The following is a 57,671-nucleotide window of genomic DNA, read 5'->3' as shown; positions in this document are numbered from 1 at the left end:
CCGATGTGGACATGGTTATTATTGGCGGTGGCGATGGTACGCTAAACGCAGCAGCGCGAGGGCTCGTCGAAACGAAACTGCCGCTTGCCATATTGCCGTTTGGTACGGCCAACGATTTCGCCCGCACGATTGGCATTCCTGCCAATCCCATTGAGGCAACACGGCAATTGCTCACCTATCATCCACATCCAATTGATCTTGGTGAGGTCAATGGCCACCTTTATTTCAATGTCGCCAGTATTGGCTTTAGTGCAGAGCTTGCACAACAACTCAGTTCTGATGCCAAGAAAAAATGGGGCAAATTCGGCTATGCGATTGCGGCAGGCCGTATTCTCATGCGTTCGGAATTGTTCACAGCCTATCTTGAGCATGATGGGATGACCGAAACGATCAAGACGCTTCAGGTATCGGTTGGGAATGGCAAATTTTATGGCGGCGGTATGGCTGTCCAAAAAGACGCAGCCATTGATGACGGCAAACTCGATTTTTACAGTTTGGAAGTTGATGGTTGGTGGGAGTTGCTGCGTCTGCTTCCCAGCCTGCGTCAGGGAACCCAGTCGAAATGGGATGATGTGCGCGCTTTTCCAACACAGGAAGTCATTATTCGCACAAAAAAACCGCGTCCGGTCAACACAGATGGTGAACTTACGACCTGGACGCCCGCGCATTTTCGCCTGCACCGCGAGGTGATCCGCGCCTATCGGCCTGCATCATTTTAAATTCACAAAAAATGGCCCGCTCTTGAAAGAACGGGCCCAATTCATGACGTTAGGTGATTGGCTCGGAGGTCAGAAGAGCCGTCAATATAACGCTCAATGCCCCCCAGTGTTCCATCATCAGAAGAAAAAATACCAGATAAACAGAACTGCGATGAATGGTACGCCAAGAAGCCAGAGGATAAGAGCTCGGAACATTTTGTTTCTCCTTCATGTTGAAAAATCAACGCGCAGGCAAACCGAAAGTTCCCTGTTGGATGTGTCAGAAATATGCGGATAGCTGACGACTCATTATAGGGATTTGCAAAAGCTTTAATGATCCGTCAATAATTCAGTGACATCACTATTTTCTAAAAGATAAGTTCGATCTCTCGATCAACGAAAAATTGCGGGCGTATGGCGTATGAGTTCTAACGGGTGGCGAAACCGTGCTGAAAGTGCGGAACTGTCGATAAGGCGCGATAAGCGTGCACCGGCTGCGATGTTGACCTTTGTTGCGCTGGCTCTTGCTCTTGCAGGCTGTGCAAGTGCTCCACAGCCAAAATCGAAGAAAAAGCACCCAAAAGAATATTTTGCTGAATCCAAATATGGCGTCAAAGCCAGTCCCCGTGTCACCAGTGTTCAGGGCAAACCGCTGCCGCGTGGCGGTGGGCGTGATCAGATTGGCAAACCCTATCAGGTTAAAGGCCGCTGGTATTATCCGAAAGAGAACAAGAATTATGCCTCAACGGGTCGCGCTTCCTGGTATGGCAGCGCTTTTCATGGCCGGTTGACCGCCAATGGCGAAATCTATGACATGACGCATTTGACAGCAGCGCATCCAACGATGCCGCTGCCAAGCTATGCGCGCGTTACCAATATGTATAATGGTAGCTCGATCATCGTTCGTGTGAATGATCGCGGACCATTCGAGCGTGATCGCGTTATTGATCTGTCGCAAAAGGCGGCTGAGATGCTGGATTACCAGCATCATGGTACTGCTGACGTGAAGGTGGAATATGTTGGACGCGCTCCGCTTGACGGGCAGGATGATGCCTATCTGATGGCATCCTATCGACCAGGCAATGCTGATCCGATCGGACAGCCAGCCACAGGCGTCATGATGGCAATGAATGCACCGACACCAACACCGGCAGGCATTGCGGCTATGCCTATTCCGCAATCATCACCGTTTGAAGTCAATCAGGCTTATGGCGATGGTGATATGCCTTTGTTACCCGCGAGTGTTCCCGTTCCGTCACAGCGTCCGGCTCATAGCTTTGGTGTTGCTACAGCCGCAAATATTGGTGGATTGGGGTATGCTTCTGATCGTTTGGCGGCATCTGCCTATGCAGAAGAACGCACTTACGGCAGTATTTTGACTGAAAGTGCGATTTCGAACGCATGGAAGCGCAAAGACGCGGAAGAGCCGCGTGAATATGTTGAACTGGGCACGTTTAATACGCTGGAAGATGCGTTGAAGCTTCAGAAATCCCTGCCTCGGTCTGCGCGCGTCACGCGCACGAAAACACCGACAGAGCAGGGCGATGTTTACGAACTGACGGCATTTGCCCAAAATGGCAACAACGACGATTTGCTTCGTGCAGCATGGAAGGCTGGAGCGAGCGACGCTTTTGTCGTTCGTGCCGATTGATTCCAGCTGCAAATACCGCGTGGCTTCATTCGAAAATGACGAGGGTAGGATGCAACGGCCTAAAAGCGTGAAGTTTGTAACGGCGGTTGCCGTTTCGTTTCTTTTCGCTTTGCCAAGCTATGCGCAGACTGTACCGGCAGAGTTCGCCACCAAAGCGCCGCAGGTCCTTTTGTTGGACGATAAAAGTGGCACGGTTCTTCTTTCCAAAAATCCGGATTTGAAAATTCCACCAGCGTCACTTGCCAAGCTGATGACGGCGGAGGTTGTTTTTGAGGCGCTTAAAAAAGGCGAAACAACGCTCGAAACCGCCTATCCAGTCACGGAATATGCGTGGCGTACTGGTGGTGCACCGTCGCGGACGTCCACCATGTTTGCGGCGCTCAAATCGACACCAACTGTCGCCGATCTTCTTCAGGGCATGATTGTTCAGGCAGCCAATGATGGTGCGATCATTCTTGCCGAAGGCTTGTCCGGTGATGAGGCCGCCTTTTCAAAGAAAATGAATGAACGAGCGCAAGAATTGGGGCTTACCGGCTCGCATTTCGTCAACGCCACCGGATTGCCGGCGGACGGACAGACCGTAACGCTCTCTGATCTCATAAAGCTTGCGCGACATATCTACAGTGCGCATCCAGAGGCTTACACTTATTATGCACAGGAAGCATTTACCTGGAACAAGATCATGCAACGCAATCGAAACCCGCTCTTGCGGCTCGATATTGGTGCCGATGGCATGGCGACGGGTTATACGGAGGCATCGGGGTACGCGCTTGTAGGGTCAGCAAAACAGAATGGGCGACGGCTTTTTTTGGCCATGAGTGGCTTAACCAGCACCAAAGAGCGTGAAGAAGAGGCCAAAAAGCTCATTCAGTGGGGTATGACCTCCTTTGATGCCATCAATATTTATATGGCGAACGATGAGATCGGTGCAGCACAGGTTTTCGGCGGTTCGGCGTCCAGTGTCCCGCTGAAAGTGAAAGATAGCGTTGAATTGTTGCTCCCAAAGGAGGGGCGCGACAAGCTCAAAGCACGCATCACTTACGAAGGTCCGTTAAACGCGCCGGTCGATGCAGACACACAAGTCGGAACCATGCAATTTGAGTTAAACGGCAATGTGGTTCAGGAAATACCGCTATATACGGCGCAGGACGTCGCAATTGGTACGCTCTCGCAGCGCGCCAGAGGCGCTGTGATGGAGCTTGCGACCGGCTGGTTGAGGAAATATCTCTAAACCCTCGACGTTCCAGTTAAACGCCGATAAACAGAGCAGAGATTGTTTTGATCGGAACTCAATTTTGCGGAAGTCAGTTTGACCGGATTGTTCATTACATTCGAGGGTGGGGAAGGCGCGGGTAAATCAACCCAGATCGCCTTGCTGGCAGAGCATTTGCGTTCCCTTGGCTTCGATCCACTGATCACGCGTGAACCCGGCGGTTCTGCGGGAGCGGAAGCCGTCCGCCATGTGATTCTGAGCGGCAATGCCGAAAGCTATGGCCCGGCCATGGAGGCATTACTGTTCGCCGCCGCCCGTGCTGATCATGTCGATCAGCTGATCCGCCCGGCACTCGCTGAAAATCGTATCGTGCTTTGCGACCGTTTTATCGATTCGAGTAGAGCCTATCAGGGGGGCACGGGTAATCTTGATGCCACTTACATGGCGGCGATTGAACGTATCGCCATCGATGGTACCATGCCTGATCTCACAATCATTCTCGATATTCCTGCAGAAAAAGGCCTTTCACGAGCCAATAAGCGCCGTGGTGCTGACGTGGCGGATCGTTTCGAGAAAGAAGCGATTGCCGTGCATGAAGCACGCCGTCAGGCTTTTCTTGCTATTGCGAAAGCGGAGCCCGAGCGGTGTAAAGTGGTGAATGCCGACCGCACTCAGGATGCGATTTCCGTTGATATTATCCGAATTACCGATGAAATTCTGAAGAAAAGGGGACTTCTGTGATCGAAGAACTCGACGTCCCCAAAGCGCATGATTCCATCGAGGGCGTTGCAGAGCCATCTGCCAGCGATTATCTCACTGGTCACAGCGAGATTGCGGCTTTCCTTGCGCTGGCCTATCGTGAAGGCAGGATGCATCATGCCCTGCTTTTTGAAGGTGAGCAGGGGATCGGTAAGGCAACGCTGGCCTTTCATCTGGCGGGCCATATGCTTGAACATAGCGATCAGGCTTCGGCACCTGAAACCATTGGCGCACCTGATTTTAACAAGCCACTATGGCGACAGATTGCAGGCGGCATGCATCCTGCTGTGCTGCATATCAATCGGCCTTTTGATCAGAAGACGGGCAAGTTCAAAACTGGCATCCCGGTTGAGGAAATTCGCCGTGTTACCCATTTTCTCACCCGCACCGCATCAGACGGCGCATGGCGCATTGTCATTGTCGATCCGGCAGATGACATGAACCGCAACGCGGCCAATGCGCTTCTCAAAACACTGGAAGAGCCGCCCGCCCGCGCAATCTTCATTCTGATCTCGCATTCATCGGGAAGATTGTTGCCGACAATCCGTTCGCGCTGCCAGAGCATCCAGTTCAAGCCGCTTGGCGATGATGCGCTCACCGACGCACTCGTTCACATCGGGCCAAGCGTCGGCCTTGATGCGGATAACATTACACCATCGCTTCTCGGTCGTTCGGAAGGCAGCGTGCGCAAGGCGCTGCTTCTCGTGGCGCATGGTGGAATGGAAATATCCGATACAGTGGATGCAATCTTGCAGGGACAGAATTTCGACCTACCGAAAGCGCAGGCTCTTTCAGGTGTTCTGAACGGTCGCGAAGCAGAAGTTCAGTATGAATTGTTCCGTGATTATCTGATGAGCCGGATTGCCGATGAGGCGCGTCGCTATGCAGATTCGGGTCAGTTGCGCGAAGCCGATCAATGGTCACGCTATTGGAGTGAGTTGACCCGCGAAATTTCCAATGCCGAGACCTATAATCTCGACCGAAAGCAGGCCGTTATGATTCTTTTGGAAAAAACGCATCGTGCTTTTCGGGCAGGCCTGCCTCCGCTTACGTGACATGCAGTCCTACATGCGTTATGTCACCGCTAACGTTTTTTGAATATCACACTTGAAGAAGCCGGATTTCCGATGAGCCGCGAAAAATTCTACATCACCACTGCGATTGCTTACCCGAATGGCAAGCCGCATATCGGCCATGCTTATGAGTTGATTGCGACCGACGCCATGGCGCGTTTTCAGCGTCTGGATGGCAAGGATGTTCACTTCCTGACCGGCTCGGATGAACACGGTATCAAGATGTTGCAGAGTGCGCGCAAGGAAGGCATAAGCCCGCGCGAACTCGCAGATCGCAACACCGCTGCTTTCCAGCGCATGGGCGAGTTTCTGAACAGCTCGCATGATGACTATATCCGCACCTCGGAAGAGCGTCACTACAAGGCCAGCCAGGCAATCTGGCAGGCCATGTCGGCCAGTGGTGACATTTATAAGGGCGGTTATGCGGGCTGGTATTCAGTACGCGACGAAGCCTATTACGGCGAAGAAGAAACTGAAGTCCGCGCCGATAATGTTCGTTACGGCCCGCAGGGTACGCCTGTCGAATGGGTTGAAGAAGAAAGCTATTTCTTCCGTCTGTCGAACTATCAGGACAAGCTCCTTGAGCTTTATGAAAACAATCCCGGCTTCATCATGCCTGCGGAGCGTCGCAACGAAATCGTTAGCTTCGTAAAATCGGGCCTCAAAGATCTGTCGATTTCGCGCACGACATTCGACTGGGGTATTCCTGTTCCGGGTGATGAAAAGCACGTCATGTATGTCTGGGTTGATGCGCTGACCAACTACATCACAGCACTCGGCTATCCAGATACGACCAGTGACAAGTGGGCTTACTGGCCTGCTGATGCGCATATCATCGGCAAAGATATTTCGCGTTTCCACGCGGTTTACTGGCCAGCATTTTTGATGTCGGCAGGCATTCCGCTGCCAAAGCGTGTGTTTGCGCATGGCTTCCTGTTCAACCGCGGTGAAAAAATGTCGAAGTCTCTCGGCAACGTTATCGATCCGTTTGAGCTGGTTGAACGCTATGGTCTTGATCAACTGCGTTATTTCCTGATGCGCGAAGTGCCATTCGGTCAGGATGGTAGCTACAGCCACGATGCAATCGTCAACCGTACCAATGCCGATCTCGCCAATGATCTTGGCAATCTCGCACAGCGCTCGCTGTCGATGATTGCAAAGAACTGCGACGGTAAGGTTCCAGTTCCGGGCGCTTTCTCGGATGCCGATAAGGCTATTCTTGATCAGGCCGATGCAGCATTGGAAACCGCACGCAAGGCTGTCGGCGATCAGGCATTGCACATCGCACTCGGTTCCATCTTTGCCGTTGTTGCGGAAGCAAACCGCTATTTTGCGGGGCAGGAGCCTTGGGCGCTGCGCAAGACCGATCTGGAGCGGATGGGTACGGTGCTCTATGTGACGGCAGAAGTGATCCGCCGCGTTGGTATCATGGTTCAGCCTTTCATTCCACAATCGGCGGAAAAGCTGCTCGATACTCTGGCAATCCCGGCAGACAAGCGCCAGTTCTCAGACGTAGCGGCAAGCCCGCTTGTTGGCGGCGCGGAACTGCCCGCACCGCAGCCGGTTTTCCCGCGCTATGTGGAAGCGGAAGAACAGAACTGAGCTGAATATGCTGGTTGATAGTCACTGCCATCTCGACTTTGCGGATTTCGAACCGGAGCGCGACGCTGTCGTTCAGCGTGCCCTCGACGCCGGTATCAAACGCATGGTCACGATTTCAACACGGGTGCGTAAGTTCGATACGATCTTAGCACTCGCTGAAAAATATGAGTCCGTCTATTGTTCGGTTGGCACCCATCCGAACAATGCCCATGAAGAACTGGATGTGACTGCCGACGATCTTGTGCGGCTGGCCGCGCATCCGAAGGTTGTCGCCATAGGCGAAGCGGGGCTTGATTATCATTATGATTATGCGCCGCCAGAAGCCCAGCGTCAGGGCTTCCTCGTGCATATTGAAGCGGCGCGCCGCACGCAGTTGCCGCTTGTGATCCATGCCCGAAGCGCTGATCAGGACATGGCCGATATTCTGGAAACTGAGACGGCGAAAGGCGCATTTCCCTTCATTCTGCATTGTTTCTCGTCAGGTCGTGCATTGGCAGAAAAAGGCGTAGAACTAGGCGGATACGTCTCATTCTCCGGCATTTTGACATTTAAGAATTCGGCCGATATTCGAGAAATAGCACAGATTGTTCCGCGTGATCGTTTGCTGGTTGAAACGGATGCGCCTTATCTCGCGCCTATGCCGCATCGCGGCCAGCGTAATGAGCCGTCATTCGTGCAGCACACAGCCGCCGTGCTGGCTGAAACAATCGGCGTAAGCAAAGAAGAAATCGCGGACATGACCAGTGAAAATGTCTTCCGGCTTTTCTCCAAAATGCCAAAGCCTGCCGGGGAATAATTATCGTGATATCGCCTCGCAATTGTCTGCGTTTCACAATTCTCGGGTGCGGTTCGTCGCCCGGTGTACCGCGTATCAATGGCGATTGGGGCAATTGCGATCCGAAAAACCCGAAGAACAAGCGTCGCCGTGCCGCTTTGCTGGTTGAGCGCTTCAATGCTGAGGGAAGTAGCACGGTTGTTGTTATCGACACTGGCCCGGATTTCCGGGACCAGATGATCGATGCCAATGTCACGTCGCTTGATGCAGCCATCTATACGCATCCACATGCCGACCATATTCATGGCATCGATGATTTACGCACCTATGTGGTTGAAAACCGCCGACTAATGGATGTCTATGCCAACCGGCTGACACGCAATCGTCTGTTTGAGGCCTTCGGCTATTGTTTTGAAACGCCCGTTGGGTCGAGCTACCCGCCGATCCTGTCAATGCATGACATCATGGCTGAAACGGCTTTCTCGATCACGGGTGCGGGAGGGCCGATCCGCTTTGAGCCATTTACACAGGTTCATGGCGATATTGAATCGCTCGGTTTCCGTATTGGCGATGTTGCTTATTGCACGGATGTCAGCGCATTCCCGGATGAGAGCCTCAAATATATCCGTCATGTTGATGTGCTGATTATCGGCGCGCTGCAATATCGCCCGCATCCAAGCCATTTTTCGCTGGAACAGGCGTTGGAATGGGTCGAGTTTTTCGGGCCTAAACGCGCAATCCTGACGCATATGCATGTGCCACTCGATTACGACACGGTCATGCGCGAGACGCCCGATCATGTAGAGCCCGGTTATGACGGTCTAAGCTTTGAAGTTCCAATTGCATAGAAAAAGGCCCAGAACGGGCCTTTTTCTATGAGTTTAAGCCTATCAGGCAACCGATCCCTTGACCGGGAAAGGCATTACATTGCTTTCTTCAACGTCTTCTTTCTTGGCCTTTTCCGACTTGTCTTCAAGCTGCAAACCACCGGCGCGAAGCAAATCGGAGAAGCGGCCACCGCGAGCAGCGAGTTCATCAAAGCTGCCGCGCTCAACCAGATGGCCCTTGTCCATGAACAAGACGATATCAGCAGAACGAACAGTCGACAGACGGTGCGCAATGATGAAGGTCGTGCGGTTTTCACTCAGATCATCAACGGCCTGCTTGACCTTTTCCTCGGTTTCAACGTCAAGCGCACTGGTCGCCTCGTCGAGTACGAGAATTGGCGAATCTTTCAGGATAGCGCGTGCAATTGCCAGACGCTGACGTTCACCGCCTGAAAGCTGCGAACCACGTTCACCGACAACCGTATCATAGCCATTGCCCTTTGCGAGAATGAAGTCATGGGCCGCGGCAGCCTTGGCAGCAGCCTGAACCATTTCACTCGTCGCATTTTCATTACCAACACGGATGTTTTCTTCAATCGAACGATTGAACAGACCTGCATCTTGGAAAACAGTGGCAATGGCATGACGCAACGAGCGACGGCTGACGGTGCGTGTATCAATGCCATCAATCAGAATGCGGCCGGCGGCAGGATCGAATACCCGCTGAAGGATATTGATCAGCGTCGTCTTGCCTGCACCCGTTGGGCCAACGATAGCCACGGTCTGCCCCGGCTTCACTTCAAACGAAACGTCATAGACGCCCTGACCCGAATTCGGGAATTCAAAGGTCACATTGTCGAAAACAATATCGCCCTTGACGTTTTCAAGATCGGTCGCGTCCTGTGGCTCCTGACGGTCAGCGGTCGCGTCTTCCATCTCGAAGAATTCTTCAAGCTTGGCGCGCGCCGTCACAGTCTGGTTGATAAAGGCGCTGATCTGGTCAAGACGGCCGATCATCAGCTGGGCAAAACCGATAAAGGCAATCACGTCACCAACACGCATCTGGCCCTTGGTTACGAAATACGCACCAAGCAGAAGCACGATAACCATCGAGAAGGTCGAAGCCATGCGGTTAAGGCCGCTGGCAAGCGCCCACCAGTTGAGAACCGGGAACTGAACGTTTTCGAGGTTCTTTGCATATTCGCGTAGTGCCTGCGTTTCCGAAGCAATGCGATTATAGCTCTGCACGACCGAAACGTTGCTGATTGTATCGCTCACATGCTCAAACAGCTTGTGGTGGTGCTTTTCAACAGCAGACTGGCCGTCCTTGGTTTTGCGCATGACGAGCTGGCCAATCATCACATAGATGACACCAAGCACGATCAGCACCATAGACATGCGAAGATCCATGCTCATAGCGACCGGAATAAGCGCCACCAGTGCCACCACGGTGGTCAGGTGCTGACGCATGAATTCGAGCCAGAGAGTGAACAGCGAGTCCGTTGCGCGGATCAGCGTATGCAGCGCATTCGACGTGCCGCGCTTCTGATGCCAAGCAAGTGGCATGGTGATAATGCGCTCATAAGAGTCGATCATCACACCCAAACGGCGACGATGGGCGAGGCGGTCAGCCCCACGCGCAACAAAAACCGCTGCGATGATGTTAAACGCACCGAGTGCTGCCCACATGGCGAGCTGCGTAACGATATCGCCTTTGTCGGAAATCGCCTGAATGACCCGACCAAAAAGGATCGGCTCGGCCAGCATGACAAGGGCAACCAGTACGCTTGCAACGCACATGGTTATGGTTGCAGCTTTCTCTGCTGCAAGATATTCCATGGCACGCCAGTAGATTTTGAACAAAGACACCGTGGGACTCCCGCCGTTCTATTTCAAGGGACTAAATGGTGCAGTCCCGTTATTCTATCAACATGCAATGAAGGCAAGACGTGGCAATTGGGTGTCATAGTTGACCATAAATTAAAAATGCATGTAACCGAGCGTGAAGATTCATAGCGTATTGGCATATTCTTGGCGGGGTGTTTAACAGCGTGAGAATTCCATTTTTGCCAAATATGCCTAGCAATCCGCCCTTGGCGCGTCTATTGACAGACATAAATGAGCGGCACACTGGCTTGTGCTGAAAAAATATTGATCGGGTTTTTCCATGGCAGGCGTTGAACAAAAGAGTGTGGACACAGACGAAGCGGGCATGCGGCTCGATCGCTGGTTCAAGGTCCATTTCCCCGGATTGGGCTTTGGGCACCTGCAAAAACTGTTGCGCTCCGGTCAGATCCGCATTGATGGCAGCCGCGCCAAGTCAGATACACGCTTGCAGGCAGGCCAAATGGTGCGCATTCCGCCGCTGGAAGTCGACGAAAAGGCCGCAGGGCCGATGACGGCGAAAACCATTCGCAGCCAGCAGGATGGCGATGTTCTCAAACAGATGCTGATTTATGAAGATCCGAAGGTTTTTGTGTTCAACAAACCGGCGGGTCTGGCAGTGCAGGGCGGTTCTGGCCTTGTGCGCCACGTGGATGGTATGCTGGAAGCGTGGCGCAATAAGAAAGGTGAAAAGCCTCGCCTCGTGCATCGTATCGACCGTGACACTTCTGGTGTGCTGGTGGTTGCGCGCACGCGTGGTGCCGCACAGGCATTGACAGCATCATTCCGCGAACGCGACACTAAGAAGACCTATTGGGCACTGGTAAAAGGTGTTCCACGCAAGCGCGAAGACAAGATTTCAACCTGGCTGGTCAAAGATCAGACGCCGGATGGCGATAAGATGCGTGTTTGCCAGCATGGTGAGCCGGATTCTGATCATGCAGTCTCTTACTACCGGATTGTAGAGAAGGTCGGCAACAATCTGACATGGCTGGAAATGGAGCCATATACCGGCCGCACCCATCAGCTGCGTGTTCATGCGGCGCATATCGGCCATCCGATCATCGGTGATCCGAAATATTTTGAAGCTGACCAGAACTGGGAATTCCCTGGCGGCATTCAAAAGAAGCTGCATCTTCATGCGCGCCGCATTCGCATTCCAAACCCGTCAGGTGGCATCATTGATGTGACAGCACCGCTGCCGCCGCACATGGTACAATCGTGGAACCTGCTTGGCTTTGATGAGGCAAACGCGGAAGAGTAACAATGTCGGGTGCGGCAGGGGGAAGTGTTCAGGGCAGGGTGTCATTCGACGGACTGGCAATTGCCCTCGTGATGTTTATCATGTTCACTTGGGGGCTTAATCAGGTTGCCATTAAGATCGGCAATCGTGGTTTTAATCCCATGCTCATGGCTTCAGGTCGTGCAGCTTTGGGTGGTGCCTGCGTTTTTCTTTGGTGTTACTGGAAGCGTATTCCGCTGTTCGGTCGTGACGGAACGCTGAAGCCCGGCATTCTGGCCGGCCTTCTTTTTGGCGTCGAATTCGTCATGATCTTCCTTGCGATGGAGCTGACCAGCGTCGGGCGCGTCACGCTGATGATGAATGTCATGCCGTTCTGGGTGGCAATCGGCAGCCATTTTCTTTTGGGCGAGCGTATGTCTATGCGTGCTTTCATCGGCATGTGTGTGGCGTTTATCGGTGTTTTCGTGGTGTTCTCAGACCATATCAGCCGTCCGGGTCCGAATGCACTCTACGGTGATCTGCTGGCGCTGATTTCCGGTATGCTTTGGGGAATGACCACGCTCGTCATTAAACGGTCGAAGCTTGCAAGTGCTGCGCCTGAAAAGACATTGCTCTATCAACTGGTCGTGGCTGCATTCGTGCCGTTGCCATTGCTGTTTTTCAGCGGCCCATTGATCCGCGACCCGGATATGCTCTCGGTGCTGTCATTTCTGTTTCAGTCAATGTTCGTGGTGGCTGTGACCTATCCGCTGTGGTTCTGGATGATAAGCCGCTATCCGGCTTCCAAATTATCAAACTTTGCTTTTCTGACGCCTGCTTTTGGCGTGTTGCTGAGTGGATTGCTGCTTCATGAACCACTGGGTTGGAAAATCCTTGCAGCGCTTGCCCTGATTGGTCTGGGCCTCATTATTATTAACCGCCCAGCAAAAGCCGGAGCCGCATGATGAAACTTGTTCTCTTTGATTGTGACGGCACACTTGTCGATAGCGGAGATACGATCCATCATTGCATGGCAGCAAGCTTTGTTGATGCCGGACTGACGCCGCCTGAAATCGAGCAGACACATTCGATCATCGGTCTTTCGCTGCCGATAGCGATTGCCCAGCTGCTTGGTCGCGAAGTTGATGAGCAGGCGCACTGGCTCACGCAGCGCTACAAGGAAAACTTCGTAAAACTTCGCCAGACGCCCGGTTTTGCAGAACCACTTTATGATGGCATCCTGCCGCTTCTGACAGAGCTTGGCCGCCGCGATGATCTTCTTTTGGGAATTGTCACTGGCAAGTCGCAGCGTGGCGTTCGCTCGATTTTTGAACGCCATGGCATCGGACATCATTTCATGATCGTTCGTACCGCTGATGATTGCCCGTCCAAGCCTCATCCGGCCATGGTGCTTGAATCCTGTTCCGAAATGGGGATAGAACCAGAGCGAACAATCGTGATCGGCGATGCGATCTACGATATGCAAATGGCTCGCTCGGCAGGCGCGCGCGCCGCAGGTGTTTCATGGGGCTATCATCGCCCGGATTCACTTGTGGAAGCAGGCGCTCATCACGTTTTGAGCAAGCCAGAAGAACTTCATGCAATCCTGCATGAAATGGATACCTCTATTCTCTAATGAACCGGACAATATTATGCGCGACACTCTGAGCGACCCGCAAGCTGAAATGCCAATCTCCCAGAAAGACCCGGTGGCGCGCTCGCAGGAACTGATGCGAACGCCACTGCCAAAACGTTTTTATGAAAAGGCTGAGGTTGCCGAAGTTGAAGGCGGTTTCACCGTGCACCTTGATGGTCGTCCGGTCAAAACCCCGGCACGGGCTGTGCTGCTTTTGCCAACATCAGATGCAGCTGAAATCATCGCTGAAGAGTTTCGCGCGCAGATAGACGTGATCGACCCGTCCAAAATGCCTGCGACCCGTCTGGTGAATACGGCTGTTGATGGCATTGCACAGGACCCGCAAGCGGTATTTGAAGACATTCTGCGCTTTGCCGGAACGGACATGATCTGCTATCGCGCGGCAAGCCCGAAGGAACTTGTTGCACGTCAGACAGAGCAATGGGACCCGCTGATCGACTGGGCGGAAAGCCTTGGCGCCCGTTTTGCACTTGCAGAAGGTGTGATGCATGTCGAACAATCACGTGAAGCGATTGCAGCTTTCGGCATTCATCTTGCAGAATTCAAGAATCCGATTGCGCTGGCATCGCTGCATACCATGACAACGCTGACCGGCTCCGCACTGATCGCTCTGGCAATCGCCAAAGGCGAAGTGTCTGTTGAGGATGGCTGGAAACGCGCGCATCTTGATGAAGACTGGACCATTGAGCATTGGGGTGAGGATGCTGAAGCGCGCGCACGCCGTACAACGCGTGAGAGCGAAATATTGGTTGCTGCCCGCGTCTTGCAAGCGCTCTAGTTATTATTTAACTGATAACTATAATATACTGATTGTAAAAGAAAACCCGGCTTTCGCCGGGTTTTCTTTCGCGCACCTTCTGGCACGTCGTTCCCCTCGGTAATGGCCTTAACCGGAGTGAGTGGCAATTGTTCATTGCCACCCGCAATCCTGATTAAACCGAGTAGTACATGTCGAACTCGATTGGATGCGGCGTTGTTTCATAACGCATCACTTCCGCCATCTTGAGTTCGATGAAGCTGTCGATCTGATCGTCTTCGAATACACCGCCAGCCTTCAGGAACTCACGATCCTTGTCGAGGGACTGAAGCGCTTCACGAAGCGAACCACAAACGGTTGGGATCTTCTTGAGCTCCTTTGCAGGAAGATCATAAAGATCCTTGTCCATCGCCTGACCTGGATGGATCTTGTTCTTGATACCGTCAAGACCAGCCATCAGCAGCGCTGCAAAGCAGAGATATGGGTTTGCTGCCGGATCAGGGAAGCGAACTTCAAGGCGCTTCGACTTCGGCGACGAGCCGAAAGGAATACGGCAGGAAGCCGAACGGTTGCGAGCCGAGTAAGCCAGCAGAACTGGTGCTTCATAACCCGGGACCAGACGCTTGTAGGAGTTGGTCGATGGGTTGGTGAATGCGTTCACGGCCTTTGCGTGCTTGATAACGCCACCGATAAAGAACAGGCAGTTTTCCGAAAGGCCGGCATATTCATTGCCCGCGAAGGTTGGCTTGCCATCTTTCCAAATCGAGAAGTGGACGTGCATACCCGAGCCGTTGTCACCGAAGACTGGCTTTGGCATAAACGTTGCGGTCTTGCCGTAGGCATTAGCAACCTGATGCACAACATACTTGTAGATCTGCATCTTGTCGGCGTTGCGAACGAGCGTGTCGAACTTGACACCCAGTTCGTGCTGAGCGGACGCCACTTCGTGGTGATGCTTTTCAACGGTTACGCCCATTTCCGTCAGAACGGTGAGCATTTCCGAACGCATGTCCTGCGCGCTGTCGATTGGCGGAACAGGGAAGTAACCACCCTTGACGCGTGGACGGTGGCCGAGATTGCCGGTTTCGTAATCGGTGTCATCGTTCGATGGCAGCTCGGTTGAGTCGAGCTTGAAGCCTGTGTTGAATGGATCAACCTTGTACTTCACATCATCGAATACGAAGAATTCAGCTTCTGGGCCAACATAAACAGTGTCACCGATGCCGAGCGACTTCATGTAGGCTTCGGCCTTCTTTGCAGTCGTGCGTGGATCGCGGCCATAAGCTTCACCCGAAACCGGATCAAGAATGTCGCAGAGAATGACCAGCGTGGACTGAGCGAAGAATGGATCAATGTGAGCGGTTTCCGGATCTGGCATGAGAACCATGTCGGATTCGTTGATGGCCTTCCAGCCAGCAATCGATGAGCCGTCGAACATAACGCCATCAACGAACATGTCTTCGTCGACGAGGCCGATATCCATCGTAACGTGCTGCAGTTTGCCCTTAGGGTCTGTGAAGCGGAGGTCGACAAACTTAATGTCGTTATCTTTGATCTGTTTCAGAATGTCATTGGCAGTCGTCATTTTAATATCCTGTTTGCACGACGATGTTCGGTAGGCTGGTTTTATTAGATGGCATCCACGCCGGATTCACCGGTACGAATGCGGATAACTTCTTCGATATTGGAGACGAAAATCTTACCGTCACCAATGCGCCCTGTCTGGGCTGCCTTGCGAATAGCTTCAATGGCGCCATCGACGGTTTCATCGGCGACGATGACTTCAACTTTCACCTTGGGAAGAAAATCGACGACATATTCCGCGCCGCGGTAAAGCTCGGTATGGCCCTTCTGTCGGCCAAAACCCTTGGCTTCAATTACAGTAATTCCCTGCAAACCAACTTCCTGAAGGGCTTCCTTCACTTCATCCAGCTTGAAAGGCTTAATGATGGCTTCGATCTTTTTCATCAGAGAATGGTCTCCGCTCTTGTTCGGAAATGGGCGTCGTGCCCGTTTCGCTGATATAGAAGCATGAACTGTGCCAACTCGTTAGGTGACAGCCATTTTTTTTAAGTTCTGCGTTGTTTTCAGCAAATTTTGCCGAAATTTTCGCATCTATTCAGCTGAAAAGGGCGCTGATATTGAGGCTAGCGCATTTTCAATAATTTCAGAAGTCTAACCTTCCTCGCAGCAGAGTGGCATTTTTTTTGTCATCCCGGCAAGGCAATCCGTGTGAAAGATTTTCAACGGCAGTTTTATGCTCTGCACGGTGATTAAAAAATAGACAATCTGCCATGAACTTAATCAGACTTGCATCAAAGCGAATGGCGCGCGATTAATCAACCAACAACCAGGGGAAATATGAGTCATGCTGGAACTGTTGACGCCGGAACAAATGTCGCGTGCAGACAAAATGACAATTGAAAGCGGCACGCGTGATGGTTTTTCACTGATGCTCGCAGCAGGGCGTGCCGTTGCAGATGTAGCCCAGCGCATGTTCCTTGCCAAAGGCCGGGTCGCCGTTCTCTGTGGCCCCGGAAACAATGGTGGCGATGGCTATGTTGCGGCCCAATTCCTCGCTAAGGCCGGATATGCCGTTACCTGCTTCGGAACAGCGCAGCCCCGCCCGGACACCGATGCGATGAGGGCACTCCACTATTATAAAGGAGATGTGCGGCGTATCAGTGCGTTCGAACCCAAAGACTTTGTCGGCGTCATCGACGCAATTTATGGCGCAGGTCTGGCGCGCGCGGTGGAAGGCGCCGAAGCCAGCGCAATAGAAGCAGTCAATGCTTCGAACATTCCCGTTCTGGCTGTGGATTTGCCAAGCGGCATATCCGGCAAAGACGGGCAGGTTTTGGGAACCGCTGTTTGGGCACGCGCAACCGTGACATTCTTCCGTAAGAAACCCGGTCATCTCTTGCAGCCGGGCCGGGCGCATTGTGGCGTGCTTCATGTGGCAGACATTGGGATTCCCGATACGGTGCTGAAAAGCATCACTCCAGATACTTTTGAAAACGCACCGGAGCTTTGGCAGGACCAACTGCCCATACTTGCAATCAATGCCCACAAATATAGTCGCGGCCATGCGGCAGTTTTTTCCGGGCCTGTGCATTCAACAGGTGCGGCACGTTTATCGGCAAGGGCGGCAGCGCGCAGTGGTGCAGGGGCTGTCACATTGCTTTCGCCACCTGATGCAGTTTTAACCAATGCAGCCCATCTGACGAGCATCATGCTGCGCGAGACACGCAATATAAAGGATGTTGAAACCTTTTTGGTGGAGCGCAAGGTTGCAGCCTGCGTGCTTGGCCCGGGCTACGGCAATCCGTCATTTGCCCGCGATCATGCCTTGATGCTGTTGACAGCTGTCAACGGGCGCTCTGAATATCTAAAAGGCGTGGTTTTGGATGCCGACGGCATCACGGCCTTTGAAAATCAGCCGGAACAGCTTTTCAAAGCTCAAAGAAATACCGACACGGCGCTTGTTCTCACGCCACATGAGGGCGAGTTTCGGCGTCTTTTTCCGGATATTGCAGCCGGGAACGAAATGTCAAAGCCAGATAGGGCACGCAAAGCAGCAAAACGGGCAAATGCCATTGTGATCTATAAAGGGCCGGATACGGTAATTGCAGCACCTGACGGGCGCGCCATTATCAATGCGAATGGCACACCATTTCTCGCAACGGCGGGATCGGGCGATGTGCTGGCTGGCATTGTATGCGGATTGCTTTCACAGGGAATGCCAGCCTTTGAAGCAGCAGGCGCTGCCGTCTGGATCCATGCAGATGCAGGCCGACGCTTCGGACATGGGCTAATTGCAGAGGATTTGCCAGAGCAATTACCCGCCGTCTGGGCTTCGCTCTAGAGGATTTTCAGCAAAAGTGCGAAGCGGTTTTGCGTGGGATAATGCGTAACAAATTGATAGAGCCTTTCCAGGGATTCAATCAAAATACGAAATGCTCTATCGCCCGGATGTTCGGCTATTGCCACTCCCCACGTCAACGGTAACGCTGCCGGAAATCGAAACATCAGTATTGCCAACGCGGAAATTTTTCCAACTCCCCGCCGGCTGACTATCGGGCTCAGGTGCAGGTGGTGGTGCCGATACGATCGGCTTTTGCATCTTCACGCCCGGTAGTCCCGTCTGTGACGGCTCATTTGCAAAAGCACTTGCTGATAACGCTATTGAAGAAACAGCGGTAAATATAAGAATTTGCTTCATAATAGCGTTACCTTGTTTCAGACTTTATCTGCAACGGCTTCCAAAAGCTGCTCAGCCATTTCAAGTGTGAATTCATCATAATGCGAGATGACGCGGCTTGGCTCGTAATGCTGAACCGGCAAATCAGTATAACCGAAATCTACCGCAACAACAGGGATACCGGCTGCTTTCGCCGTATCAATATCTGTACGGCTGTCTCCAACCATCACGGCGCGATCACGGTTTCCGCCCGCCTTGGCAATTGTTTCGATCAAATGGCGCGGATCTGGCTTGCGGAATGCAAATGTGTCTGCACCGCAAATTGCCGCAAAGCGATGAGCTTCACCCATTGCAGTCAAAAGCTTGACCGACAATGTTTCAAACTTGTTGGTGCAAACCGCCAATGTGTAACCATTCGCAGAAAAACGATCCATGGCTTCGAGGACGCCTGGATAAAATGCCGAGTCGCCCGGCATGTGTGCTGCATAATGCTCGCGGAATTCTTCAACAAGGTGATCAAGCTTCGCATCATCAAGCTGTTTTTGCTGCGCTGCAAAAGCGCGCTCGATCATAACGCGGCCACCTTGTCCCACAAAGCGGCGCAGCTGACCATGGTCAGCCGTTTGCAAGCCCGAGATTGCAAGGCAGTGATTCAAGCTGCCCAGAAGGTCTGGCGCTGTTTCAACCAATGTGCCATCGAGGTCGAAAACGATAATGGGCTTGGAGTTGGCAGCGGACATGATGCTTCTTTCGGGAAAAAATCTGTGTTGATGCAGTGCTAGCTGATCTTTGAGATAGGCTCAAGTTCGTACCTTCTCAAGACAGAGATGAAATAAGAGTTCATCGCAAAAATAACGATAATTCATATTGAGAGCTTTGTTGCGATGCTCCCGCATGCTAGAGGCGTTGCCGGAGACGGATAAGAATCCGATGGGAAGATAGAAATTCAGGCATGGATATTTCAGGCATGGATGAAGCACGAAAGCTCAAAATCGCCGCTGCCACAGAGGCATTGACACATGTCAAAGATGGAATGCGTCTGGGAATTGGAACTGGCTCGACGGCAGAAGAATTTGTGCGTCTGCTCGCAGAAAAGGTAAATTCCGGCTTTAAGATCATTGGCGTGCCGACTTCGGAACGCACAGCTGATCTTTGCAGAGAATTGGGGGTTCCACTCACGACTCTGGAAGAAACGCCGCATCTTGACCTGACCGTCGATGGCGCTGATGAAGTCGATCCTAATCTTTCAGTCATCAAGGGCGGAGGTGGTGCATTGCTGCGTGAAAAGATCGTCGCTGCCGCTTCCGACTCAATGATTGTTATTGCAGACGGGTCGAAAGTTGTTGAGACGCTTGGCCATTTTCCTCTGCCGATTGAAGTCAATCGTTTTGGACTTGGCGCAACTTTACGCGCTATTGAACTGGCTGCTTCGCAATGCGGCCTTGCAGGTCCGTTGGTCCTGCGTTTAAAAGACGGCTCACCATTTGTAACGGATGGTGGGCATTATATCGTGGATGCATCTTTTGGCCGCATTCCCGATCCAAAGATTCTATCTGACGCTCTCTTCGCCATACCGGGCGTTGTCGAGCACGGACTTTTTATCGGACTGGCACGGGCCGCAATCATTGCAGGCGCTGACGGCATCCGAACCATGACCCGGCCTTAAACCGCCTATAAGAATTGTTTGAACGGAGTACTGACCATATGATCCCGGCAACTGGCTTCCGCCGTCTGATTGCACCGTTTTCCGCACTCGTCCTGCTGTCAGGCGTTCATGCGGCCTCAGCACAGGAAATTTCCGCTTCGCATCTGGACGCTGCCCGCGCGGCAATTGCTTCCATTCAGGCGACTGAACAGTTTGATGAGATCCTGCCGAGTGCCGCACGGGCGCTGAAGGGGGAACTTATTCAGAAAGACCCAAATCTTGAAGCGCTCATCACCAAGACTGTTGATGACAAAGCGCTCGCGCTTGCTGCTCGCCGCGCTGATCTCGAAACTGAATCGGCTCGCGCTTATGCAAATGCGTTCAGCGAAGATGAACTCAAAGCAATCGCCGCATTCTACAATTCCGAAGCAGGCAAGAAGCTGCTTGCTGAAGGCCCGATTGTAACGCGCGAAGTCGTTAAGGCTGCCAATATCTGGCAGAACGGAATTGCCCGCGATCTCGCGACTTCGGTTGCAGAAGTTCTCGCAGCTCAGGCAGGTGCTACGGCTACGCCTGAACAGCCTGCTCAGCAGTAATTTCTTATTGTAACGCAGATTTTAAAAGCCCGGCGACTTGGCCGGGCTTTTTCTTTTGCTTACATAAGTGTCACGCATCAGATTTAAATGGAGAGTCCCATGGCCGGTTATGATTATGATCTTTTTGTTATCGGTGGTGGGTCCGGTGGTGTGCGGGCAGGGCGCCTGGCCGGTGCAATGGGCAAAAAGGTCGGTCTGGCCGAAGAGTACCGTATGGGCGGCACCTGCGTTATTCGTGGGTGTGTCCCAAAAAAACTCTTCGTTTACGCCTCGCAATTTCCCGAGCACTTTGAAGATGCGGCCGGATATGGATGGAATGTTGGCAAAAGCAGCTTTGAGTGGAAAAAGCTTCTCGCGGCGAAAGACAAGGAAATTGATCGGCTTGAAGGTCTTTATCGCAAAGGTCTGGAAAACTCGAACGTCGATATTTTTGCAAGTCGCGCAGAACTGATCGATGCACACACAATCGAACTCAAAGCTGACGGGCGCCGTGTCACTGCGGATCAAATTCTGATTGCAACGGGCGGTCATCCAAGCGCGCATGACGCGCTGCCCGGCCATGAATATTGCATTACGTCTAATGAAGCCTTTCATCTGGAAGAGTTGCCGAAATCCATCGCCATCGCTGGCGGCGGTTATATCGCAGTCGAATTTGCCAATATTTTCCATGGTCTTGGTGTTGAAACGACAATCGTCTACCGCGGCAAAGAAATCCTCTCGCGCTTTGACCACGATCTGCGTCAACTGCTTCATGAAACCATGGTTTCTAAAGGCATTCGCATCATCTGCGGCGCAGTTTTTGAGAAGGTCGAAAAGCAATCTGATGGCGCATTGAAAGTTTCGCTGACCAATGGCGAAACACTCGATGTCGGTCAAGCCATGTTGGCAATTGGCCGCAAGCCCAACACCGCGGGCCTTGGTCTTGAAAAGGCAGGCGTAAAAACCGACGCGCTGGGTGCCATCGAAGTCGATGATTATTCCCGCACAAGCGTTTCCAATATCTGGGCTGTTGGCGATGTTATCAATCGCGTTCAGTTGACGCCGGTCGCGATCCACGAAGCAATGTGCTTCCTTGAAACAGCTTTCAAAGATAATCCAACGAAACCCGATCATGAGCTTATTGCCACGGCAGTTTTCTCGCAACCTGAAATCGGCACTGTTGGCTTGCCGGAAGATGAAGCTGCAAAGAAATATGCTGAACTGGAAGTTTATCGCGCTTTGTTCCGGCCAATGAAGAACACGCTTTCAGGCCGCAACGAAAAAACGCTGATGAAACTCATCGTTGATGCCAGGAGCCGGAAGGTTGTCGGGGCCCATATTATGGGGCCGGATGCCGGTGAAATGGCACAGCTGCTTGGGATTTCGCTCAAAGCTGGTGCAACCAAGGACGACTTCGACCGCACCATGGCGGTTCACCCGACAGCGGCGGAAGAACTGGTTACAATGTATAAGCCGACCTACCGCGTGGTGAACGGGCAAAAGCTCGAAAGTTGAACTTTCGTATCACTCCCATCCTGTTAACGATTCTCGCTGGTATAAAGTGAGCGTCTGCATTATATCAACGCGATCACGCGTGCTGTTATGCGTGCACAGACATTGAATTGTCTTGCACAAACGCATTTCAGCTTTCGTGCAAGGAGGAACTAATCCGAGAGAAATCGCGCGGATAATTAAAACAGGTGTGAAATGACGAAGAACTGGACCCCAAATTCCTGGAGAGACAAACCGATCAAGCAAGTGCCGTCTTATCCAGACGCACAGGCTCTGACCGATGTTGAGGCTCGCCTTCGTACCTATCCACCGCTCGTATTTGCAGGCGAGGCCCGCAAGCTGAAAAGCCAGCTGGCAGACGTTGCCGAAGGCAAGGCATTTCTGCTTCAGGGCGGCGATTGTGCGGAAAGTTTCGCAGAACATGGCGCGGATAATATTCGCGACTTTTTCCGCGTCTTTTTGCAGATGGCAGTCGTGCTGACATTCGGAGCATCCAAGCCTGTTGTTAAGGTGGGCCGTATTGCCGGTCAGTTCGCCAAGCCGCGTTCTTCCGATATGGAAACACTCAATGGTGTCGAGCTGCCATCATACCGTGGCGACATCATCAACGGCATCGATTTCGACGAAGCATCGCGTATCCCTGATCCGCAGCGTCAGGACATGGCTTATCGCCAGTCCGCTGCGACACTGAACCTGCTGCGTGCCTTCGCGCAGGGTGGTTATGCGAACCTTGAAAACGTACATCAGTGGATGCTCGGCTTTGTTGGCAAAAGCCCGCAGGCAGAGCGTTACGCTGCACTGGCGCAGCGCATTTCGGAAACGATGAATTTCATGCGGGCGATCGGCATCACCTCTGACAGCAATCATTCGCTGCGTGAAACCGATTTCTACACCAGCCATGAAGCGCTGCTGCTTGGCTATGAAGAAGCACTGACACGCGTCGATTCGACCTCTGGCGACTGGTACGGCACTTCGGGTCACATGATCTGGATTGGCGATCGCACACGTCAGGCTGATCATGCGCATATCGAATATTGCCGTGGCATCAAGAACCCGCTCGGTCTGAAATGCGGTCCATCGCTACAGCCCGATGATCTCATCCGCCTGATCGATCTTCTCAACCCTGAAAACGAAGCTGGACGCCTGACGCTCATCGCGCGTTTTGGTTACGACAAGGTCGGCGATCATCTGCCACAGCTCATCCGCGCCGTTGAACGTGAAGGCCGTAAGGTTGTCTGGTCTTGCGACCCGATGCACGGCAACACGATCACAGCAGGCGGTTACAAGACGCGTCCATTCGACCGTATCCTCAAGGAAGTTGAGTCCTTCTTCGCGATCCATCGCGCCGAAGGTTCACATCCGGGCGGTATCCATGTCGAAATGACCGGCAAAAACGTCACCGAATGTACGGGCGGTGCGCGTGCGATTTCAGCAGAAGATCTGCATGACCGCTACCACACGCATTGCGACCCACGTCTGAACGCCGATCAGGCGCTTGAACTGGCTTTCCTTCTGGCAGAACTGCTCAAGAAGGAACGGGATCTGGGCTCGGAGAAGCAGGCCGTTAACGCCTGATTGAATAAAGTCACTTTGAAACAAGCGCAGGGCGGAGAATTCACTCTCCGCCCTGTTGTGTTTCAAATGAATTCGCTTATTGGTTTTGGCGAAAACTCATTTGGGGGCATCAATGAAGCGAATTTTTCTGGCGTTTCTCAATTCAATGCGTGCTCTTCGCTACTTGGCCGCTCATGAAAAGGCAGTTCAGCAAGAACTGGTGCTTTTCCTGTTATCAGTGCCAATCGCATTCTTTCTTGCTCCGAGCGGGCTGGCATTTCTGCTGATGACAGGATCGATCCTGTTTCTCATTCTTGTTGAAGTGCTCAACACCGGTATTGAAGCCACTTGCGATGCTGTTTCGCGTGATTTTCATAAGGAAATTCAGATTGCCAAGGATTGCGGCTCGCTCGCTGTTCTGATCGCGATTGTTTTTGTCGCCGCCACATGGGGCTATATTCTGATCACAACCTATATGATCCGATAAAGAACGACTGTTCTTGAACGCCATCCGTTGCAATTAATTGCACAAGCGCGCTAAAGCTGACGCATGATCAGCGTAAACGAGAATCTCGACATGCTTCGTATTGCCGTTGCACAGCTCAATCCTGTTATGGGCGACATCGCCGGAAATCTTGCCAAGGCGCGTGCAGCCCGCGCAGAAGCAGCCAAAATGAACGCCGACCTTGTGATGTTCACGGAGCTGTTTATTGCGGGTTATCCGCCGGAGGATCTGGTTCTCAAAACGGCCTTTGTCGCAGCCTGTGAAAAGGCTGTGGCTGCGCTTGCCAAAGACACAGCAGATGGTGGACCAGGTGTCATCATCGGGACACCGATGCAGCGTGACAGTGGCCTGCATAACGCTGTCGCTGTTCTGGATCGCGGTGAAATCATTGCCGAGCGTTTCAAGGTCGATCTTCCCAACTATGGCGAATTTGACGAAAAACGCGTCTTCCAGTCGGGCCCAATGCCCGGACCAGTCAATTTCCGCGGTGTCCGCATCGGCATTCCGATCTGCGAAGATATATGGGGTGATCTCGGTGTTGCGGAAACACTGGCCGAAAGTGGTGCTGAACTCCTGCTGGTGCCCAATGGTTCGCCTTATCACCGCGCCAAGATCGAGCGCCGCTATCAGGTGGTTCTGAAACAGGTCATCGAAACCGAGCTTCCCATGCTCTACGCCAATCAGGTGGGCGGGCAGGACGAACTGGTCTTCGATGGTGGCTCATTCGTATTTAACGCCGACAAGACGCTTCGCCTGCAAATGCCGCAATTTGCAGAAGCCATTACACTGACCATATGGAAGCGGGACGGCGAGGGCTGGCATTGCGAGGAGGCAGAAAAGGCTACGCTGCCGGAAGGTCTGGAAGCTGATTATTCGGCCTGTATGCTGGGCCTGCGTGATTATGTGAACAAGAACGGCTTCAAGGATGTTGTGCTTGGTCTTTCAGGCGGTATCGACTCGGCGATCTGCACAGCGTTAGGCGTCGATGCGTTGGGCAAGGATCGCGTGCGCTGCGTGATGCTGCCCTATCGTTACACGTCCGAAGAGTCGCTCAAAGACGCTGCCGATTGCGCCAAAGCGCTCGGCGTGCGTTATGATATTGTGCCGATTGCCGAACCTGTCGAAGGCTTTCTGTCTGCACTCAAGCCTTTGTTTGAAGGCACAGAAGCCGGTGTGACGGAGGAAAACCTCCAGAGCCGTGCCCGTGGCACCATTTTGATGGCAATCTCCAACAAGTTTGGCTCGATGGTTGTAACCACCGGCAACAAGTCCGAAATGTCGGTCGGCTATGCAACGCTTTATGGCGATATGAATGGCGGCTTTAACCCCATCAAAGATGTCTATAAAATGCAGGTCTATGCGTTGTCGGAATGGCGCAACAACAATGTTCCGGCGGGCAGCCTTGGGCCTGCAGGCGAGGTGATTCCACAAAACATCATCTCAAAGGCTCCATCCGCAGAATTGCGCGAAAACCAGACCGATCAGGACAGTCTGCCACCTTATCCGGTGCTGGATGACATTCTTGAGTGCCTCGTTGAAAACGAAATGAGCAATGCTGAGATTGTCGCGCGCGGCCATCAGCTTGAAACGGTACAACGGATCGAGCATCTGCTTAATCTGGCCGAATACAAGCGCCGCCAGTCTGCGCCCGGTGTCAAAATTACCAAGAAGAATTTTGGACGTGATCGTCGTTATCCAATAACGAACCGCTTCCGCGACCGCTGAAAGATTGAGTCATGACTGTTACAGTTCGTTTTGCACCGTCGCCGACGGGTTATATTCATATTGGCAATACACGTACCGCGCTCTCAAACTGGCTCTACGCCAAAAAGAATGGCGGCAAATTCATTCTGCGTTACGACGATACCGATGTAGAGCGTTCTAAGCAGGAATATGCTGATGCGATTACTGTCGATCTTGCATGGCTGGGTGTTACGCCTGACCGGATCGAATACCAGTCGAAGCGCTTTGATGTTTATGCCAAGGCTGTCGAAAAGTTGAAACAAGCAGGTCTTCTCTATGCCTGCTATGAAACAGCCGATGAACTCGAACGCCGCCGCAAACTGCGTCTCGCGCGTCGCCTTCCGCCCGTTTATGGCCGTGAAGCCCTGAAGCTGACGGATCAGGAGAAGGTAGCTTTTGAAGCCGAAGGCCGCAAGCCACATTGGCGCTTCCTTTTGCCGAATTTCGAAAGCGACCCTTTTACGACCACCCGCACCGAAGTCCATTGGGACGATCTGGTGCGCGGACCACAGACTGTCGATCTGGCTTCCATGTCCGATCCGGTTCTGGTTCGTGAAGACGGTACCTATCTCTACACACTGCCATCAGTTGTCGATGACATTGATCTTGGTATCACCCATATCATCCGTGGCGATGATCACGTCACCAATTCAGGCGTTCAGATTGCCATCTTCAAGGCGCTTGGTGCAGAACCGCCCGTCTTCGGCCATCATAATTTGCTGACCACCGTTTCAGGCGAAGGCCTTTCAAAACGATCCGGCGCGCTGTCAGTCGGCTCGCTGCGCGAAAGCGGCTATGAACCGATGTCCGTTGCCTCACTGGCAATCCTCATTGGAACCTCGGAATCTGTTTCGGCAGCCAGTGACATGAATGCGCTCGCAGAACGCTTTGATCTGGCTGCCATTTCGAAATCATCGGCAAAATTCGACCCAGCCGAACTGGATACGCTTAACCGCGCTTTGCTGCATGAAATGCCTTTCGAGAAAGCGAAGGGTCGGCTTGAAAAACTTGGTATTGCAGGCGATCAGGCAGAAGCCTTTTGGCTGACTGTTCGCGGTAATCTTGAGCGTTTCAACGATGCGACGCATTGGTGGCAGATTATCAATGGCGAACTGCCGGAAAAACTGGAATTGTCTGAGGAAGAGCAGGCTTTTGTGCAGGAAGCATTTAAATTGCTACCCGCTGAGCCTTGGGATAAGCAGACTTGGAAAATCTGGACCGATGCTGTGAAAGCAGCAACAGGACGCAAGGGCAAGATGCTGTTCATGCCCCTGCGCATCGCGCTTACGGGGCAGGCGCATGGACCGGAGCTTGCGGATTTGCTGGTTTTGATTGGTCCGGAAAGAACGAAGAGCCGATCACTCTGACCTTGGCACTATCCGAATATGCCCGTTCAACAGGCGGTGTCGCTTCTACAGGTGCGATGTGCGCTGGCGCTTGCAACACCGGTGCGGATGCTGTGTAAGCGACCGGCTCTGTTGCGCTTGAGCTATAGGACGAATAGGCCGGCACGACATAATCCTCAACCGGAAGCCCATCAGTTTGTACTGGCTTTTTCGCCTGCGCACTGGCAACCTTAACCGATGCTCTTGCCAATTTTCTGCTTGGCGCGGCTTTCTGAACGCTGCGCTTCGGCAACCAGCTGGCCGAGCAGGATTTTACATGCTTGCCAGGATGAGACATTCCGGCAATGGCAGCATTAATTTCTGACAGTCTTTCAGAAAGTGTCTGGTTTTCAGACACAAGCTTTGCTTCCTGCGTTTTCAAGCGCTCACACTTCGGTGACTTATTTGCAGGTGCAAACAAATTTCCCGTACAACGTTCTTTTGCCTGCTCGGCACGAATACGTGAAATTTGTATTTTATTTCTATCCAGTCGTGCATTCGTTGGCGTGATTTGTGCATGCAACCTTGCCGCTTCCTGACTGGTGCAGGGCTGTGAAGGTTGCGTTGTTGTACAGCCACTCAATAAGCCAACTATCGTAACAGCGAATACTGCTGAAGGTAAGTTTGTAAATTTCTTATAAACACTCATCATAGAACAAGCCCGTCCCGTTGTTCGTATGTGTCAATGTTTATTTATTACAGTTAAAAAAACATAAACGCCAAGTATTATTTGAATACTTGGCGTTTATTACGTTTTAATTATAAAGATCTATCTAAATTATTTATTCTGATTGCCTTCACCGGATCTTTGTAATGCTTCAACAACTGCAAGCGCTGTCATGTTGACGACACCGCGCGAAGTAACCGAAGGCGTAAGAATATGAGCAGGGCGTGCTGCGCCCAGCAGGATAGGACCAACATGCAATGCATCAGTGACAGTCTTGACCACGTTAAGTGTGATATTCGCCGCATCAAGATTAGGGAAGACAAGCAGATTTGCTTCGCCCTTGAGACGTGAACTTGGAAATACACGGTCACGAAGCGCCTGCGACAATGCAGAGTCACCATGCATTTCGCCGTCAGATTCAAGATCAGGCGCTTTCTCCGCAAGCAGTGCTGCAGCCCGGCGCATCTTCTCTGCACTGGCAGATTCCTTGGAGCCAAAGTTTGAATGCGAGACCAGAGCAACCTTTGGCTCAATACCAAAGCGGCTGATTTCTTTTGCAGCCAAAATGGCCATCTCGGCAATATGGTCGGCATCAGGTTCCACATTGACATATGTGTCTGTTAGGAACAGGGCACCGCGCTGCGAGATAAGCAAACTCAATGCGGAATAATCGCTGATGCCCGGCAGCTTGCCAATGATCTGCTTTACAACGCGCATATGGCGCTCAAAGCGGCCTTCCAGACCACAGATCATTGCATCTGCTTCATCGCGCATAACGGCGAGGGCAGCGATTGCAGTCGAGTTTGTACGGACGATCGTGCGTGCTGCTTCAGGGGTTACGCCCTGACGCCCCGTGAAGGACAAATAAAGATCGACATAATCACGGTAGCGCGGATCGTCTTCCGGGTTGATCAGTTCAAAATCCTTACCCGCCCGAATTTTCAAACCATAACGGTTCAAACGTGTTTCAATAACATTCGGACGACCAACGAGGATTGGCGATGCAATGCCTTCTTCAATCACCACCTGCGCAGCGCGCAATACGCGCTCATCTTCACCATCAGCATAGATCACGCGCATTGGATTTTTCTGTGCACGCGCGGCAGCAAAGACCGGCTTCATGATAAGGCCTGAGCGGAACACGAAGCGGGTCAGCCTGTCCATATAGGCTTCCCAGTCCTCAATCGGACGCGTGGCAACTCCGCTCTCCATCGCAGCCTTGGCAACAGCAGGCGCGATACGCAGAATCAGCCGCTGATCGAACGGCGAAGGAATGATGTGGTTTGGTCCGAAAGTTGGCGTATCGCCCGAATAGGCGCGTGCGGCGACATCAGAAGGTTCTTCACGGGCAAGTGAAGCAATGGCACGGACGGCCGCAAGCTTCATTTCCTCGTTGATTGCAGTGGCGCCAACATCAAGTGCACCGCGGAAAATGTAAGGGAAGCAGAGAACATTGTTCACTTGGTTCGGATAGTCTGAACGTCCGGTGCAAATCATGGCATCAGCGCGCGCTTCGCGTGCAGCCTCAGGCATGATTTCCGGGTTCGGGTTGGCCAGCGCCATGATAAGCGGCTTTTCAGACATCTGCTTAAGCAGTTCTGGCTTCAAAACACCCGCAGCCGAAAGTCCAAGGAACACATCGGCATCGCCAATGACATCGGCGAGCACGCGCGCATCCGTCTTCTGCGCGTAAACATCTTTCCAGCGGTCCATAAGCGTATTGCGGCCTTCATAGACCACGCCTTCAATGTCACAGACCCAGATATTTTCGCGTTTTGCACCAAGTTTAACCAGCAGATTGAGGCAGGCAAGGGCTGCTGCACCAGCACCAGACGTTACAATCTTCGCTTCACTGATCTTCTTGCCGGCCAGTTCCAGACCGTTCATAACGGCAGCGGCAACGATAATCGCCGTTCCGTGCTGGTCGTCATGGAAAACCGGAATATTCATCTGCGCGCGAAGCTGTTCTTCAACTTCAAAACACTCAGGTGCCTTGATGTCTTCGAGATTGATACCGCCAAAAGTTGGCTCAAGCGCCGAAATCACGTCGACCATACGGTTGATTTCAAGCGCTTCAATTTCAATGTCGAACACATCAATATCTGCGAATTTCTTAAAGAGAACGGCCTTGCCTTCCATCACCGGCTTGGATGCAAGCGCGCCGATATTCCCAAGTCCCAGCACAGCCGTACCATTGGATATGACAGCCACCAGATTGCCGCGCGCCGTATATTCGGCAGCAGTGGATGGATCTTCTTGGATCGCAAGGCAAGGCGCTGCAACACCGGGCGAATAGGCCAGTGCCAGATCGCGCTGATTGCCAAGCGGCTTTGTCGCCTGAATTTCGAGCTTTCCCGGTTTCGGGTAGCGGTGAAAGAACAGGGCCGCTTCGTCAAAATCTGAACGCGTGGAAGTGGAGGGGGTCTTTTTGTCGGTCATTTTAGCATCGCTTTCCAGTTCATACGCGCAGCCGGAGGGAAACCGCGTGAGGACGCCTATTCGCGTCATGTGAGCCAATATCGTTTTTATCTCAAACTATCAAATCACTATAGGCCCGATTTCGAGAAGCAGTTGTTCCGCAATCCAACGGTATTTTGAACGAAACTGCTTTTTATGGCCGTAGACATGCCACTAAGCCGATGTGGCAATCAACCGGATTCTGGTTGACGCGCGGAAATGTCCAACAAATCCTCACTCAAAAATGCCGTCATATGTTTGTGACATGAATCGGGTTTTCTTCATTCAAATTCGGGTTGCCAGTCGGAAGGACAACCAAATGAGCGAAGAACAGATCGATCCAAAAAAATATCGCACCCTGTTCATTTCAGATGTGCATCTTGGTTCCAAAGCAGCTCAAGCTGAGCTTTTGCTTGATTTTCTGCGCTATCACGAGGCGGAAACGATCTATCTGGTTGGCGACATTGTCGATGGATGGCGCCTGCGTCGCAACTGGCACTGGCCGCAGGAGCATAATGATGTTGTGCAGAAACTGCTACGCAAAAGCCGCAAAGGCGCGACAATCATTTATATCGCCGGCAATCACGACGAATTTCTGCGAAATTTTCAGGGTACACATTTTGGCGGCATCGAGGTGATGAACCGCGCCATTCACGAAGCTGCGGATGGCCGCAAGTTTCTGGTCATCCACGGCGACCAGTTCGACGTGGTTGTGCGCAATGCGCGCTTTATCGCCTATCTGGGTGACTGGGCCTATGACACAGCGATCTGGATCAACACGGTTATGAGCCGTATACGCGCGACGTTCGGATTGCGTTATTGGTCATTTTCCGCGTGGGCCAAATTTCGCGTGAAGAAGGCTGTCAATTTCATTGGAAAATTTGAAGACGTGGTTTCCGATGAAGCAAAACGCATCGGCGTGGATGGTGTGATCTGCGGTCATATTCATCACGCAACCATCGGAAATATGAATGGTGTTGAATATATCAATACCGGGGACTGGGTCGAAAGCTGCACAGCGGTTGTCGAGCATTTCGATGGTCGCATGGAATTGCTTGAATGGACGCAATGTCTCGCTCAACGCCAAACGATCCCGGCTGATCGGGAAAGCAGCAAGATAATCAGGCTTCCAAAACAAACTCGAAAAGCGGTGAATAGCAACAGATGAAGAAACTCGTCATCGTGACAGACGCGTGGCACCCGCAAGTGAATGGCGTGGTGAGAACGCTGACAAAATGCTGTGAACTGATGACAGCACGTGGCTACGAGGTGATTGTTGTTTCGCCGCTGGATTATCGCTCTGTTCCGTGTCCGACTTATCCAGAAATTCGTCTGGCCATGACAACACCGGCTGCCGTCCGGCGGCGATTGCAAAAGATACAGCCCGATTATGTGCATATCGCAACCGAAGGTCCACTTGGTTTTATGGCGCGCAGGGCATGTCTTAAGATGGGCTGGAGCTTCACGACAAGTTTCCATACGCGCTTTCCGGAATATCTTCAGGACCGCTTTCCCATACCACCAAAATGGACTTATGCATTTTTACGCCGCTTCCATAATCTTGCATCGCATACACTTGTTCCGACCCAATCCATTCTGGATGACTTGCGGGAGCGCGGCTTTACGGGATTGGAATTATGGACGCGCGGTGTTGACCGCACGCTGTTTCATCCGCGTGATGATGTGGCAAGAGACCTTCCAAAGCCAGTTTTCATCTGTGTTGGACGCGTTGCGACAGAAAAAAACCTGCCAGCATTTCTCGAGCTTGATCTGCCCGGCACAAAACTGATTGTCGGCGACGGCCCTGCGCTCAATGACTTCAGGTCGCGTTTCCCGGATACGGTATTTATCGGAAAAAAAGAGGGCAAAGAGCTGGCGCAAGTCTATGCATCAGCGGATGTTTTCGTTTTTCCAAGCAGAACCGATACATTCGGCCTTGTTCTGCTGGAAGCTATTTCATCAGGCCTTCCTGTAGCGGCCTATCCTGTTCCCGGATCATCCGATGTTGTGGGTGCCACAGGCGCAGGCGTTCTTTCGGAAGATTTGCAGACTGCTTGTCTTGCTGCCCTTGAAATGCCTGCCTTTAACCCTGCTGAAGTCCTCAAACCCTTCACATGGGAGGCCTGCGCGGATATTTTCGAGAACGTGCTCTCATCAGCAACGCGCCTCACGCAGGCAGCACAGGATGCCCATAATCAACCCCAGACGTCCGCTTCCGGCGGATAAACAAGAGCACCATCATAATGAAGGCCGGGAATGCGATCCTGCGCCAAGAGCAGTGGACCATCGAGATCAACGACATTGGCTTTCTGTGCGAGCAACACGGCCGGAGCCATGCCCAGCGATGTGCCGACCATACAGCCAACCATGATCTGCAATCCAAGCGCAGTTGCCTTTTCGCGCATGATCAGCCCTTCGGTCAGACCGCCGGCTTTGTCGAGCTTGATATTGACTGCATCATAACGCTTTGCGAGGTCTTCAAGACCAATCGACGTATGCACGCTTTCATCGGCACAAATGATGACCGGACGTTCAATTTGGCTGAGAATTTCGTCCTTGCCAGCGGGCAGGGGCTGTTCGATCAGAACCACACCGGCCTTTGCGGCAGCGGCCATGTTTTCTATAATGTTGTCATCAGTCCAGCCTTCATTGGCATCGATGATAATGCGGCTGTTGGGAGCAGCCTTTGCAACAGCCAAAATACGCTCAATGTCATTATCGCCCCCCATCTTGACCTTGATCAGCGGATAATGGGCAACCTTAGCCGTCGATTCAGCCATTTCAGCAGGCGTACCGAGCGACACCGTAATCGCAGTTTCAAGCGGGCGGGTTGGTGTTCCAAGCAAGTCTGCAACACGTTTGCCAGATATTTTTGCTTCCAGATCCCAGAGCGCGCAATCAACCGCATTGCGCGCGGCACCGGCAGCCATAATTGTCTGTATTTCCTGACGCGTTGCACCCTTTTCAAGGGCCTTACGCACGACCTCAATCTGTTCGCTCACACTCTCAATCGATTCGCCATAGCGTGCATAGGGCACACATTCGCCACGCCCACGCTTTCCTTCATGGCTTATCTCGCACACGATGACCGAAGCCTCCGTCTTGGAGCCGCGGGAGATTGTGAATTTCCCGGCAATAGGATAGCGTTCATGAATGATTTTCAAGTTTTTGTGCATGGCTATGGCTTCCAGTACGCAGTATTTCGGTCGCGCAACGACTCGTATAAGGGTTAGGCCATGTTGACCGACACCGACGACAAAGCAAGTGCTGCCGCCAATGTCGCGCCAAAGATTGATTTGGCCGAGCAGGATAACTTACGTCTCATAAACCTGAGCGGACATTGGATTTCTCAGAACGTTGGCGTTGTCGACAAAAAAATGCGCGAGCTCGAAAAAATTGGCGGCTCGCAGGCAGCGATCATCAACGTTGCGGGTGTGGAAAGTCTTGATACGGCTGGTGCCTGGCTGATCGAACGCCTGCGCCACCGTCTGTTGTCTCAAAAGATTGATGTTGAACTCCAAGGCGTTAAGCCAGCATGGCTGCCGCTTGTGGAAGAGGTCGGCAAATCCGTCGAACGCACGCTGGATGTGCCACAGACCAAGAAGCCTTTCTTCTTTATCAAAATGCTGGATTCTATCGGGCGTGGCGTCACCTCGATGTTTCAGGATTTCCTGATGGCAATGCACATTCTTGGTGCAACAATTCGCGGTGCGCAGCTGAAAGCCGGGCGCGGCAGTGGTATTCCGTTTCCGGCAATCGTCAAGCAGATTGACCGGATGGGCGTGGGCGCGATCCCGATTATTGTGCTTATGTCAACAATTGTTGGTGCCATCATTGCACAGCAGGGTGCCTTCCAGCTTCGCTATTTTGGCGCTGAAATTTTCGTGGTTGATCTGGTCGGCATTCTGGTTCTGCGTGAACTCGGCGTGCTTCTGACTGCCATTATGATCGCCGGACGATCCGGCAGTGCGATCACGGCTGAAATCGGCTCGATGAAAATGCGGGAAGAAACAGATGCGCTCACCGTTATCGGGCTTAATCCGGTCGGTGTTCTTGTCTTTCCGCGACTCGTCGCGCTTGTGGTGATTCTGCCGCTTCTGACAATCATTGCAGATCTTTCAGCTTTGGTAGGCGCTGCAGCGGTTACTTATTTCTACTCCAACATCTCGCCGGAAGCATTTATCAGCCGCTTGCATGATGCCGTTGCACTCAACACCTATTTTGCAGGTCTTATTAAAGCGCCGTTTATGGCGATGATTATCGGCATACTCGCTTCTGTTGAAGGCATGAAAGTCGGCGGCAGCGCAGAATCACTGGGCAGTCGCGTAACTGCCTCTGTGGTTAAATCAATTTTCATAGTCATCGTTGTCGATGGTTTGTTTGCGATATTCTACGCTGCAATCGACTTCTAAGTCTTCAATATCCCTCTATATAAGGAATTGTGGGGCCTTTCGGACACAGTTCCAGACAGAACTTATATAGCTTTGTTTCATACTGTTCTGTCGAAGCGCACGCTCAGGTAAAGAGTAAATATGGAGACTATCATCGATAACCAGCAGCCAATGCAGGATACACAAAGCAGCGAAGCGCCTGTGCCGATCATTTCGGTGCGGGATGTTACCGTTGGCTTCGGTGGCCGCGCTCCTGTACTCGATAGTTTATCGCTCAATATTTATAAGGGCGAAGTCCTTGGCTTCATCGGGCCGTCAGGTTCTGGTAAATCTGTGCTGATGCGGACCATTCTTGGACTGAACAAAAAGCAGTCGGGTGAGATCGAGATATTGGGACGCAATATCGACAAGATCACAGAAGCCGAGAAAATGGCAATTGATATGCGCATGGGCGTGTTGTTTCAGCATGGCGCCTTGTTTTCAGCACTCAGTGTGCTTGAGAACATTCAGGTTCCGATGCGCGAATATCTTGATCTTCCGCCCAAGCTTATGGATGAACTGGCGCGTCTCAAAATCGATCTGGTTGGCTTAAGTCCTGATGCGGCTGATAAATTTCCATCTGAACTTTCCGGCGGCATGATCAAGCGTGCGGCATTGGCACGTGCTCTGGCGCTTGACCCGGACATTGTATTCCTTGACGAGCCGACATCTGGTCTTGATCCGATTGGAGCGGCAGACTTTGACGAACTGATCGCCAATCTGCGCGATACAATGGGGCTTACCGTTTATATGGTGACGCACGATCTTGACAGTCTGTTTGCGATTTGTGATCGCATTGCCGTTCTGGGTAACAAAAAAGTTTCGGTTAGCGGTTCCATTGAAGACATGCTGGCTGTAGACGATCCATGGGTTAAATCCTATTTTCGAGGAAAGCGCGCACGTCAGATCGACACCTCTGCGCCAAGCAGAAGACGGCCCGGCAGCGGCAGCCGCTTGCAGACTGGATAAGATATGGAAACGAAGGCCAATTATGTACTGGTAGGAGTTTTCACGCTGATCGTCAGCCTGCTGGCTTTCGGTTTCGTGTACTGGATCGCGCGCTATGGCGAAGCCAGAGACTCCGTAGAGCTTGATGTACGCATACCTGGATCGGTAACGGGTCTGGGGATCGGTAGTCAGGTTCTGTTTAACGGTATCAAAGTCGGTGACGTCCGCTATCTTCACCTCGACGAAACAAATCCGGGTATGGTGATCGTTAAAACGCGTGTGAATGCAACAACACCGATTACCCGTTCAACTGAAGCGACACTAGGCTTTCAGGGTCTGACAGGTCAGGCCTATATTGAGCTTAAGGGTGGGCGGCTTGACGAGCCAAACCTTCTTACCGAAGCTGCAAAAGAAGATACGGTTGCACGCATTGATGCCGATCCATCTGCCGTGAACAATCTTCTGGCGACCGCGCAGGATATTTTTGCGCGCGCAAACAGCGTGCTGGGCGAGCTTGAAGGCTTTGTCACAGAAGCGCGCGGGCCGCTGACTGACACGATCAAAAACACCAAGACCTTCACAGATGCACTGGCAAAGAATGCCGATGTGATTGATGAGCTGGGCTCCAACGCGGACAACATCAACCAGATCGTTTCCGATGCCAAAGAAATGATGGGACGCTTGAATGCTGCTTCATCGCGCATCGAAGATGTGATTGCGAAGGCGGACCATTTGCTCTCCAGTGACGATAAGGACGGTGTTGTGGCGCAAGCCAAGGCAACGCTTGAATCCATTCGCCAGCTTTCCAGCAATCTGGACAAGCGCATTTCACCCATTGCCAGCAATCTTGAACGCTTCTCCGGTCAAGGCTTGACCGATATTCAGGCGCTGATTGGTGATAGCCGTCGCGCTGTACAACGTGTAGAACAGGCTGTATCCGATATTGAGCGCAATCCGCAGCGATTGTTCTTTGGTGGCCCCGGCAGCGTACCGCAGTATAACGGAAGGACGCGTCATTAATGTCCAATACAGGTTCTGTCGTGGTAAATTCCCATCGTCGTTTCATTATGCCTCTTCTGCTTGCAACCTTGCTGGCAGGTTGCGGGACGACAACACCGCTCGACACATTCAGCCTTTCCGCACCGCAGCAATCGCAGTCCGCATCGGCGAACCGCAAGAACCTTCAAATTCTGGTGCCCCCACCAAGCGCTTTGAAGGCGCTTGATAGCCAGAACATCGTCGTCAACACTGCGCCCGGCGCCATTGAATATCTCAAAGGCGCGCAATGGGGCGACAGGCTGCCAAACATCGTTCAGTCGCGTCTTGTGCAGGCCTATGAAAATACCGGCGTATTTGGCGGTGTTGGGCGCCCCGGTGACGGTTTGGCCATCAACTATCAGATCCTGAGCGATCTTCGCGTATTCAGTATTCAGGCCTATGGTGCTCAGAGAGCCGCAGTGGTGGAAATCGCCGTCAAGCTTATGAATGACAAGAATGGTGAAGTCCGTGCCACACGCGTTTTCCGTGCCACAACACCAGTCTATGGCACGTCCAACAACGAATATGTCAAAGCGCTGGATAGTGCTTTTGAACGTGTCGCCAGCGAAATTGTTGGCTGGACAATTTCTTCACTCTAAGCGTTAAAACATAAAAGGCAGCTTGTTTTCACAAGCTGCCTTTTTTCTCGCCCGTCATTTCTGAAGTTCATACAGAACCGTCAGTTTAAACCAGCACCGGGCAACACCCGAACCCCAAGCTTTTCTAAAAAAACTGGAAATAAAAAAACGCGGCCCATGAGCCGCGTTTTCATTACTTTATTGGCTTTTCTTACCGCAGGCGACCGCTTGCATGGGCCAGCATCGTGTAAACTTTACCGGTATCTGACGTCAGGTAAGTCTGCGTCACCATGTTATCGCGGTCATTGCGCGCAACGTCTTCAAGCAGACGCTGGAAGTCGTCCATGTAACGATCTACAGCGCGACGGAACTCACCATCCGTCTGATATTTACGCTTGATGTCGTCAAAGGTCTGCTGTCCCTTGAGCGTATAGAGACGACGGGTAAAGACATTCCGTTCACCGCGGCGATAGCGGTCCCATAGCTCAACGGATGCTTCATGATCGATTGCGCGGGCAATATCGACCGAAAGCGAGTTGAGCGATTCAACCACATGGCTTGGCGAGCGATGAGCCTGCGTAGGCTGTGCCTGCGATGGAGCGGCCACCTCATCCTCGCGCGATGCGCGGGCAAGAAGGTCAGAAACCCAACCGCGTGGCTTATCAGAGGATACAGCTGGCTGTGCGGGTTTAGGAGCTTCTACCGGACGGGTGCGAACAGCGACGTCAGCCTGTGGCTGCGCTGCCATGACAGGAGCCTGAACCGGAGCTGGCCTCTGGGTCTGAACCGGACGCGAAACAGGGCGATCTGCGCGGCTTTCACCAACATCAACCAAACGTCCCGACTTGTTGACGATTTCAGCAAGTTCCTTAAGAGCATTGATCTGCTCGCCAACGGCTTTGCGCATTGCGCTCGTCGTTTCCTTGGCTTCCGCAGGCATATCCAGAACGCCGCGCTTGAGTTCACCACGGGTTGTGTCGAGCTCTGTGCGAATTTCTGTTGCCGTGCGGCGGATATCGTCGGTCGCAGCGGAGAACTTCTGCGATGCCTGTTCGACGATCTCAGCAATGCTTTCACGCATCTTCTCAGCCGAAGAACGGGTCTGGCCCTCTGCGCGCTGGAAAGCCGATGCCACGATCGTTTCAAACGACTGCATCAGATTCTCAATGCCTTCCGACTTCTCAACAAGGCCCGAAGCAAGCTTGTCAAGCGCGAGATGGCGATCTTCAAGCGTACCGGCAAGACCATTCTGTGCCGAGCTGATCATATCCGAAGCAGTTGAGAGAACCTTGCCATGCTCTTCAAAGCGCTCGGCAATATCAGCAATCTGCGACAGTGTACCATCGGAAAGCGCGCGCAGCGTGCCAATATTGTTGTCGATGAGACCCGTTGAGGCCTGGAACATCTGTGCTGCGCGGTTTGCATTTTCAACGAAGCTGCTTGTCGTTTCAACAAGGCGGCCGTCAATGCTTGTCAGGTTGCGCGCAGCAGATTCGATCAGCTTGCCAAGTTCGCTATTTGAAGCGGCGAGGCGATCAATCAGCTCGCTTACATTGTCTGACAGTCCCGTCTTTGCCTGCTGCACGGCTGCAATGGTTTCTGCCGTACGGCTGGCCAGTGCATTGACGAGCGCTGCGTTCTCAGCACGCAGACGATCAGTGGCTGCATGGGTCGCTTGTTCAAGCTGTTCTGCCAATCCGCGACCGCTATCCGCCAGACGCTGCACAAGAGGCTCGGCAGTGTCGCTGAGAATCTGTGTGATTTCCTGCGAGCGCGCTGCCAGAACTGCATTGAGTTCACGTGTGCGTTCTTCAAGCGTAACAGCCGTTGTGTCTGTTACCTGAGCGATACGTGCTTCAACGGAACCCAGTTCCATTGTGATCCGCGAGCCAATATCACCAAGGCGTGTGGCAATGGCATCAGCACGTTCGGTGAGGCGCGCTTCTGTGCCGGACAGGTTTTCGGTAACGCTTGATGAGAATGCTTCGCTGTGACCGGCCAATGTTTCACTGGTCCGGGTCGCCGTGTCAGCAATACGCGCTTCAATCGCCGAAAGTTCGCCAGTGAGGCGGCTTTCAATGGCTTCAAGTCCACCGGCAATAGCGCTTGCACGCTCACTTAGACGGGCTTCTGTGCCTGCAAGATTATCGGCAACACTTGCTGCAAATGCTTCGCTATGACCGGCAAGTGTTTCGCTTGTCTTGCTCGCCGTATCAGCAATGCTGCTTTCAATCTGGGCCAGACGCGATGCAATTGCATTGGCTCGCTCACCGAGGCGTTCCTCAGTCGCAGCAAGATTGGTCGTCAGATCAGCGCTGAAATTCTGACCAAAACCGTCGAGCGATTCACCAGCTTTCGCCGCTTCTGCGGACAGAATGCTGGCAGCTTCCGTGATCTTCTCGCGCAGCGAACCAGCAACGACGCCTGCACTGTGTTCAAGTGCACGGCGAACATTGTCAACGCCCATCGTGAGCGCCTTTTCCATGGTCTGCGTGCGCTCTTCGATAATGCCAGTCTGACCTTCGAATGCACGGCCGATCGCATGGCTGCTGTTTTCAATCGCATGATGCAAATTGGTCGTGCGTTGCGAGAGAATTTCGCCATGGTCCTGAAGCGTCTGGCTCAGAGATGCAGTGGTTTCAGTGAGCGTTTCGCGGATGGCAGCAGCACGACCTTCAATGGTCTGTTCATGTCCATCAAGAATATGGGCAAGGGTGCTGTTGTGATCGTTGAGAACCGAGCGAAGACCGCTTGTACGTTCTTCTACACGCTGAACATGATCGGTAAATGTCGCCTCGAAAGCATCACGGCTTGCGCCGATGGTTTCGCTGATGGCTTGCGAACGCTCATCAAAGACACGCGCCAGCTGCTGCTGATTGTCTGCAATAAGCGCCTGCAAAGCGGTGACGCGCTCATCGAATGTGCGTGCCAGAACTTCGCGATTTTCATTGAAGTTATCGCGCAACACGCTTGTGCGTTCATCCAACAACTGAGCAAGCATGGCCTGATTGCCGGCGATCACACTGTTGAGCGAGGCTGCACGCTCATCAAGCGAACGGGCATGATCAGAAAATGCTGCATCAAGACGCGAAGCATTGTTTGCCATTTCTTCCTGAAGAACATTTGTTCTGTCAGCAAGGATCGCAGCATGGTGCTCTGCGGCTGAATTGAGCGCAGATGCGCTGCTGTTGATGGCGTTTTCAATGTCGCTCGTGCGAGCAGCCAACGTATCGGCATGACCACGAATGACAGCGGAAACACGCTCAGTTTCGCCTTCAAGCGAAGAAGCCAGTACGTCGCGGCTTTCCGCAAGCTTGCCTGCAAAGGCTGAAGCCTTTTCGTTGAGAACATTGCCAACGCTCTCGCTGATCGAATTCAGTTCATCGCTGATCTTCGTCTTGGTTTCATCGATCATACCAATCATTGCATTGCGCCCACCTGAGAAGGTTTCGGCAATTTCACGGGTACGGGCAATGAGATTTTCATTGATCTGGCGTGAACGGGTTTCAAGGGCCGCGTTGAGCTTTTCCGTGCTGCTGTCAAGCGCATGCGCACGCGTTTCAAACTCGGTCAGAAGCGAGCGACCACGTTCATTGAGTGTCGTATCAAGCTGCGCGAGACGTGTATCGAACTCGCTGACCATTGACTGGGTTGCACCACCGAGCAGTGTCGCAATGCCCGCCGTGCGTTCGTCCAATGCCGAGCTTACACGTTCCGAAATCTCGCGCGACTGCTGGTCAAGCGTTGTGATGCGGGTATCAAGCTCTTTCGAGAAAGATTCGCCAGAACTGGTGATGCGGCTCGCAATGTCGCCGGTACGCTTTTCAATAGCATCAGCAATGGCACCGCCACTTTCATTGATGCTGCCGATCAGACGCTCGCCGGAATCGCCCAACAGCGCACTGAGCTGTTCAGATGCGGAGGCAACATTATCACGTATGATATTGGCTGCGCTCGACAATTCTTCCTTCAGCTGCTCATGCGCACCCGTAATGGAAGAGCGAACGCGTTCAGCATGGCTGACCACGGCTTCGCGTTCATTGCCAAGATCGCTGACAAGCGAACGAATACGGACTTCGTTGTCGCTGTACGCACGTTCAAGCTGATTGACCTCTGATTGAACAAGGGTCTCAAGTTCGACAGCACGCGCCAGCGTACGTTCGATACCTTCGTTCATCGCAGCAACTTCGCGGCGAACGGCCTGGCTCAGCGTGGAAACGCGATCACCCGCTGCTGCTTCAGGCTGCAACAGTTTCAGCGCTGTTTCCGACATGCTGCGTGCTGCAACATGCATTTCCTGTGCACGACGAACAATATGGGCAAAGCCCCAGAACATAGCGATAGGCAGCGCCACGCCTGCGGCGACACCAATGCCGGATGGGGATGTAAAGAAATTCGTCGTTGCCTGGAGGCTTGAGAAAACGTCCGGGCTGATTGCTTTGCTGATTGCAACACCGCCAGCGGCCCAAAGGACACTCATGGCTGTTGTGGTCCAGTAAAGCCTGGATGAGCGTTCGGTTGCGCGGCGCGGCGCTGTCGCGATGGCACGGCCATTGCGTGAATCGTCGTTGGCTGGCGTCAGGGCTGCGGCAGGCGTGGCGGCGACAACAGATGGCGCAGGAGAGGCCGAAGAGGTTGCAGGCTTCGCTGCGGCGTCCTGAGCGATAGGCTTGGATTTATTGGCAGGCTTTGGCGCAACGTTGGCTGCTTCTGGTAAGGCGGAAGAAGCTGTTGTGTTGGCGACCGAAGCGATCGGAACAACCGGCGGCATTGGGGGGGCAGCCGGGCTTGCAATCACAGAAACGGTTGCGATCGTCTCTGCCTTCGCTGTTCCCTCTGTCGTAATATCAACGGAAGAGACCTGCGCGGCTTGAACCACTTTCGTGTTCTGCTCTGCGACCAGTTCTTCGGTCGCGCGCGAAATCTGCTCTTCGAGGTCATCGACTGAGAAATCTTCGTCAAACGCACTCATATCCATGTCGATGTCGAAATCGTCACCGAAATCAATGTCGAGTGCCTGTTCAAGTGCCTGTTCAACCTCATGGTCGAGCTTTTGCGCCTTGGATTTTGAAGCCATAGCCTTGCCTACCTCGTACTCAATTACTGCGACGGCCGGAACAACTCAGAGCCGTTACAAAACTTACTCCGCCATTTTTTATCGTACTGACTCAGGCTTGTTAAGGAAATAGGCACCCGGGCCAGATGTCTAAAACTTTAAATACAAGGTTAACAAAAATGAGTGAGCCTGTAAAAAATCCCGGAGTTCCGGCGTTTTTAGATGGGTGATCATTCTGTGGAAATCAAAACAATGTGCGAAATGACTATAACGCATCCTGTGTAAAAGGTTAACAAAATTACGCGCGGAAGGTGAACTGGTAGTTTTCCGCCACCCACAGTTTGATTCATGCTCCTACGCTTTGTCTTGTGATCATCAATCCTGCCGACCAGCTAGAACGGCATATTGGCGCAGTTCTCTGCCAAGCTGGTTCCCGTGGTTGAAACTCCTGACATAAGACCGTATTTGCCTCTGCAACATATCAAAGAAGCTTGTTGCAGCTCACAGGGGTTGTTAAACAGCTTTCAATCGCGCCCTCATGGCGTGTTCAGGACCTTAAAATGACAAAGATAATCTTCGTATCCGCTGATGGCGCATCCCGCATAGAAGTTGACGCTGACAATGGATCAAGCGTGATGGAAGTTGCAATCCGCAACGGTGTTCCGGGTATTGATGCGGAATGTGGTGGTGCCTGCGCCTGTGCAACCTGCCATGTTTATATTGATGAAGACTGGACTGACACGGTTGGCGGCCCGGATGCGATGGAAGAGGATATGCTGGATTTCGCTTACGAACCCCAGCCGAACTCGCGGCTTTCCTGCCAGATCCGCGTGCGCGACGAGATAGACGGCCTCGTCGTCACCGTGCCTGAACGCCAGAACTAAAGCGCATCCCGAAAAGGGTGAAGCGGTTTTCAGAACAAGATGCGTGTTAAAACAAACAGATAGAGCCGTTTTGGCTTACTGGCTCATTTTTTCAAGTTTGTAAGTCAGGAGCCGCTCAAAACGGCGCTCGAAATTGATCGTTTCAACGCGATCAAATTGCTCTTGCGCCTTATCATGGGCTGTCATCAACTGCTCGGTCACTTTGTCGATGTCAGCGCGCAATGTCGAACAATCTTTACGGCTGCGAAGCGCACGTATCTCACGTTCCATCTCGCTCGCATGACTGCGGGCGATCACGATATGGCTTTCTTCGTGGCGGCGAATATCCTGATAAAGGGTATCCCAGATCAGTGCGAGTTCGGGCGATGCTTTCCGGCGCTGTTTCCAGCGCGGCAGCATGACCTTCGCATGAACATTGACATAAACGTCCTGAACCTTGCAGGCGCGATCACCGGTCGCGCGACCATAACGCACTTTGGCGTCAAAGCGAATCTCGGCTGCGCCGGGATGATGCTGTCCGGTCTTTTTCAGAAACGGGCCGCTGCGCGACAATGCCTTGTCGAGATCTTCCGCAGTCTTTCCGTTGACATTATAATAACTGAACGTTCGGAAAATGGAGGCGGCTTGCGCCTGTGGTGCAACGACAGCCAGCGCCACTGTAATCGCCAGAACCCGTTTTTTAAAAGACATGTTCCGGCACCTCTTCATATAACCAGAAAGAAATTTGCAAATTCAACGATGAGCAACATGGCATGCAATCGTCAAGAGAACTATAACAACCACCATAAAACATTGTACTTGTTTTCTGGCTGCATTGTTTCCGACAAAAAAGACAATTGGAATATTCGTAAATGATGAAAGAATGGCAACTTGCCAATGGTCGTAACCTCCAATTGGGGACAAAATCTGTCATCATGGGCATTTTAAATGTCACGCCGGATTCATTCTCAGATGGCGGCCAATATAACGATGTCGACAAGGCTTTGGCGGTTGCTGAAAAGATGCTCGATGATGGCGCGACCATTATTGACGTGGGTGGCGAGTCGACCCGTCCGGGCGCTGAAGCGGTGGATGCTGAGACCGAAGCGGCACGCGTTGTTCCGGTTATTCGTGCGCTGACCGAGCGCTTCGGCTGCATCATTTCTATTGATACCTATCGCGCCTCAACCGCCCAACGTGCGATCGAAGCAGGCGCGCACATCGTCAATGACGTATGGGGGTTGCAAAAAGAGCCTCAATTAGCCGAAGTGGCACGGGAAACCAACGCCGGGCTGGTCATCATGCATAGCAGCCGCGACAGGGACACCAATCCCGATGTGATAGCCGACCAATTTGAATTTCTTGGCAGATCATTGGAAATCGCGGGCAGGGCAGGTATTGAAACCTCGCGCATTGTGCTCGATCCTGGTTTTGGCTTTGGCAAGGATAAGGACGACGACATTGCACTGATGGCACACATGGAAGCCTTGCAGCGTTTTGGCTATCCTCTGCTTGTCGGCACATCGCGCAAACGCTTTATTGGTGCAATCACCGAGCAGGCCGACCCTTTGAAGCGTGATGTGGGAACCGCGGCAACATCCGTGGCGACGCGTCTCGCCGGAGCCAGTATTTTCCGCGTCCATAATGTCGCTTTTAATAGGGATGCTCTTGCAGTCGCTGATGCTATCCTGCAAAGCAAAGCAAGTTCAAAATAGGAAATCAGGCCGTGTACACAATCCGTATCATGAATTGCGCATTCTTCGCGCACCACGGCGTCTTTGACGAGGAACATAAGCTCGGCCAGCGATTTTATGTCGATGCGATCCTTGATGTCGATCCCGGTGATTCCCTGGAAAATGACGATATTGAAGGCACGGTTCACTATGGGATCGCCTTTGCCGTCATTAAGGATATTATCACCGGGCGTCAGCGTTATTTGATCGAAACACTTGCGCTTGATGTCGGAAAGGCACTCAAAGAGCGTTTTCCGCAGATTAAACGTGCGGAAATTACCATTCGCAAGCCCAATGCACCGGTTCCGGGCATACTCGATCATGTCGAAGTCACGGTGGTATATCCGCGTTGATCGACGAAGACATGCCTTATCGCGCCTGGCTGGGCCTTGGCGGCAATATTGACGACCCTGTTGCGTCTATGGCCAAAGCATTGAAATTGCTTGATGGCCGTAAAGACACAAAGGTCGTCGCCGTGTCGAATGTCTATCGCACACCGCCATGGGGCAAAACTGATCAGGCGTGGTTTCACAATGCCTGCGCGGAAATAGTGACCGCGCTTGAGCCCCTCAAGCTTATCCAAATATGTCTTGATGTCGAACGTTCACTCAAGCGTGTGCGACTGGAGCGCTGGGGGCCGCGCATCATCGACATTGATATTCTCGCAATGCAAAACAAAGCGGGCGAGGCGATCATCATGAATGAGACCGACCTTGAACTGCCGCATCCGCGCATTCAGGAGCGCGCTTTTGTGCTCGTGCCGCTTAATGATATTGCGCCGGAACTGGAAATCGCCGGTAAAAGCGTTTGCCAATGGGAAGCGGCCTGTAAGAGCGCTGAAATAGAAAAAGCCCGCACGGATGCGGGCTGGTGGCTTGAGCAATACCAGTCTTAATTCTTGGCGATGCTGCCGACAGCCATGTTGTCAACGCGCTTGAGGCTCATGCCGATCACCGGAACCAGTTCCTTTTCGACGCGAACAGACACCGTGACATTCATGGTGTTTTTATCGGCAACGCGTGCGAGCATGGCACCATTAAGTTCCTTGCGGTTAAGACCAAGCACAACCTTGTTGCCGCTGACCGAACCGGAGGTCACATTGAGACCTTTGCCTTCTGCTCCGTCATTGAACTTACCGGAATAGCTGGAGCCAGTGCGTGTAACCGTTGCCTTCATCGGCTGCGAGAAAACACCAACCCGGCAGGAACCATCCAGCGTCATGCCAACCGTATCATCGGGCGTGGTGCCTGCCAGCGTACAGACGAACTTCGTGCCTTTGTATTTTCCGGCAACGATCTCACCCGGACCCGACCATTGGCCTTCGATTGTCTGGAAAAACTGTTCATCCTTGTCTGCAGCCGATGCAGGCGCAGCAAAGAACGATGCGGGCAGTAGCGTGAGGCATGCAACGATGTAATTTTTCATATTCAGCTCTGTCCCGGAATTTCTACCATTAAGGGTGCATTCCAATAGATTATTTCAATACACGCCAACACAAATACGCAGCGTGTTTCGAAGGGGCGGGAATCGCAGATTCGAGCCCCCAATATTCTGACCTTATAATCGTCGCGAATGGTTAATGCTTCGTTGTTGCCGTTCGCAAAGTCAACGGATTTGCATCATTATATGTTGTGCCTAGCCACGATTTTTTGGCTTTGGATCCTTATCACTATTTATGCGCGCAATATCGCCGATAAAGTCGCCAATACCGGGTCTTTTCTCAGCATTGAATGGAAAGGGGCGCACAACGTCCATGGCCGCAATCCCGATGCGGGCGGTCATCAAGCCATTGACCACGCCTTCACCGAGCTTTGCCGAAAGCCGTGACGCCACCCCATGGCCGATAAGCTGCTGAATGACACTATCCCCCATAGCGATTGTTCCGGTCACAGCCAGATGCGCCACAACGCGCCGCGCAAGCTTCAAAAAGCCCAGTGTTCCGGGACGTCCACCATAAAGCTGTGACAGTCTGCGGATGAGACGTGCCGATTCAAAAATCACATAACCAATATCAACCAGCGCCCGCGGGCTAATGGCTGTCACGATAGAAACGCGCTTAGACGCATTGAGGATCAAGGCACGCGCTTCGCGATCAAGGGGGCGCAGAATTTCTGTTTCGGCAAGCTGGATGAGATTGCGGCCATCAATTATTTCGTCGCTCAGCCCATCCAGCATCTGCCGTCCGCGCGCGGTTTCAGGCAAACCGGCTGCAATTGCACGCAATTCATCCACAGCTTTGCGCGCTGCGGCCATATCATCACGTTCGGCAGCATCGGCTGCGTCCTTGCGCAGATGCTGAACCGATGCGAGCCTGCGCAAAGCCAGCAACTCCCGCACGATAATGGCGAGGAAGGCCACAAGTGCAACCACGGCAACAGCCAGAGCCGTCCAGCCAAGCCAGTCGGATCGCGCAAACAGCGCCTGAATGAGATCCTCGATCCAAATACCGATGGCAAACGAAACCAGAATACCCAAGGCACCAAACAATATCCTGCTCAACGACCAACGACGCGGCGGCGGCGCTTCAAAGGACGGATCAAGAATTTCAAGTTCTGCCGCTTCATCCTCACTGAGCGCAAAGATATCCACCTCAGGGACAACCTTTTCCAGATCCGTGACGGCGCGTGGGCGGCGCGGCGCATCTTGTTCCATGTCCAGAGCCGAAACCGTCTCAACGGGTTTTTTGACGGTAAACGATGTCGGTTTGCGCGGAGGCTGCTCACTCATGCCAAACGATCTCCGATAAGAAACTGGAGTGCGCGATCAAGCCGGATATGCGGCAAGGAAAGCGTGATGCCTTCCGCAGTGCGTTCAAGACGCGGAGGGCGGAAGCGGACAAAGCGGATGGCTGACTCTGCGCTCGAATGCAACGGCTCGAATATTACATTAGGATTTTTTGGCAAATCACCGGGAAATATAGCAGTTTCTGTTTTTCCATCGAATGTTTCACCATCAATACGCTCGCCTTTAAGCGGCGTTCCAATGATCACAGGCAGCGTATCCTTGCCTTCTTTTACAGTGGCTTCGCGGGTGGCACGGACGGCGGCCATAGCCAGCACTTCGATATCGGCACCGGAAAAATCGGCACGCTCAATGGCGCGCTCCACAAGCCTGCGAACAATCGCCTGCAACCGGTCATGACTTTCATGATGCAGATGATCGGCTTTTGTTGCTGCGACCAGAATACGCCCGATACGACGTTGAATAAGCCCTGTCAGCAGGCTGGCGCGTCCCGGACGAAAGCACGAAAGAATATCAGTGAGCGCGCGTTCGAGGTCGGCTACCACAGCACCACCGGCATTCATGGCCTGCATGGCGTCGATGAGGATAATCTGTCGATCAAGCCGCGCGATATGTTCGCGAAAAAAGGGTTTGACCACATGTGTTTTGTAAGCCTCGTAACGGCGCTCCATCATAGCACCCAGACTGCCCGTCTTGAAATCATCTGCTTTTAAATCGGGCAAGGGAGCGAAAGTAAGCGCAGGCGACCCCTCAAGGTCGCCCGGCATAAGAAAACGCCCCGGCGGCAATGTAGACAAGGCGCGTTCATCGGCCTTACCGGCCCTTAAATAAGCCGTGAAACTCTTTGCCAGCCTCTGTGCGGTCAGTTCGTCTGCACTGTCTGATGCGATGACCATCTGAGCCTCTCTCAGCCAGTCCTGCGCCAGATCTTTATGAGTTGGCTCATTGGCGAGTGCAAAAGAATCTGCGCTGAACTCACGATAGTTTTTACCCAGCAAAGGCAGATCAAGCAGCCATTCACCGGGATAATCAACAATATCGACGGACAGCCGTCCCGGTGAAAGCCAGCGGCCCCATGCCGATGCGCTCTCATATTCAATGGTCAGCCGAAGCTGCGATATGGCGCGCGTCGAATCCGGCCAGATGCCTTCATCAAGCAGCGCCGAAAGATGCTCTTCATATTGAAAGCGCGGCACCGCATCATCGGGCTGCGGTTCCAGCATGGAACGGGAGATCCGCCCGGATTTATAAGCTTCAAACATCGGCAGGCGACCGCCATGCACCATATTGTGCACAAGGGCCGTTATGAAGACCGTTTTGCCCGCGCGTGAAAGACCGGTAACGCCAAGTCTCAGCGAAGGAGACATCAGCCCGGTTGCGCGATCCGTCAATGTATCAAGTGCGATCCGTGCCTCATCGCTGAAACTGGTCAGTTTTGCCAATTGTTGCCTCGCAAGAAAACCGTTCTGTCACACTCATACATAGGAACCCGTGCGGCATATCAACAAGGCCGCCGTTAAATGCTTCAACTCCGCTTATGCACCGGGCAGCGGAAAGCTTTCGAGAAAACCTTTGCCCCGCGCAATTTCTGACAGCGGCCCATCAAACCGCATGATGGCAAGGGCAGACGTTGGAAATCCGGCACCAAGTCGGGACATGCTCGCAGCTTCACCATCGCCGCAGAGCGCAAGTGCCAAATCTTCAATGCTTGGATTGTGTCCTACCAGCATCAACTGCCCTGAACCGGCATTGGCGCGAATGGCCTGCATATAGTCGTTTGGCCCCCCGCTATACATAGTTTCGTCAATGACTGTTTCGACGTTAATGCCAAGCCGCTTGATAAGACCGAACGCGGTTTCACGTGTGCGGCATGAAGCCGAAAGCAGAATTTTTTCAGGAAGAACCCCGGATGACAGCATGGCTTCAGCCAGTCTATCCAGAGAGGAATTCCCCTCATTATCCAGCGGCCTGTCAAAATCACTCATTGATGGCTTAGCCCATATAGCCTTCGCATGGCGGAGAAGAAAAAGACGACTCATGAGGGGCTCCCGGCTGCAATTTGAAAGGCGCTAAAGGGAATTAATGCCACAATTTCTGCAAACTTTCTCGCAATCGCTCTCGTTTTTGATGATTTTTTTAAAGCTTCGGGAAATATTCACAGGTAGCTTTGCTCTTTTATTGGGCATAAACTGGATGATTGGTTGTTCTTCATTCGTAATTATGTTTCGTGAGTACCAGCCTAGACAATATTTTGAAGGCATTTATAAAAACAAAAACTAACAAACTATACACTTAATATAAATTGCGTATTTTTTCATCAAAATCATACAATTTTGATGGATTAAAAAGTCGTGAAGCGCGCGTGTTTAATGTTGTGTCGTCGTTGCGATGGACTTATATAACCGCTCGCGTCTCCTAGATGTGGGGTGATTCAGAATGAGTGAATTAATCGACCTTGACTATAGGCCCACTGAAGACGAACCGTTCATGAATGAACGGCAGAAGTCTTACTTTCGTGCAAAGCTTGTTGCATGGAGGAATGATATTCTTCGCGAAGCGCGCGAAACTCTCGATGCGCTACAGCAGGAAAATGCAAACCACCCGGACCTGGCGGATAGGGCATCCTCCGAAACGGATCGGGCAATTGAGCTTCGCGCTCGTGACAGGCAGCGCAAACTGATTTCCAAAATTGATGCAGCCATTGGCCGTATTGAAGAGGGGACTTATGGTTTTTGTGAAGAAACCGGCGATCCGATCAGTTTGAAACGACTTGATGCACGACCAATCGCAACGCTTTCTATTGAAGCGCAAGAGCGCCACGAGCGCCGCGAAAAGGTCTATCGCGACGATTGATCTTCATCCAGTCGGCTATAAAAATTCAAAGGCTGCGGGTTCGCAGCCTTTTTTCTTTGTGTTTTTATGATGCACAAAAAAGGGTATCAGCCCATCGGAATGATACCCTGATATTGCCAAAGGCAGTCTGATCAGAAATTGCGTGTTTCGTTTCTGGTAAGCTCACCGAGAAGCTTTTCCATTTCATCCTCAATCGCATCATCCCGGCGTGCATTTGCCTCGTTCTCGTTCGGAGAAATATCAAGCGAACCGAGCAGCTCTTCTTCAAAAAAATCAACTTCGAGCATTGACGGTTCATCATCAGCAGAACGTGCCTGAGTTTCCGTTTCAAGGTCAGCCATGATGGCATCATGCAACGCGCCGCCAATATCGCCCAGATCATCGTCAGTAAGATCCGGCTCGGAATGTGCCGAAACCATAGCCGGCTCTGTTTTGGTCGCAGATGGCGTATTGGCAGCCGGGCTCTGCTGGATATTGCTGATTTCAGGAACAGGCGATTTTACGCCCGTTGGCTCACGCTCCGGCGTTACGCCGCCAAGGTCGGAAGAAGCCGCGACAGTTGCAGCTGCTGCCGCACCGGCACCAAGACCAGATGTCGAGCTGAGAACCCCACGCGATACCTGGCTAAGCGGATAGGCAGGATGCAGACGCGGAGACTGTAGCTGTTCTGCCGGGCGCGCTTCGGGCAGAACCGTGCGCGGCTGTGGCGGGTAATTCGGGGCAGGTCGCGGCGGCTGAGGGCGCGCCTGAACCGCTGGTGCTTCGCCTACCTTGGGTGCCTGAGGCGCAACCGGCATAACAGGTGGCACAGGCGGCGCCCTAAACTGCTGCGCTTCAAATGTTGCCTGCTGCACAACCGTCTCGCACACGATTTCTGGCTTGCGCGGTAACGGTGTTTCAATCGGAGAATTAAGCTGAATGGCTTCGTTTTTCTCCACAGGCTGCGGCACCTGCTGCGAAATACCCGGACGCTCTCCCGCCTCTGAAGTGAGACTTGCCTCATGCTGTCGGAAACGTTCGATATGTTCCGCTTCAATACGGGTTGCTTGCGAGCGCGAATTGGCACGTGATTCCATGACGATATTTTGCTCAACAACAACGTCGGTGGGGCCACCGATAAGCAGAAGATGCTCAACATCGTCACGACGGATCAGAACCAGCTTACGACGGCTATCCACCGCTGCAGCATCCATCACCGACAATCTTGGCTGGCGCCCGGTTCGTGCATTAGAGGCAAATCCTCCGCCGCTAAAGCGACGGATAATACTCAGAACAACGAAAATTCCGCCTAGAATGATCGCAAAAATAAGGATGAAGCCGACAATATTTGCCGTGCTTTCGCCAACAAGACCGCTGAGCCATTCCTTCATGCGGGTAACCCTCTCATACTAAAACCAATAATGTCCGGTTGACGGAAACCACAAATTCCCCGCGCTTCAAATCACCGCGACAACACATGTCCTGTAGAACACTAATTCAATTTGCCTTGCATGGGAATGTTCTATGAATTCATGAGAAACATATGATCCCCAGCCAAAACAGTGCAAAACGCTGCTCTTCGTGCTGTTTTATACGAGCCATGCTTGTGCTGTCAGGCAATTAACGCATTCTGCGAATCGTATATACCCTGCAATATGCGTCAAAATCTGGCACAAGATATAAAGCTGGAAAACGATGCAGGGAACGTGATTGGTTTTGCTTGATGAATAAGATAGCGCTTGAGCTGGAAGAAACAGCGAATGGACGATACGTCGTCCATGCAGTTCAGCCAAACAGCATGAAAGGGCAGTGGGCCTGATGTCGCGACATACGGACAATAATTATCCGAAACCGCTCGTCATGCCGAAGCGTGGCTCCAGTTCAGCCTTGAGGCTGCTGATCATCGGCGTCGTGCTGACCATGGCAGCCCTTGTCTATTTCCTGTTTCGCGATCAGCTTGGCGATGGTTTCGCAATCGTTTTAATGGGCATATTGTCCATGATTGGCGTTTTCTATCTTTTTGGTGCGGCCACGGGGCTGATCCAGTTCAGCCAGCGGCATGGTGGGCAGGATCTGGCGCATGTTTTCATGGATACACAGCCGGAAGGCACCGTCATTTCAGATGCACGCGGGCAGATTGTCTATGCAAACAATGCCTATGCCAGAATGACCGGCGTTGCATCCGCTGATGGTGTTCGCTCGCTCGATAATATTCTGACCACCGAACCTGCTGCTTCAGATGCTATTTACCGGCTGACAAATGCCGTGCGTGACGGGCTTTCGGGGCAGGAGGAAGTGCGTATTTCCGGTGGCCTTTCACGGGACGCTCAAGGAGCGGATGCTCCTGTCTGGTATCGTATCAAGGCACGTCCCGTTGACGGCGGACAGGATTTCAAGGGAACGCTTGTCGCCTGGCAGATTGCGGATATTTCGGACGAGCGCGCCGAACAGGAGCGATTCTTTCAGGAGTTGCAGGAAGCAATCAACCACCTTGATCATGCGCCTGCCGGATTTTTTTCGGCTGATCCTTCGGGCCGTATCATCTATCTCAATGCAACCCTTGCCGAATGGCTTGGCGTAGACCTCACGCAATTCACCCCCGGTTCTCTCACGCTCAATGATATTGTCGCAGGCAGCGGTATGGCGCTTATCAAAGCCGTCAAAGCAGAACCCGGCACCAGCCGTAACACTGTGATCGATCTCGATCTGATCAAGCGCAATGGTCAGAGCCTCGCTGTGCGCTTTTATCATCGCGTTCAGGCTGCACGCGATGGCACACGCGGCACCAGCCGCACGATCGTGTTGGATCGTGCAGAGGGTGATGATTCCTCCGCAGCACTGCGCTCGGCAGAAGTCCGCTTCACGCGCTTCTTCAATTCCGCCCCAATGGCCATTGCAGCCGTGGATGCGCAAGGCCATACGCTGCGTACCAATGCGCGCTTCCTTGATATTTTCGCGCCGGTCGTGGATCGCGATGCGGTGGATAACCGCATCAAGCTCGAAAATGTCGTCCATGAACGTGATCGCGATACGTTCAACAAGGCGCTGGCAGCGGCCTTTGCAGGCCAAGCCAGTATTTCGCCAGTCGACACCGTTCTTCCGGGCAATGAAGACCGTCACATTCGCTTTTATCTGAGCGCGGTCACTGATCTTGGCGAAACAAGCGAAGAAGCAGCGATCGTGTCGGCGGTAGAAACCACCGAGCAGAAGGCGCTCGAAAATCAGATGGCGCAAAGCCAGAAGATGCAGGCTGTCGGCCAGCTTGCCGGTGGTATCGCGCACGACTTCAACAACGTCCTGACCGCGATCATCATGTCATCGGACCTGCTGCTGAGCAATTATCGCGCTTCCGACCCGTCCTTCCCTGACATTATGAACATCAAGCAGAACGCCAATCGGGCCGCCTCGCTCGTGCGTCAGTTGCTTGCATTCTCGCGCCGTCAGACGCTTCGTCCAGAGGTTCTTGATCTTACCGATGTTCTGGCCGATCTGCGTATGCTGTTGGCGCGTCTGGTGGGTAAGGATATCAGCCTCAAGATCGAACATGGACGCGATGTCTGGCCTGTTAAGGCCGATCTTGGCCAGTTTGAACAGGTCGCCGTCAATCTCGCTGTGAATGCCCGTGACGCGATGCCGGAGGGCGGTGAGATCACGCTACGCACGCGCAACGTCAAAGCACATGAGGCAGCCAAGCTTCACTATCGTGATCTGCCCGAAGCCGACTATGTTGTCTTTGAAGTGGAAGATACCGGTACGGGAATTCCGGCCGATGTGCTCGAAAAAATCTTCGAGCCATTCTTCACCACCAAGGAAGTGGGCAAAGGCACCGGCCTCGGTCTCTCCATGGTCTATGGCATTATCAAGCAAACCGGCGGCTTCATCTATTGCGATTCCGAAGTCGGCAAGGGTACGACCTTCAAAATTTTCCTGCCACGCCATATTGAAGAAAAAAGTGCAGACAATGCACCTGTCACAATCAAGGAAAAGAAGGTCGAAAAGGCCGCTGACCTTTCCGGCTCGGCAACTGTTCTGCTTGTCGAGGACGAAGACGCCGTGCGCATGGGCGGCGTGCGTGCGCTGCAATCGCGCGGCTACACCGTTCATGAAGCAGCCTCAGGCGTCGAAGCGCTGGAGGTTCTGGAAGAACTCAACGGGCAGGTGGATATTGTTGTCTCTGACGTTGTCATGCCTGAAATGGATGGACCGACGCTGCTGCGCGAATTGCGTAAGACCCATCCCGACATCAAATTCATCTTCGTATCGGGTTATGCGGAAGACGCATTCGCGCGTAATTTGCCAGCTGACGCCAAGTTCGGCTTCCTGCCAAAACCTTTCTCTCTCAAACAGTTAGCAACTGCTGTTAAAGAAATGCTGGAGAAAGAAGATTGATGCCCAAACGCGGTTCGCAAAGCAATGCGTAAGCGTATGATCGCAATTTTCGGCGGTGGACCGGCAGGGCTGTTTGCCGCCGAAAACTTGTCGGCGCTTGGACATTCGGTCACTGTTTACGAGCAGATGCCGACGGTCGGGCGCAAATTTCTGCTGGCGGGAAAATCGGGTCTTAACATTACCCATTCAGAAGATTTTGCCCGTTTTACACAGCGCTATGGTGCAAGCAGTGAACGGCTTCAGCCAGCTTTGCAGCAATTCACGCCGCAGAATTTACGCGCATGGGCGGATGCGCTCGGCGCTGAAACCTTTGTCGGCTCATCGGGCCGCGTGTTCCCAAAAGCGATGAAGGCTTCCCCGCTTTTACGCGCATGGTTGCGTCGTCTGGAAGCGCAGGATGTGACCATACTGACCCGCCATAAATGGGTCGGGTTCCGCACCGGCAAGCCGGTAATTGAGACATCGACTGGCACTCAAACCATATCCTGTGATGCAGCACTGTTTGCGTTTGGCGGCGCAAGCTGGCCCAAGCTTGGCTCGACTGGCGCATGGACAGAATTATTCGCAGCGCAAGGCGTCGACATTGCACCTTTTCGATCCGCCAATTGCGGCTTCGATGTCCACTGGAGCGATTTCTTTGCAGAACGATTTGCCGGAGAGCCGGTCAAGTCGGTAACGATCAAAAGCGCAGCAGGTGTTTCACAAGGCGAATTTGTGATCACACGCGGCGGTGTCGAAGGAAGCCTCGTCTATGCGCATTCAGCGGTTTTGCGCGATGATCTTGAACGCGATGGCCACGCCAGTCTGGAGCTTGATCTTGTGCCGGGGCGCACGCTTGAACGCCTGACACTTGATCTTTCGCGACAGGATAAGAAGCTAAGTATCAGCAATCTCTTGCGAAAAGGCGCAGGCCTAACGGGTGTCAAAGCAGCACTCGTGCTTGAGTTTTTGCGAGATAAAGACCCAATCACACTCGCCCAGACCATCAAGTCACTCAAAATTCCACTCCTTCGCCCGCGACCAATTGAGGAAGCGATATCCTCTGCTGGCGGCATAAAATGGAGCGAGATCAATGAACACTCTATGCTTGAAAAACTGCCGGGCACGTTTGTCACTGGCGAAATGATCGACTGGGAAGCCCCCACCGGCGGTTATCTTCTAACCGCGTGTTTTGCAATGGCGAAGGCTTCTGCAAACGGTATTCATAACTGGCTTGCGAAATCCGGTTAGAGCCTGAGAAATGATATAGGTGGCAATCATCAGGGCTTTGCAACAGGCGCTGTAAGGTCCGCAAGCTTGAGCTTGCGGAAGTCTCCACCACTGGGATTCTGGAATGGATAAAGGCCAAATTCCGGCATCACCGCATAAAGGTGGTCGAAAATATCAGACTGGATTTGCTCATACGATGCCCAGACAGTGGTGTTAGTGAAGCAATAGATTTCGAGCGGCAATCCATCTGGCGTGGGGTCCATCTGGCGCACGAGCAGGGTCATGCCCTTGTGAACAGCGGGATGGTTTCGCAGATAGGTCTCGACATAGGCGCGGAACGTCCCAATATTGGTAAAGCGGCGCGTATTAACCGGGTTCTTCGCCTTATCGCCAAGCTTCGCATTCCATTCGGCGATTTCCTTTTCTTTTTTCGAAAGATAGCCTGTGAGCTGATCAATCGAGGCAAGGCTTTGAAGCTCATCTTCACTGAGAAAACGGATGGTTGCCTGATCGATAAACAAGGCGCGCTTGATGCGTCTGCCACCGGATTGCTGCATCCCGCGATAGTTTTTCATCGGTTCGGTGATGAGTTTGCGGATAGGGATAGTCGTAATCGTCTTGTCGAAATTCTGCACTTTGACCGTATAAAGCGCAATCTCAACAACATCGCCATTGGCATCAAGATTCTTCATTTCAATCCAGTCGCCAACCCGCACCATGTTGGAAGAGGCTATTTGCATACTGGCGACGAGTGAAAGCAGTGTATCCTGAAACACCAGAATAAGCACGGCCGCCATCGCACCCACACCAGACAACAGGATTACCGGTGAGCGATCCAGAAGTGTCGCGATAATCAGCACCACCGCGACGATATAAATTGCAAGCTTGCTGACCTGAACATAGCCTTTGATCGGCCGATCTTTCGACTCTTCACGGCGGCTATAGAGCGTTTCCACGACGCTCAAGACAGCGCTTAAAGTGAAGGCCAGAGTCAGAATGATAAAGGCAATTGCCACATTATTGATCACCGTCAATGCGATGTGTGGCATTCCGGGAATTGCGACAATCCCAGTCGAAATAATGAGCGCCGGAACAATATTGGCCAAATGGCCGACGACGCCATGCTGCTTTATTTCCTCATCCTGCCCGAAAGGCGTTTTCTGTACAATACGATCAAGAACCTTGAGCAAAACAGCTTTAACAAGGAAATTGGCGACAAAAGCCGCAAGAAAAAGGCCCAACAGCAATGCAACTGTCTGCGCCCATGGGTGAGCAATAAAAAATTCCGACAATAGAGTTTCCCGGATGCTTTGGCCAAATTGATTGGGCCTGAATGATTTGGTGATTTATAAAAGTCCTACGTGTACGCGGTGCTGAAATCAACCTTTCGACTGAGAGCGGCGGTGCAAAATTAGTCCACGGAAGTGGCGGGATAATCCCGCTTCGGCGGAGTAAAACTCGGCCACCTATTTTCCTTCTGCAACGAGTGCA

47 protein-coding genes and 2 pseudogenes (1 of these 49 running past the window's edge) are annotated in these 57,671 nt (G+C 52.6%); 33 read left to right on the top strand and 16 right to left on the bottom strand.

All coding sequences use genetic code 11. From position 1 onward, the window contains the following. From VBH83_RS04910 to VBH83_RS04875, 8 genes are all read left to right on the top strand, one after another. A protein-coding gene (locus tag VBH83_RS04910; RefSeq protein WP_265984737.1) for a lipid kinase crosses the window boundary here: on the top strand, nucleotides 1-719 show its 3' portion. Its footprint begins 169 nt before the window's first position; only the last 719 of its 888 coding nucleotides appear in the window; its start codon lies off the left edge, out of view; it ends in the stop codon at nucleotides 717-719. 400 nt (nucleotides 720-1,119) lie between these two features. Beyond that, nucleotides 1,120-2,349 (top strand): septal ring lytic transglycosylase RlpA family protein, encoded by a 1,230-nt coding sequence (locus VBH83_RS04905; RefSeq protein ID WP_265984736.1) that lies wholly within the window; start codon nucleotides 1,120-1,122, stop codon nucleotides 2,347-2,349. A 49-nt stretch (nucleotides 2,350-2,398) separates the two neighbouring features. After that, nucleotides 2,399-3,580, top strand: coding sequence for a D-alanyl-D-alanine carboxypeptidase family protein (locus VBH83_RS04900; protein WP_265984751.1), 1,182 nt, complete (start codon nucleotides 2,399-2,401; stop codon nucleotides 3,578-3,580). A 78-nt stretch (nucleotides 3,581-3,658) separates the two neighbouring features. After that, nucleotides 3,659-4,303, top strand: a complete 645-nt coding sequence (gene tmk / locus VBH83_RS04895; RefSeq protein ID WP_265984735.1) for a dTMP kinase — start codon at nucleotides 3,659-3,661, stop codon at nucleotides 4,301-4,303. Then, a complete protein-coding gene (locus VBH83_RS04890; protein ID WP_396996611.1) occupies nucleotides 4,300-5,376 on the top strand; it encodes a DNA polymerase III subunit delta' in 1,077 nt (358 codons plus the stop codon). The genes tmk and VBH83_RS04890 overlap by 4 nt, the downstream gene beginning before the upstream one ends. Before the next feature lie 72 nt (nucleotides 5,377-5,448). Continuing rightward, nucleotides 5,449-6,996 carry a methionine--tRNA ligase gene (gene metG / locus VBH83_RS04885; protein WP_265984733.1) on the top strand — a complete coding sequence of 516 codons (1,548 nt, stop codon included), beginning with the start codon at nucleotides 5,449-5,451 and terminating at the stop codon, nucleotides 6,994-6,996. 7 nt (nucleotides 6,997-7,003) lie between these two features. Then, the gene (locus VBH83_RS04880; protein ID WP_265984732.1) at nucleotides 7,004-7,792 is read left to right on the top strand and encodes a TatD family hydrolase; all 789 of its coding nucleotides are present in this window, start codon (nucleotides 7,004-7,006) and stop codon (nucleotides 7,790-7,792) included. 5 nt (nucleotides 7,793-7,797) lie between these two features. Continuing rightward, nucleotides 7,798-8,619, top strand: coding sequence for an MBL fold metallo-hydrolase (locus VBH83_RS04875; protein ID WP_265984731.1), 822 nt, complete (start codon nucleotides 7,798-7,800; stop codon nucleotides 8,617-8,619). Nucleotides 8,620-8,661: 42 nt separating this feature from the next. Here VBH83_RS04875 and VBH83_RS04870 read toward each other — a convergent pair whose 3' ends face one another. Beyond that, nucleotides 8,662-10,467, bottom strand: coding sequence for a glucan ABC transporter ATP-binding protein/ permease (locus VBH83_RS04870; protein ID WP_265984730.1), 1,806 nt, complete (start codon nucleotides 10,465-10,467; stop codon nucleotides 8,662-8,664). 298 nt (nucleotides 10,468-10,765) lie between these two features. Between VBH83_RS04870 and VBH83_RS04865 the strand changes: the two genes are divergently transcribed. Genes VBH83_RS04865 through VBH83_RS04850 form a run of 4 tightly spaced genes read left to right on the top strand, consistent with a single transcriptional unit; the run spans nucleotide 10,766 to nucleotide 14,139 of the window. Further along, the gene (locus VBH83_RS04865; protein ID WP_265984729.1) at nucleotides 10,766-11,746 is read left to right on the top strand and encodes an RluA family pseudouridine synthase; all 981 of its coding nucleotides are present in this window, start codon (nucleotides 10,766-10,768) and stop codon (nucleotides 11,744-11,746) included. Between the two features lie 2 nt (nucleotides 11,747-11,748). Beyond that, nucleotides 11,749-12,669, top strand: coding sequence for a DMT family transporter (locus tag VBH83_RS04860; RefSeq protein ID WP_265984728.1), 921 nt, complete (start codon nucleotides 11,749-11,751; stop codon nucleotides 12,667-12,669). Then, nucleotides 12,669-13,340 (top strand): HAD-IA family hydrolase, encoded by a 672-nt coding sequence (locus VBH83_RS04855; RefSeq protein WP_265984750.1) that lies wholly within the window; start codon nucleotides 12,669-12,671, stop codon nucleotides 13,338-13,340. Before VBH83_RS04860 ends, VBH83_RS04855 begins: the two co-directional genes overlap by 1 nt. A 16-nt stretch (nucleotides 13,341-13,356) precedes the next feature. After that, a complete protein-coding gene (locus tag VBH83_RS04850) occupies nucleotides 13,357-14,139 on the top strand; it encodes an ATP12 family chaperone protein (RefSeq protein WP_265984727.1) in 783 nt (260 codons plus the stop codon). 154 nt (nucleotides 14,140-14,293) lie between these two features. Here the strand turns inward: VBH83_RS04850 and glnA are convergent, their stop codons facing one another. Next, on the bottom strand, nucleotides 14,294-15,703 hold the full coding sequence (glnA, locus tag VBH83_RS04845; RefSeq protein ID WP_265984726.1) for a type I glutamate--ammonia ligase: 1,410 nt from the start codon (nucleotides 15,701-15,703) through the stop codon (nucleotides 14,294-14,296). Nucleotides 15,704-15,747: 44 nt separating this feature from the next. Further along, nucleotides 15,748-16,086, bottom strand: coding sequence for a P-II family nitrogen regulator (locus VBH83_RS04840; protein ID WP_007874909.1), 339 nt, complete (start codon nucleotides 16,084-16,086; stop codon nucleotides 15,748-15,750). Nucleotides 16,087-16,486: 400 nt separating this feature from the next. Between VBH83_RS04840 and VBH83_RS04835 the strand changes: the two genes are divergently transcribed. Continuing rightward, on the top strand, nucleotides 16,487-17,983 hold the full coding sequence (locus tag VBH83_RS04835) for an NAD(P)H-hydrate dehydratase (protein ID WP_396996605.1): 1,497 nt from the start codon (nucleotides 16,487-16,489) through the stop codon (nucleotides 17,981-17,983). A gap of 374 nt (nucleotides 17,984-18,357) precedes the next feature. Here VBH83_RS04835 and VBH83_RS04830 read toward each other — a convergent pair whose 3' ends face one another. Beyond that, nucleotides 18,358-19,059, bottom strand: a complete 702-nt coding sequence (locus VBH83_RS04830) for an HAD family hydrolase (RefSeq protein ID WP_265984724.1) — start codon at nucleotides 19,057-19,059, stop codon at nucleotides 18,358-18,360. Between the two features lie 227 nt (nucleotides 19,060-19,286). Between VBH83_RS04830 and rpiA the strand changes: the two genes are divergently transcribed. From rpiA to gltX, 7 genes are all read left to right on the top strand, one after another. Then, nucleotides 19,287-19,985: a ribose-5-phosphate isomerase RpiA gene (gene rpiA / locus VBH83_RS04825; RefSeq protein ID WP_265984749.1), complete on the top strand. Its 699-nt coding sequence runs from the start codon at nucleotides 19,287-19,289 to the stop codon at nucleotides 19,983-19,985. 38 nt (nucleotides 19,986-20,023) lie between these two features. Next, nucleotides 20,024-20,560 (top strand): DUF2059 domain-containing protein, encoded by a 537-nt coding sequence (locus VBH83_RS04820; RefSeq protein ID WP_265984723.1) that lies wholly within the window; start codon nucleotides 20,024-20,026, stop codon nucleotides 20,558-20,560. Between the two features lie 99 nt (nucleotides 20,561-20,659). Then, entirely contained in the window at nucleotides 20,660-22,054 is a 1,395-nt protein-coding gene (gor, locus tag VBH83_RS04815) for a glutathione-disulfide reductase (protein ID WP_396996602.1), read from the top strand. A gap of 192 nt (nucleotides 22,055-22,246) precedes the next feature. Further along, on the top strand, nucleotides 22,247-23,626 hold the full coding sequence (locus tag VBH83_RS04810) for a class II 3-deoxy-7-phosphoheptulonate synthase (RefSeq protein ID WP_265984721.1): 1,380 nt from the start codon (nucleotides 22,247-22,249) through the stop codon (nucleotides 23,624-23,626). A 112-nt stretch (nucleotides 23,627-23,738) separates the two neighbouring features. Beyond that, a complete protein-coding gene (locus VBH83_RS04805) occupies nucleotides 23,739-24,092 on the top strand; it encodes a diacylglycerol kinase (protein WP_265984720.1) in 354 nt (117 codons plus the stop codon). Between the two features lie 63 nt (nucleotides 24,093-24,155). After that, nucleotides 24,156-25,835, top strand: a complete 1,680-nt coding sequence (locus VBH83_RS04800; RefSeq protein ID WP_396996599.1) for an NAD+ synthase — start codon at nucleotides 24,156-24,158, stop codon at nucleotides 25,833-25,835. An 11-nt stretch (nucleotides 25,836-25,846) separates the two neighbouring features. Continuing rightward, nucleotides 25,847-27,220: a glutamate--tRNA ligase gene (gene gltX / locus VBH83_RS04795; RefSeq protein WP_396996597.1), complete on the top strand. Its 1,374-nt coding sequence runs from the start codon at nucleotides 25,847-25,849 to the stop codon at nucleotides 27,218-27,220. On the opposite strand, the gene VBH83_RS04790 is transcribed toward gltX, so the two are convergent. Together VBH83_RS04790 and VBH83_RS04785 are read right to left on the bottom strand one after the other, a co-directional pair. Then, complete coding sequence (locus VBH83_RS04790) at nucleotides 27,138-27,890, bottom strand: hypothetical protein (RefSeq protein ID WP_265984717.1); 753 nt, start codon at nucleotides 27,888-27,890, stop codon at nucleotides 27,138-27,140. The two genes, gltX and VBH83_RS04790, sit on opposite strands and share 83 nt — an antisense overlap. A gap of 126 nt (nucleotides 27,891-28,016) precedes the next feature. Continuing rightward, entirely contained in the window at nucleotides 28,017-30,344 is a 2,328-nt protein-coding gene (locus VBH83_RS04785) for an NADP-dependent malic enzyme (RefSeq protein ID WP_265984716.1), read from the bottom strand. Nucleotides 30,345-30,681: 337 nt separating this feature from the next. Here VBH83_RS04785 and VBH83_RS04780 point away from each other — a divergent pair, with 337 nt between their 5' ends. Both VBH83_RS04780 and VBH83_RS04775 read left to right on the top strand, forming a co-directional pair. Further along, nucleotides 30,682-31,530 carry a UDP-2,3-diacylglucosamine diphosphatase gene (locus VBH83_RS04780; RefSeq protein WP_265984715.1) on the top strand — a complete coding sequence of 283 codons (849 nt, stop codon included), beginning with the start codon at nucleotides 30,682-30,684 and terminating at the stop codon, nucleotides 31,528-31,530. After that, on the top strand, nucleotides 31,527-32,588 hold the full coding sequence (locus VBH83_RS04775) for a glycosyltransferase family 1 protein (RefSeq protein ID WP_265984714.1): 1,062 nt from the start codon (nucleotides 31,527-31,529) through the stop codon (nucleotides 32,586-32,588). Before VBH83_RS04780 ends, VBH83_RS04775 begins: the two co-directional genes overlap by 4 nt. Here VBH83_RS04775 and dgcA read toward each other — a convergent pair. Further along, the gene (gene dgcA, locus VBH83_RS04770) at nucleotides 32,558-33,538 is read right to left on the bottom strand and encodes an N-acetyl-D-Glu racemase DgcA (protein WP_265984713.1); all 981 of its coding nucleotides are present in this window, start codon (nucleotides 33,536-33,538) and stop codon (nucleotides 32,558-32,560) included. The two genes, VBH83_RS04775 and dgcA, sit on opposite strands and share 31 nt — an antisense overlap. 60 nt (nucleotides 33,539-33,598) lie before the next feature. Between dgcA and VBH83_RS04765 the strand changes: the two genes are divergently transcribed. From VBH83_RS04765 to VBH83_RS04750, 4 genes are all read left to right on the top strand, one after another. Continuing rightward, nucleotides 33,599-34,774 carry an ABC transporter permease gene (locus tag VBH83_RS04765; protein WP_396996593.1) on the top strand — a complete coding sequence of 392 codons (1,176 nt, stop codon included), beginning with the start codon at nucleotides 33,599-33,601 and terminating at the stop codon, nucleotides 34,772-34,774. A gap of 120 nt (nucleotides 34,775-34,894) precedes the next feature. Then, nucleotides 34,895-35,761, top strand: coding sequence for an ABC transporter ATP-binding protein (locus tag VBH83_RS04760; RefSeq protein ID WP_265984711.1), 867 nt, complete (start codon nucleotides 34,895-34,897; stop codon nucleotides 35,759-35,761). A gap of 3 nt (nucleotides 35,762-35,764) precedes the next feature. Beyond that, complete coding sequence (locus VBH83_RS04755) at nucleotides 35,765-36,760, top strand: MlaD family protein (RefSeq protein ID WP_265984710.1); 996 nt, start codon at nucleotides 35,765-35,767, stop codon at nucleotides 36,758-36,760. Further along, nucleotides 36,760-37,377 (top strand): ABC-type transport auxiliary lipoprotein family protein, encoded by a 618-nt coding sequence (locus VBH83_RS04750; RefSeq protein WP_265984709.1) that lies wholly within the window; start codon nucleotides 36,760-36,762, stop codon nucleotides 37,375-37,377. Before VBH83_RS04755 ends, VBH83_RS04750 begins: the two co-directional genes overlap by 1 nt. A 190-nt stretch (nucleotides 37,378-37,567) precedes the next feature. Here VBH83_RS04750 and VBH83_RS04745 read toward each other — a convergent pair. Both VBH83_RS04745 and VBH83_RS04740 read right to left on the bottom strand, forming a co-directional pair. Then, nucleotides 37,568-41,938 (bottom strand): annotated as a pseudogene (locus VBH83_RS04745) (kinesin); the annotation flags it as partial. 296 nt (nucleotides 41,939-42,234) lie between these two features. Continuing rightward, nucleotides 42,235-42,433: pseudogene (locus VBH83_RS04740) on the bottom strand (hypothetical protein); the annotation flags it as partial. Nucleotides 42,434-42,972: 539 nt separating this feature from the next. Here VBH83_RS04740 and VBH83_RS04735 point away from each other — a divergent pair. Further along, on the top strand, nucleotides 42,973-43,296 hold the full coding sequence (locus VBH83_RS04735; protein WP_396996590.1) for a 2Fe-2S iron-sulfur cluster-binding protein: 324 nt from the start codon (nucleotides 42,973-42,975) through the stop codon (nucleotides 43,294-43,296). 75 nt (nucleotides 43,297-43,371) lie between these two features. On the opposite strand, the gene VBH83_RS04730 is transcribed toward VBH83_RS04735, so the two are convergent. Beyond that, the gene (locus VBH83_RS04730) at nucleotides 43,372-43,986 is read right to left on the bottom strand and encodes a DUF922 domain-containing Zn-dependent protease (protein WP_265984706.1); all 615 of its coding nucleotides are present in this window, start codon (nucleotides 43,984-43,986) and stop codon (nucleotides 43,372-43,374) included. A 161-nt stretch (nucleotides 43,987-44,147) separates the two neighbouring features. On the opposite strand from VBH83_RS04730, the gene folP reads away from it, so the two are divergent. From folP to folK, 3 genes are read left to right on the top strand one after another with little or no spacing between them, the layout of a single operon-like run. Then, nucleotides 44,148-44,990, top strand: coding sequence for a dihydropteroate synthase (gene folP, locus VBH83_RS04725; protein ID WP_265984705.1), 843 nt, complete (start codon nucleotides 44,148-44,150; stop codon nucleotides 44,988-44,990). Nucleotides 44,991-45,001: 11 nt separating this feature from the next. Then, nucleotides 45,002-45,361, top strand: coding sequence for a dihydroneopterin aldolase (gene folB / locus VBH83_RS04720; RefSeq protein ID WP_396996588.1), 360 nt, complete (start codon nucleotides 45,002-45,004; stop codon nucleotides 45,359-45,361). A gap of 11 nt (nucleotides 45,362-45,372) precedes the next feature. Next, nucleotides 45,373-45,903, top strand: a complete 531-nt coding sequence (folK, locus tag VBH83_RS04715) for a 2-amino-4-hydroxy-6-hydroxymethyldihydropteridine diphosphokinase (protein WP_265984748.1) — start codon at nucleotides 45,373-45,375, stop codon at nucleotides 45,901-45,903. Here the strand turns inward: folK and VBH83_RS04710 are convergent. The 4 genes from VBH83_RS04710 to VBH83_RS04695 form a co-directional block, all read right to left on the bottom strand. Next, a complete protein-coding gene (locus VBH83_RS04710) occupies nucleotides 45,900-46,433 on the bottom strand; it encodes a hypothetical protein (RefSeq protein ID WP_265984703.1) in 534 nt (177 codons plus the stop codon). The genes folK and VBH83_RS04710 overlap by 4 nt on opposite strands. A 210-nt stretch (nucleotides 46,434-46,643) precedes the next feature. Continuing rightward, entirely contained in the window at nucleotides 46,644-47,735 is a 1,092-nt protein-coding gene (locus tag VBH83_RS04705; RefSeq protein WP_265984702.1) for a YcjF family protein, read from the bottom strand. Further along, nucleotides 47,732-49,192 (bottom strand): YcjX family protein, encoded by a 1,461-nt coding sequence (locus tag VBH83_RS04700; protein ID WP_396996585.1) that lies wholly within the window; start codon nucleotides 49,190-49,192, stop codon nucleotides 47,732-47,734. Before VBH83_RS04700 ends, VBH83_RS04705 begins: the two co-directional genes overlap by 4 nt. A gap of 93 nt (nucleotides 49,193-49,285) precedes the next feature. Continuing rightward, nucleotides 49,286-49,789, bottom strand: coding sequence for a histidine phosphatase family protein (locus VBH83_RS04695; RefSeq protein ID WP_265984700.1), 504 nt, complete (start codon nucleotides 49,787-49,789; stop codon nucleotides 49,286-49,288). A 397-nt stretch (nucleotides 49,790-50,186) separates the two neighbouring features. Between VBH83_RS04695 and dksA the strand changes: the two genes are divergently transcribed. Then, entirely contained in the window at nucleotides 50,187-50,603 is a 417-nt protein-coding gene (dksA, locus tag VBH83_RS04690) for an RNA polymerase-binding protein DksA (RefSeq protein ID WP_094507171.1), read from the top strand. Between the two features lie 131 nt (nucleotides 50,604-50,734). Here the strand turns inward: dksA and VBH83_RS04685 are convergent, their stop codons facing one another. Beyond that, nucleotides 50,735-51,973 carry a flagellar biosynthetic protein FliO gene (locus VBH83_RS04685; protein WP_265984699.1) on the bottom strand — a complete coding sequence of 413 codons (1,239 nt, stop codon included), beginning with the start codon at nucleotides 51,971-51,973 and terminating at the stop codon, nucleotides 50,735-50,737. A gap of 427 nt (nucleotides 51,974-52,400) precedes the next feature. Here VBH83_RS04685 and cckA point away from each other — a divergent pair, with 427 nt between their 5' ends. Beyond that, on the top strand, nucleotides 52,401-54,971 hold the full coding sequence (gene cckA / locus VBH83_RS04680; protein ID WP_265984698.1) for a cell cycle histidine kinase CckA: 2,571 nt from the start codon (nucleotides 52,401-52,403) through the stop codon (nucleotides 54,969-54,971). A gap of 24 nt (nucleotides 54,972-54,995) precedes the next feature. Beyond that, nucleotides 54,996-56,201, top strand: a complete 1,206-nt coding sequence (locus VBH83_RS04675; protein WP_265984697.1) for a TIGR03862 family flavoprotein — start codon at nucleotides 54,996-54,998, stop codon at nucleotides 56,199-56,201. Nucleotides 56,202-56,230: 29 nt separating this feature from the next. On the opposite strand, the gene VBH83_RS04670 is transcribed toward VBH83_RS04675, so the two are convergent. Then, complete coding sequence (locus VBH83_RS04670) at nucleotides 56,231-57,472, bottom strand: mechanosensitive ion channel family protein (RefSeq protein WP_265984696.1); 1,242 nt, start codon at nucleotides 57,470-57,472, stop codon at nucleotides 56,231-56,233. Between the last annotated feature and the right edge of the window lie 199 nt (nucleotides 57,473-57,671).

Origin of the sequence: Ochrobactrum sp. S1502_03, assembly GCF_044435015.1 — a bacterium.
GTDB classification, from domain to species: domain Bacteria; phylum Pseudomonadota; class Alphaproteobacteria; order Rhizobiales; family Rhizobiaceae; genus Brucella; species Brucella chromiisoli.
Note: the sequence above shows the minus strand (reverse complement) of the source record. Positions and strands in the feature narration are given on the sequence as shown.

Bases quoted from the DNA above. Each gene is read 5' to 3' on its own strand.
- VBH83_RS04900 (WP_265984751.1), top strand. From the start codon at position 2,399: ATGCAACGGCCTAAAAGCGTGAAGTTTGTAACGGCGGTTGCCGTTTCG.
- dksA (WP_094507171.1), top strand. From the start codon at position 50,187: ATGAGTGAATTAATCGACCTTGACTATAGGCCCACTGAAGACGAACCG.
- rpiA (WP_265984749.1), top strand. From the start codon at position 19,287: ATGGATGAAGCACGAAAGCTCAAAATCGCCGCTGCCACAGAGGCATTG.
- VBH83_RS04685 (WP_265984699.1), bottom strand. From the start codon at position 51,973: ATGAAGGAATGGCTCAGCGGTCTTGTTGGCGAAAGCACGGCAAATATT.
- VBH83_RS04840 (WP_007874909.1), bottom strand. From the start codon at position 16,086: ATGAAAAAGATCGAAGCCATCATTAAGCCTTTCAAGCTGGATGAAGTG.
- VBH83_RS04850 (WP_265984727.1), top strand. From the start codon at position 13,357: ATGCGCGACACTCTGAGCGACCCGCAAGCTGAAATGCCAATCTCCCAG.
- VBH83_RS04705 (WP_265984702.1), bottom strand. From the start codon at position 47,735: ATGAGTGAGCAGCCTCCGCGCAAACCGACATCGTTTACCGTCAAAAAA.
- cckA (WP_265984698.1), top strand. From the start codon at position 52,401: ATGTCGCGACATACGGACAATAATTATCCGAAACCGCTCGTCATGCCG.
- VBH83_RS04830 (WP_265984724.1), bottom strand. From the start codon at position 19,059: ATGTCCGCTGCCAACTCCAAGCCCATTATCGTTTTCGACCTCGATGGC.
- glnA (WP_265984726.1), bottom strand. From the start codon at position 15,703: ATGACGACTGCCAATGACATTCTGAAACAGATCAAAGATAACGACATT.
- gltX (WP_396996597.1), top strand. From the start codon at position 25,847: ATGACTGTTACAGTTCGTTTTGCACCGTCGCCGACGGGTTATATTCAT.
- VBH83_RS04710 (WP_265984703.1), bottom strand. From the start codon at position 46,433: ATGAAAAATTACATCGTTGCATGCCTCACGCTACTGCCCGCATCGTTC.
- VBH83_RS04805 (WP_265984720.1), top strand. From the start codon at position 23,739: ATGAAGCGAATTTTTCTGGCGTTTCTCAATTCAATGCGTGCTCTTCGC.
- VBH83_RS04730 (WP_265984706.1), bottom strand. From the start codon at position 43,986: ATGTCTTTTAAAAAACGGGTTCTGGCGATTACAGTGGCGCTGGCTGTC.
- VBH83_RS04800 (WP_396996599.1), top strand. From the start codon at position 24,156: ATGATCAGCGTAAACGAGAATCTCGACATGCTTCGTATTGCCGTTGCA.
- VBH83_RS04810 (WP_265984721.1), top strand. From the start codon at position 22,247: ATGACGAAGAACTGGACCCCAAATTCCTGGAGAGACAAACCGATCAAG.
- VBH83_RS04865 (WP_265984729.1), top strand. From the start codon at position 10,766: ATGGCAGGCGTTGAACAAAAGAGTGTGGACACAGACGAAGCGGGCATG.
- folK (WP_265984748.1), top strand. From the start codon at position 45,373: ATGCCTTATCGCGCCTGGCTGGGCCTTGGCGGCAATATTGACGACCCT.
- VBH83_RS04765 (WP_396996593.1), top strand. From the start codon at position 33,599: ATGTTGACCGACACCGACGACAAAGCAAGTGCTGCCGCCAATGTCGCG.
- VBH83_RS04675 (WP_265984697.1), top strand. From the start codon at position 54,996: ATGCGTAAGCGTATGATCGCAATTTTCGGCGGTGGACCGGCAGGGCTG.
- VBH83_RS04780 (WP_265984715.1), top strand. From the start codon at position 30,682: ATGAGCGAAGAACAGATCGATCCAAAAAAATATCGCACCCTGTTCATT.
- VBH83_RS04760 (WP_265984711.1), top strand. From the start codon at position 34,895: ATGGAGACTATCATCGATAACCAGCAGCCAATGCAGGATACACAAAGC.
- VBH83_RS04820 (WP_265984723.1), top strand. From the start codon at position 20,024: ATGATCCCGGCAACTGGCTTCCGCCGTCTGATTGCACCGTTTTCCGCA.
- VBH83_RS04855 (WP_265984750.1), top strand. From the start codon at position 12,669: ATGAAACTTGTTCTCTTTGATTGTGACGGCACACTTGTCGATAGCGGA.
- VBH83_RS04750 (WP_265984709.1), top strand. From the start codon at position 36,760: ATGTCCAATACAGGTTCTGTCGTGGTAAATTCCCATCGTCGTTTCATT.
- VBH83_RS04880 (WP_265984732.1), top strand. From the start codon at position 7,004: ATGCTGGTTGATAGTCACTGCCATCTCGACTTTGCGGATTTCGAACCG.
- VBH83_RS04785 (WP_265984716.1), bottom strand. From the start codon at position 30,344: ATGACCGACAAAAAGACCCCCTCCACTTCCACGCGTTCAGATTTTGAC.
- gor (WP_396996602.1), top strand. From the start codon at position 20,660: ATGGCCGGTTATGATTATGATCTTTTTGTTATCGGTGGTGGGTCCGGT.
- VBH83_RS04790 (WP_265984717.1), bottom strand. From the start codon at position 27,890: ATGATGAGTGTTTATAAGAAATTTACAAACTTACCTTCAGCAGTATTC.
- dgcA (WP_265984713.1), bottom strand. From the start codon at position 33,538: ATGCACAAAAACTTGAAAATCATTCATGAACGCTATCCTATTGCCGGG.
- VBH83_RS04905 (WP_265984736.1), top strand. From the start codon at position 1,120: ATGAGTTCTAACGGGTGGCGAAACCGTGCTGAAAGTGCGGAACTGTCG.
- VBH83_RS04775 (WP_265984714.1), top strand. From the start codon at position 31,527: ATGAAGAAACTCGTCATCGTGACAGACGCGTGGCACCCGCAAGTGAAT.
- metG (WP_265984733.1), top strand. From the start codon at position 5,449: ATGAGCCGCGAAAAATTCTACATCACCACTGCGATTGCTTACCCGAAT.
- VBH83_RS04755 (WP_265984710.1), top strand. From the start codon at position 35,765: ATGGAAACGAAGGCCAATTATGTACTGGTAGGAGTTTTCACGCTGATC.
- folP (WP_265984705.1), top strand. From the start codon at position 44,148: ATGATGAAAGAATGGCAACTTGCCAATGGTCGTAACCTCCAATTGGGG.
- VBH83_RS04860 (WP_265984728.1), top strand. From the start codon at position 11,749: ATGTCGGGTGCGGCAGGGGGAAGTGTTCAGGGCAGGGTGTCATTCGAC.
- VBH83_RS04735 (WP_396996590.1), top strand. From the start codon at position 42,973: ATGACAAAGATAATCTTCGTATCCGCTGATGGCGCATCCCGCATAGAA.
- VBH83_RS04695 (WP_265984700.1), bottom strand. From the start codon at position 49,789: ATGAGTCGTCTTTTTCTTCTCCGCCATGCGAAGGCTATATGGGCTAAG.
- VBH83_RS04835 (WP_396996605.1), top strand. From the start codon at position 16,487: ATGCTGGAACTGTTGACGCCGGAACAAATGTCGCGTGCAGACAAAATG.